Source organism: Streptomyces sp. NPDC046805, assembly GCF_040645355.1.
Taxonomy (GTDB): Bacteria; Actinomycetota; Actinomycetes; order Streptomycetales; family Streptomycetaceae; genus Streptomyces.
Map to the genome: position 1 here is coordinate 1 of NZ_JBEYYC010000005.1, position 55,671 is coordinate 55,671.

Genomic DNA, 55,671 nt, shown 5'->3' on the forward strand with positions numbered 1-55,671 from the left:
TCGATCATCACGACCGGGTCGTTGTGCTTGACCGAGATCTTGATGTCCCGGAAGTCGTGCTCCTCGAAGAGCGACGCCTCCCACAGGGCCGACTCGACCAGCGCCTCGGGGGTCGCCTTGCCGTACTTCTGCAGCAGACGCCGGTCGAGGGAGCCGGCGTTCACGCCGATGCGGATCGGGGTGCCGTGGTCCTTGGCGGCCCGCGCGATCTCCTTGACCTTGTCGTCGAACTGCTTGATGTTGCCGGGGTTCACCCGCACCGCCGCGCAACCGGCCTCGATGGCCGCGAAGACGTACTTCGGCTGGAAGTGGATGTCCGCGATCACCGGGATCTGCGACTTGCCGGCAATGGTCGCGAGGGCGTCGGCGTCGTCCTGCGTCGGGCAGGCCACGCGGACGATCTGGCAGCCGGACGCGGTCAGCTCGGCGATCTGCTGCAACGTGGCGCCGATGTCCGACGTACGGGTCGTCGTCATCGACTGGACCGAGACGGGCGCGTCCCCACCGACCGCGACGGTGCCGACCTGGATCTGCCGGCTCTTCCGGCGCTCGGCCAGCTTGGTCGGAACGGACGGCATGCCGAGAGAAATCGCAGTCATCTGCTGTGCAACCCCAAGTCGTGGATCAACAACCGGTCCCGGAACGGCGGGCTCCAGGCCTTGAGATTACGGTACCGGCCAAGGCCTGAGCACATCCCACCCGTAAACCCACTCAATGGAGCACGGCCCGGGACCGACTGTCCCAGGCCGCCTCGAATGCCCCACCGGCAGGAGATCTTCCCCGCGATCGTCAGACGGTCGCCGGGAGACCGCTAGGAGATTCTCACGGGGTTCACCACGTCCGCGATCAGCACGAGGACGGTGAAGCAGACGAAGACTCCGGCCACCACGTAGGCCACCGGCATCAGCTTCGCCACGTCGAACGGACCCGGGTCCGGACGGCGCATCACCCTCGCCAGGCTGCGCCGCAGCCACTCCCACAGCGCCCCCGCGATGTGCCCGCCGTCGAGCGGCAGCAGCGGAAGCATGTTGAAGAGGAACAGCGACAGGTTGAAGCCCGCCACCAGCATCAGCGCCATGCCCAGCTGCTGGGTCGGCGGGATGTGGAGCGTGAAGATCTCGCCGCCGACGCGAGCCGCGCCGACCACGCCCATGGGCGAGTCGGGGGCGCGCGGGGCCCCGTCGAAGGCCGCGTCCCACAGGCCGGGGACCTTGGCGGGCAGGGACGCGATCGAGTCGACGGCCTCGCCCACCCGGTCGGTCATCCACGTCACGGAGTCGCCGAAGTCCCGCCTGACGACGCCGGTGGCCGCACCGAATCCGAGGAAGCCCGCCTTGACGTACTCGCCCCGGACGTAGGCCCCGCTGGAGTCCTTCTTCGGGACCGTGTTGGTGGCGATCCTCGCGTGCAGGGTCAGGTCGTGGCCCTTGCGGTCGACGACGATCGGCACGTCCTTGCCGGCGCTGACGCGGATGCGGTCGGAGAGGGCGTTGTAGTCGTCCGTCGGCACCCCGCCGAAGGAGACGATCCTGTCTCCGGGCTTCAGGCCCGCGGCCGCGGCCGGGGAGGCGGGGTCGGACTTCTTGCAGGTGTCGCGCTTGCCGTCGGTCTGTGCGATGACGCACGGGGAGACCGAGCCGACGGTGGTGGTCTGCTGCTGGACGCCGAAGCCCATCAGCACGGTCAGGAACAGCGCCACCGCCAGGACCAGGTTCATGAACGGGCCCGCGAACATCACGATGACCCGCTTCCACGGCTTGCGCGTGTAGAAGAGGCGGGTCTCGTCGCCCGGCTGGAGCTCCTCGAAGGCGGCCGAGCGGGCGTCCTCGATCATGCCGCGCCAGGGCGACGTGGAGCGCGCGGTGATCCGGCCGTCCTCGCCCGGCGGGAACATGCCGATCATGCGGATGTAGCCGCCGGCCGGGATGGCCTTGATCCCGTACTCCGTCTCGCCCTTGTGCCGCGACCAGATGGTCGGGCCGAAGCCGACCATGTACTGCGGCACGCGGATGCCGAAGAGCTTGGCGGTGGACAGGTGCCCCAGCTCGTGCCAGGCGATCGAGACCAGCAGGCCGACCACGAAGAGCACTATGCCGAGGACCCACATCAAAGCTGTCATGCACGCGCCTCCGCGGTCGCCGTCCGGTCGGTCAGTTCCCGGGCCCGGGCCCTCGCCCAGGTCTCCGCTTCGAGGACGTCCGAGACGGTCAGCGAAGTTCCCGTACGGGGACTGCCGTGCTCCTCCACGACCCGGGTCACGGTCTCCATGATCCCGTCGAAGGGCAGCGCGCCCGCGCGGAACGCCTCCACGCACTCCTCGTTGGCCGCATTGAACACCGCCGGAGCCGTGCCCGCGAGCTGTCCGACGTGCCGGGCGAGGTTCACGGAGGGGAAGGCCTCGTTGTCGAGCGGGAAGAACTCCCACGTCGAGGCCTTGCTCCAGTCGAAGGCGGGCGCGGCGTCCGGGACGCGTTCGGGCCAGCCGAGACCGATGGCGATGGGGCCGCCCATGTCGGGGGGCGTCGCCTGGGCGAGCGTGGATCCGTCCGTGAACTCAACCATCGAGTGGACATACGACTGCGGGTGCACGACGACCTCAATGCGGTCGAAGGGAATGTCGTAGAGGAGGTGCGCCTCGATGACCTCCAGGCCCTTGTTGACCAGGGTCGCGGAGTTGATCGTGATCACCGGGCCCATGGCCCAGGTGGGGTGCGCGAGGGCGTCCTCGACGGTGACGTTCGCCAGCTCGGCCTTCGTACGGCCGCGGAAGGGGCCGCCGGAGGCGGTCACGACGAGCTTGCGCACATCGGCGCGGGTGCCGGCCGCGAGCGCCTGGAAGAGCGCCGCGTGCTCCGAGTCCACCGGGATGATCTGGCCCGGCTTCGCGAGCGCCTTGACCAGCGGGCCGCCGACGATGAGCGACTCCTTGTTGGCGAGCGCGAGGGTGCGGCCCGCCTCCAGGGCGGCGAGGGTCGGAGCGAGGCCGATGGAGCCGGTGATGCCGTTGAGGACGGTGTGGCAGTCGGAGGCGGCGACCTGCGAGGCCGCGTCCGGCCCGGCGAGGATCTCGGGAAGCGGCTCCCCGGCGCCGTACTCGGCCGCGAGCGCCTCGCGCAGCGCCGGTACGACGTCCTCGCGGGCGACCGCGACGGTTCGCACCCGCAGCCGGCGCGCCTGCTCGGCGAGCAGGGCGACCCGGCCGCCGTTGGCGGACAGGGCGGTGACCCGGAAGCGGTCGGGGTTGCGCAGCACGAGGTCGATGGCCTGGGTGCCGATGGACCCGGTGGAACCGAGGATCACCACGTCCTTGGGCCCGTCTCCCGCGACGGGGTCGTAGACGAGATGCGGGTCGGCGAGGGGTGCGGGACTGTCGCTCATTCCCCCATTGTGGCCGCAAGGCGAGGCCGGGAGGACAGCGCGTCCCTTTCGTGGGCGGTGGGTTGCTCCGCACGCTACTCTGGATATACGAGCAGATCCGCCAGATATACGGGAGCCTACGCCATGGCCAAGACTCTGATCGACATCGACGAGCAGCTGCTGGCGGACGCTGCCATAGCGTTCGGCACCAAGACGAAGAAGGACACGGTGACCGCAGCCCTCAAGGAGGGCGTCGAGCGCAAGAAGCGTGCCCTCGCGCTGGCCTGGCTGGCCGCGCGCGCCGACGAGGGTGACTTCGACATCCTCTTGGACAAGAAGAACTACCGTCGATGAACGCTGCCGAGTTCCTCATCGACACCAGTGCCCTCGTCCGGATCGTCAAGCAACCGGCCCTCTCACGCTGGGTGAAACCCCTGGAGGAGGGCCTCATCGCCCGCTGCCCGGTCACCGAGATCGAGTTCCTGTACAGCGCCAAGAACGCCGAGCACCGCGAGCAGATGCTCCAGCGCCTTGACACGCTGTTCGGCTGGACACCGCTGGACGACCGGGCCGTAACGCGCGCGTGGGCCGTACAGCAGGAACTCACCGCCAAGGGAAAGCACCGCTCGGCGGGCGCGGTCGACCTGCTCGTCGCCGCGACCGCCGAGCTCCAGGGCCTCACCGTGCTGCACTACGACAACGACTTCGAGACCATCGCGTCGGTCACCGGTCAGCGGACCCAGTGGCTGATGCCGCCGGGCAGGCCTGTAGCCGTCCAGGCGGTCACCTGATCGGGCGATGCACGTTCTCCTTCGTCGACGGTCCGGGGGTCGCGTCGGCGATCCACGGGCCGTCGCCCGACGGGTCGATGATCCCCTGCTCCAGCCACTCGTAGACGCCGCCGAGGACGCCCTTGACGACCTTGCGGTCCAGGTCGTCGGTGTTGTCCCACAGGCTCCGGAAGAGCTCGTCGACGCGGATGCGGGCCTGGTGGCAGAAGGCGTCGGCGAGCTGGTAGGCCTCGCGGCCGTGATCGCCCTGGCTGCGCAGCAGTTCGGCCCGCACGCAGGCCGCGCTCATCGCGAACAGTTCCGCCCCGATGTCCACGATCCGGCCGAGGAAGCCCTGCTTGGTCTCCATCCGGCCCTGCCAGCGGGACATGCCGTAGAAGGTGGAGCGGGCCAGCTTGCGGGCGTGCCGCTCGACGTAGCGCAGATGCGGGGAGAGGTCGACCCCGTGCTTGAACTCGCCGTACGAGGTGGGGAGTTGGCCGGGACCGGCCACCAGCTTCGGCAGCCACTTGGCGTAGAACCTGCCCGCGTCCGCGCCCGCCTTCGCCTTGTCCGACAGGGACTTGTCGGGGTCGATGAGGTCACCGGCGACGGCCAGGTGGGCGTCGACGGCCTCGCGCGCGATCAGCAGGTGCATGATCTCGGTGGAGCCCTCGAAGATGCGGTTGATGCGCAGGTCGCGCAGGATCTGCTCGGCCGGGACGGCGCGCTCGCCGCGGGCCGCCAGCGACGCGGCGGTCTCGAAGCCGCGGCCGCCGCGGATCTGGACGAGTTCGTCGGCCATCAGCCAGGCCATCTCGGAGCCGTACAGCTTGGCGAGGGCCGCCTCGATGCGGATGTCGTTGCGGTTCTCGTCGGCCATCTGGCTGGACAGGTCGAGTACGGCCTCCAGCGCGAAGGTCGTGGCCGCGATGAAGCTGATCTTCGAGCCGACCGCCTCGTGGAACGCGACGGGCTTGCCCCACTGCTCGCGGGCCGCCGACCACTCGCGGGCGATCTTCAGGCACCACTTGCCGGCCCCCGCGCACATCGCCGGCAGTGACAGCCGGCCGGTGTTGAGCGTGGTCAGCGCGATCTTCAGGCCGGCGCCCTCGGGGCCGATCCGGTTGGCGGCCGGGACGCGTACCTGGTGGAAGCGGGTGACGCCGTTCTCCAGGCCGCGCAGGCCCATGAACGCGTTGCGGTTCTCCACCGTCACGCCCTCGGAGCCGGCCTCCACGACGAACGCCGTGATGCCACCCTTGTGTCCCTCGGACTCGGGCACGCGTGCCATGACGACGAGGAGGTCGGCGACCACGCCGTTGGTGGTCCAGAGCTTCACGCCGTCGAGGATGTAGTCGTCGCCCTCGGGTACGGCGGAGGTGGCCAGGCGCGCCGGGTCGGAGCCGACGTCCGGCTCGGTCAGCAGGAACGCCGAGATGTCGGTGCGGGCGCAGCGCGGCAGGAAGGTGTCCTTCTGCTCCTGGGTGCCGAAGAGCTTCAGCGGCTGCGGGACGCCGATGGACTGGTGGGCCGAGAGCAGGGCGCCGATCGCCGGGTTCGCCGAACCGACCAGGGCGAGGGCCTTGTTGTAGTACACCTGGGTCAGGCCGAGGCCGCCGTACTTGGTGTCGATCTTCATGCCGAAGGCGCCGAGCTCCTTGAGCCCGTCCACGACCTCGTCGGGGATCTGCGCCTCGCGCTCGATGCGGGCCGAGTCGATCTTCGTCTCGCAGAAGTCGCGGAGTTTGGCGAGGAACTCCTCGCCGCGCTGGGCGTCCTCGTCGGCCGGGAGCGGATGGGGATGGATGAGGTCGAGCCGGAAGCGTCCGAGGAACAGCTCCTTGGCGAAACTGGGCTTGCGCCAGTCCTGTTCCCGGGCGGCCTCCGCCACCTGACGGGCCTCCCGCTCGGTGACGGTGGGTTTCGTGGAGGGGGCGGACATTGAGGCTCACCTCGCCGCGAATAGGGGTGTCGGGGACCGTTCGTTACCGACCGGTGCTACTGGATCGTTGGTACCCGAAACGGGCCGCTCCCACCAGTCCTCGCGCGGCCGTTGGGCCGAGGTTGTTGCCGAACGCGTCAGGCCCGGCACCGCAATGTGGCGGTGCCGGGCCCTTCGTCCATGCGGGTGAGAGCGGGTGCGTCAGAGGGCGAGACCCGTGAGGATCAGCACGCGCTCGTAGGTGTAGTCGTCCATCGCGAACTTGACGCCCTCGCGGCCGATGCCGGAGCGCTTGGCGCCGCCGTACGGCATCTGGTCGGCGCGGTAGGAGGGGACGTCACCGATGACGACGCCGCCGACCTCGAGCGCACGGTGGGCGCGGAAGGCGGTCTGCAGGTCGTGCGTGAAGACGCCCGCCTGGAGGCCGTACTTGGAGTCGTTGACGGTGGCGAAGGCCTCGGCCTCGCCATCCACCTTCTGCACGGTCAGGACGGGGCCGAAGATCTCCTCGGTGGCGAGGGTCGCACCGGCCGGTACGTCGGTCAGGACGGTCGGCGCGTACGAGGCGCCGTCGCGCTTGCCGCCGGTGAGCAGCTGGGCGCCCGCGGAGACGGCCTCGTCGACCCACGTCTCGACGCGCTGGGCGGCCGCCTCGCTGACCAGCGGGCCGACCTCGGTCGCGTCGTCGGAGGGGTCACCGGTCACCTGGGCCTCGACGGCGGCGACGATGCGCGGCAGGAGGCGGTCGTAGACGGAGGCGTCCGCGATGACCCGCTGCACGGAGATGCAGGACTGGCCGCCCTGGTAGTTCGAGAAGGTCGCGATGCGGGTCGCGGCCCAGTCGAGGTCGGCGTCGGAGGCGTAGTCCCCGAGGACGACGGCGGCGCCGTTGCCACCCAGCTCCAGCGTGCAGTGCTTGCCCGGCACCGACTCCATGATCGAGTAGCCGACCTGCTCGGAACCGGTGAAGGAGATGACCGGCAGACGCTCGTCCTGAACCAGGGCGGGCATGCGGTCGTTGGTGACCGGCAGGATGCTCCAGGAGCCGGCGGGCAGCTCGGTCTCGGCGAGGAACTCACCGAGGATCAGGCCGGACAGCGGGGTGGCCGGGGCGGGCTTGAGGATGATCGGCACGCCGGCGGCGATGGCCGGGGCGATCTTGTGGGCGCACAGGTTCAGCGGGAAGTTGAACGGCGCGATGCCGAGGACGACGCCCTTGGGGAAGCGACGCGTGACGGCGAGGCGGCCCTGGCCGCCGGCGTCGGTGTCGAGGCGCTGGGCCTCGCCGCCGTTGAAGCGGCGGGCCTCCTCGGCGGCGAAGCGGAACACGGAGACGGCACGGCCGACCTCGCCGCGGGCCCACTTGATCGGCTTGCCGTTCTCGGCGGAGATCAGCTGGGCGAGCTCCTCGGCGCGCTCGACCAGGCGCTTGCCGACGTGGTCGAGGGCGGCGGCACGGGCGTGGGCCGGCGTGGCGGCGAAGTCCTCGCGGACGGCGTACGCGGCGGCCACGGCCTCCTCGACCTGGGCGTCCGTCGGCACGCTGACCTTGCCGACGACACGGCCGTCCCACGGGGAGGTGACGTCGAAGCTGTCCTCGCCGGTGGCCTCGCGGCCGGCGAGCCAGAAGGCGTGGGTGGAAGTCATGTGCGAGTCCCGGCCCTTCCGCGTTGGGGATGTTCTTTCGGATTCGTTGTCCACGTTAGGGCGGCGGCGCGCGGACGTCGTTTGTCCGAGCCGTAGTGGTGGGGGTCGGGGATGCGCCGGATTGGCGGAGTAAGGAGGGAGGGGCGCACCTTACTTCCGCCCCCGCACCGGCGGTCAGTCCGCTGCCGTGGTCTTCAGGGCCAGCCAGAGGTCCATGCGGGCGTCCGGGTCGTCCAGGGAGCGGCCCAGGATTTCCTCGACCCTGCGCATGCGGTAGCGGAGCGTATGCCGGTGTACGCCCAGGTCCGCGGCCGCCGCGTCCCACTGGCCGTGCCGGGAGAGCCACGCCCGCAGGGAGGCGACCAGGTCGCCGCGGCCCGTGGCGTCGTGTGCGTACAGCGGACGCAGCAGGCTGTCCGCGAAGGCCCGCACCGCGTCGTCCGCGAGCAGCGGCAGCACCGATCCCGCCGCCAACTGGTCGTGCTCCACCAGGACCCGGCCCCGCCGCCGCGCCACCGACAGCGCCTGTTCGGCGTGCTTGTAGGCGGCGGCCGCGGCGATCGGGCCGGAGGGCGCCGACATGCCGACGACCAACTCGTCCTCGTCCCCGGCGGACTGCTCGGGTACGGCCCGTGCCGCCTCCAGCGCCGCCGCGTACTCGGCGCAGGCGGCCACGGCGGCGCCGCCGTCCGCGGCCAGCACCACCAGCCGTTCCCCCTCGGGTACGACCAGGACGGCCTCCCCGGAGCGTGCGGCCGCGGACTCCACGATCTCCGCGAGCCCGCCCAGCCGGTCGCCGCCTATGTCGGCCGCGACCAGCGCGGCGGCGGCGTTCGGCGGCGGAGTCGACTTCGTCCGGGCGGAGCCGGACGTGGGGGTGGACGTGTGGGCCGGCACGCGCGCGTGGGCGTGGGCGTCCGCGTGGACCCGCGCGGCCGACGCCGACACCGACTCGGCGACGATGATCCGGAAGGGAGCGTCGAGAAGTCCGCCGTACAGATCCCCCACGACGGCACGGGCATGGTCCGGCTCCCCGGCGAGCAGCATGCGCAACACCGCCGCGCCGACCCGCTGTTCGGCCGCGTACAGCGACCGCGACCGCTCGGTGGTGAGGGTGAGCAGGGCGATGGCGGAGTGCACGGCGTACCGTTCGGCGGTGCCGAGGGCGGCGGCCGTGCCCACGGCGAGCGCGGCCCGCGGGCGCCTGCCCGTGCCCAGGGAGTGCAGCTCGACCCGGTCCTCGCTCTCCGGTCCGACGACCACCGCCGAGGCGGGCGCGGGCCGTTGCCGCAGCCGCTCCACGTCCGAGGTGAGCCGTGCCGCCCGCCGCCCGGCCCACTCGGGTGCGGTGGCGACGATGGCGCCCGAGGCGTCGTACAGCGCCGCCCATCCGTCGACCTGCGTCGCGAGCGCGGCGAGCAGCCCCTCCGGGCCGGCGGTCAGCGCCTGCCTGGTCAGCTCCCGCTGCGCGGCGAACCCGGCGGTCACGGCCCGGTACTGGTCGGCGGCGATCGCGGCGGACACGGCCTTGCTGATCGCGAGGAACGGGGTACGGCGCGGCACCTCCAGGAGCGGCAGCCCCTCCTTCTCGGCCGCGTCCACGAGGGCCTCGGGAATCTCCTCGTAGTTGACGCCGACGGCGAAGCCGAGCCCGACGACACCGGCGCCGACCAGCCGCTTCACATACCGCAGCATCGCCTCCGGATCCTCCGCGTCCAGTTTCAGCGCGGTGATCAGCAGCAGCTCCCCGCCCTCCATGTAGGGCACGGGGTCGGCGAGTTCGCTGGCGTGCGCCCAGCGGACGGGAACGTCGAGGCGGTCCTCGCCCGCGCGCACGGTCAGTTTGAGCGCGGAGTGGTGGACGAGCGAGGCGAGCGTCGGGGGCATGAGGCCTTCAGGTCGGGCGAGTGTGAGGAGATCGGGTGATCATTGTGCTCTTTTGGCCGTCGCGTATGAACAGCCTATGCCGATTCTGCCTCACCGTACGGGCCCCTGGTGAACCTTGTGGAGAGGCCCGTCGCCCTCCCCCGAACCCCGCAGCTCAAGGCCTCAGTCCCGGGCCGCCTCACCCCGGAGGTCCACCAGCAGGGGCGGGGCGTGCTCTCCCGCGACCGTGGTCAGCGACAGCACCGCGTGCCCCGGCGGCACCCCGTGCGCCAGCTCGGAGGCGGACCAGCGCTCCCGCTCGACCTGCCGGACCGTGACCGCCCGCGCGGTCGGCGCCTTGCCGGTGATCACCCGGCGCAGCACGTGCACGGCCTTGCCCGCGGGCGTCTCGGCGATGATCTGCCGGTCCGTCACGTCCCGCGCCTCGGTCCACTCCTTGCCCCACACGTCGGCGAAGTCCTGCCCGTCCCACGGCGTGAGCCCGGACAGCGCCATCCGGCATCCGGTGGCCCCGAGCAGCGGACCGCGCAGCGGCCTGGGTACGTCGTCCAGGGTGCGCAGCGTGAGCACGGCACCGGCGCCCGCGGACCGCAGCCGCTGGATCGCGCGCACGGAGTGCGGGGTCACCACGCCCGTCGCGTCGTCCAGCAGCAGGCAGGCGAACAGCGACCGGTCCTCCCGTAGCGCGACGCTCGCCGTGAACTGGGCGAGCACCAGCCGCGCCAGGATGCGGGAGGCGTCCGCGTGACCGCGCTCGGGCAGGTCGATCCGGACGCGCACGGGATGGTCGAGCGCCGTGAGCGAGAAGGGCCGGGACTGCCCGGACGTGTCGAAGAAGCCCGCGAAGGCGGGCCGGTCCAGCAGCGCGATCCGGTCCGCGAGGACCGCACCGGCGTCGCCGGGATGCCCCATCTGCCGCTCGCGCGCGTCGAGTTCGCGCAGCAGCGACTCCCGCCCGGCGTCCTGGAGCGCCTTGCGCAGCGCGGCCAGCGAGCGGGGGGCGCCGTCGAGGAGCTGCCGCAGCTCGGGGACCGAGGGGAAGCGGTCGTGGACTGCCCGGAACGGCCCGAGCAGTTGGGCGAGGACGGTGGTGGAGCGGCGGCTGTCACTGCCGGGGTGCGGGTCGGCGAGGTCACCGGCGAGGGCCTCGGCGAGTATGGCCGCGGCCTCGTCCGGGTCGGTGGTGCCGCCGTACAGATCGAGGTCGTACACCGATTCGGGGTGGCCGATCCGTACGACGATGTCGTACGCGTCGGCCGGTCCGAGCCCGGCGCCGGCCGCGCCGACCACCACGACCGAGGCCCGCCCGGCGAGCGCGTGCAGGCACAGCGACTCGGCGAGCGGTCGCACGAGGGTGCCGGTCTTGCCGGAGCCGGCCGGTCCGACGGCGAGCAGCGAGGTGCCGAGCAGGTCCGGGCCGAGGGCGAGTCCGGTGCCGCGGTAGAGGTAGGGGTTGCGCGGGTCGTCGGCGGTGGCGCCGAGCCGCACCTGCCCGGTGACCAGGTCGTGCCGGGCGAACCTGGCCGGCAGGTCGCGCTCCCCGGAGGGATGCAGGCAGGCGGCGGCGCCGTCCTGGGAGACGGCGGCCGTGAACGCGGCGAGGCTGTGGCTGCCGCTTCGTACGCCCTGCCATGCGCGGGCGATCCGGGCGTGGTCGACGTCCCGCATCAGCCCGGCGCGGGCGTCGGAGGTGAGCCGGTCGGCGGCGGCGTCGGCTCCGGCGGCGCGCAGCTGGGGCCATACGGCGGGGTCGTGCTCGGGGGCGGGCGAAGCCTCGGCGACGGGGAGGGCGCGCCGCCAGGCGGTCGGGCCGTAGCGGCGCCAGACCTCGCCCCAGCGGCCGAGCCGGCCCACGACGAGCAGGAGGGCGACGGCGATCAGGGTGTAGTAGCCGTACCAGAGGAAGGCGTTGCCGACACGGTCGTTGCCCGTGCGCCAGGAGTCCGGCGTGAAGAGCTCCAGCGGCAGCACCCACCAGCTGCCCAGATAGCCGTTCCACAGCAGCGACCAGACGAGCCAGCCCACGAGGAAGGAGATCAGCGCGCCGCTCAGCAGCTGCCGTGCCGGGATCCGCTCGGGCTCCTCCTCCGGCCGCGGCCGGTGCCCGAACCGCCACACGCCGGGCGCGGCGTCCGGCCGGGGCGCCCTCAGCCACGTCAGGAAGGCCGAGCCGTCGGGCATCGGCGGTGCCCCGGGCGGCACGGCAGGGCGGGGCGGAACCGATCGCGCCTCCCGGGGCCCCGCCGGTCGCGGCACCGGACTCGCGTGTGTGCCCCGCGCGTCCCGCGTCCCGTCGCTGTCCATCGCCGTTGCCCCCTGACCAGCCGCTCCGTGCACCTTCAGCGAGCCAATCTAGTGCCCCCGCAAAGGGAGTTCACCGCTTACGCGGCCGGGAGAACCGAACCGGGACCCTCCGGACATCGTGCGGGCGAGGTGCCGCGGCGGTGCTCGCGCAACCCCTCTCGCTATGTCCACGACGGACAACCGCGCGCCCTGACAACACCCACATGGAGCATGCCCACCGCTCATCGGCGGCCATAGCCTGCGAAGAAAGAAGGCAAGCGTCCGAAAAAGCACCGCCCGGCACCCCCCGAACCTCTCGGAACCGTCCGGAACGCAAGATCATCAGGGAGCCCCCATGAGCGCACTTCCGCAGGAGCGTCGCCTCGTCACCGCCATCCCCGGCCCCAAGTCGCAGGAGCTGCAGGGCCGCCGCACCGCCGCGGTGGCGCAGGGCGTGGGCTCCGTGCTGCCTGTCTTCGCCGCGCGCGCGGGCGGCGGCATCATCGAGGACGTCGACGGCAACCGGCTCATCGACTTCGGTTCCGGCATCGCCGTGACGTCCGTCGGCGCCTCCGCCGAGGCCGTCGTACGCCGCGCCTCCGCGCAGCTCGCCGACTTCACCCACACGTGCTTCATGGTCACCCCGTACGAGGGTTACGTCGCCGTCGCCGAGGCGCTGGCCGAGCTGACCCCCGGCGACCACGCCAAGAAGAGCGCCCTGTTCAACTCCGGCGCCGAGGCCGTCGAGAACGCCGTCAAGATCGCGCGTGCCTACACCAAGCGCCAGGCGGTCGTCGTCTTCGACCACGGCTACCACGGCCGTACGAACCTCACGATGGCGCTGACGGCCAAGAACATGCCGTACAAGCACGGCTTCGGCCCGTTCGCGCCCGAGGTCTACCGCGTGCCGGTGGCCTACGGCTACCGCTGGCCGACCGGCCCGGAGAACGCGGGCCCCGAGGCCGCCGCCCAGGCCATCGACCAGATGTCCAAGCAGGTCGGCGCGGACAACATCGCCGCGATCATCATCGAGCCGATGCTCGGCGAGGGCGGCTTCATCGAGCCGGCCAAGGGCTTCCTGCCCGCGATCCGCCAGTACGCCGCCGACAACGGCATCGTCTTCGTCGCCGACGAGATCCAGTCCGGCTTCTGCCGCACCGGCCAGTGGTTCGCGTGCGAGGACGAGGGCATCGTCCCGGACCTGATCACCACCGCCAAGGGCATCGCCGGTGGTCTGCCGCTGGCCGCCGTGACCGGCCGCGCCGAGATCATGGACGCCGCGCACGCGGGCGGCCTCGGCGGCACCTACGGCGGCAACCCGGTCGCCTGCGCCGGTGCGCTCGGCGCCATCGAGACGATGAAGGAGCTCGACCTCAACGCCAAGGCGAAGAACATCGAGGCGATCATGAAGGCCCGCCTGGGCGCCATGGCCGAGAAGTTCGACGTCATCGGCGACGTGCGCGGCCGCGGCGCGATGGTCGCCATCGAGCTGGTCAAGGACCGTACGACCAAGGAGCCGAACCCGGAGGCGACGGCCGCCCTGGCCAAGGCCTGCCACCAGGAGGGCCTGCTGGTCCTGACCTGCGGCACTTACGGCAACGTGCTCCGCTTCCTGCCCCCGCTGGTCATCGGCGAGGACCTCCTGAGCGAGGGCCTCGACATCATCGAGCAGGCCTTCGCGCAGATCTGAGACACAGCGAAGACCCAGCTCGCGCGCAGGGCCCCGACCTCGTGAGCCCCACCCGCCCCAGCCCTTGCACCCACCGCGGTTCCAGGGCCGAGGCGGCGGCCGTCGGGGCGTGTGAAGAACGTGTGCGGGGTGGATGGCGGGAGGCGAATCCGCCTGTCTAAAGGACCCCTCCTGCCGTAGCTTCTACCCAGATGAGAGATACACCCCGCCCACAGGGGACTGTGGGCGATATCGGGCCGAGGCCTCCCCAGCTTCGACCTGGTCGTGCCCTCGCGCACACAACCGGGGCCTCCGGCCTCGGATCTCCTCACCGATCGGACGGTCGCCCGCCCCAAACCCCCCGGGGCGCGCGGCGTTCCGATCCGGACGGCCGCCTCGGAACTTCCCCCCCTGTTCCGGGGCGGCCGACCTCCTTTCCGCGTCCCTGATCCCCGCATCGTTGTGGTTTCCTGGTGGATCGGTTGTTTGATCTCGCCATCTCCTCCCCGCTGTGATGCCGACGGTCAGCGCGTGGTGATCCGGAGCGGCGAGAGGTGCGGTGGGGATGACGGGTAGACGGGCCCTGGGCAGGCGGTTCGGGTGGCTGTGGGCGGCGTTCGCCGTCAGTTCGTACGGCACCTGGCTCGGGTTCGGCGCCTTTCCCCTGATCGCGGTCCTCGTGCTGCACTCCGGGCCGACCCAGGTGGCGGCGCTGGCTGCCGCGGGGCGGGCGGTCGGGGCCGTGGTCGCGGTGCCGCTCGGCCCGTGGGTGGAGTTCCGCCGCAAACGGCCGGTCATGATCGCGATGGACCTGACCCGGTGCGCGGCGATGCTCAGCGTCCCCGTCGCCTACGGGCTCGGGTGGCTCGGCTTCACTCAACTCCTCGTCGTCTCCGTCACCGTGGCCGCGGCGAACATCGCGTTCAACGCGGCCAGCGGTGCGTATCTGAAGGCGCTCGTGCCGCCGGAGGACCTGCTCGTCGCGAACAGCCGGTTCGAGTCCACGGCATGGAGCGCGACGGTCGTCGGACCACCGCTCGGCGGGGCCGCGATCGGGATGCTCGGCCCGGTGACGACCGTGGTGGCCGACGCGGTCAGCTACCTGCTCTCGGCGCTGGGCATCCGCGCCGTCGGCGGGACGGAACCGAGCCCCGCACGCACCGGTGCGGCGCGCCTCCGCGCGCGCGACCTGCTCGAAGGATGGCGCCACATCCTCACCCACCCCGTGCTGCGCCCGCTGTTCCTCAACACGATCGTGACCAACGGCCTGATCATGGCCTCCGAGCCGCTGCTCGCCGTGCTCCTGCTGGGCCGGCTCGGGTTCGCACCCTGGCAGTACGGCCTCGCGTTCGCGGCGCCCTGCGTCGGCGGCCTCGTCGGCTCACGCCTGGCGCGCCCGCTCGCGGCACGGTTCGGGCAGCGCAGGGTGATGCTCACCGCCGGGGCGCTGCGTGCGTGCTGGTCCGTCGGGTTGGCGTTCGTGCAACCCGGGCTCCCCGGGATCGTGCTCATCATCGCCGTCCAGCTCGGCCTGGTGACCTGCTGCGGCGTGTTCAACCCGGTACTGGCCACCTACCGGCTCGACCACACCCCGCCCGACCGGGTCGCCCGCACCCTGTCCGCGTGGTCGGTCAGCAGCAGCCTCGCCATCGCGGCCATGACCGCGGCATGGGGTCTGCTGGCCGCCCTCACCGGCCCCCGCACCGCGATCGCCGCCGCCGGAGTCCTCCTGCTGGCCACCCCGCTGCTGCTCCCGCGCCGCGAGTCCGCGCCCCGGAACACGCCGGAGCAGGCCGCGAGCCTCACCTGACACGCCGCGGTCAGCGCACCAGGATGGGGCTGCTTGCCGCACGCGGGCACCCGCGTCCGGTCGCGCCTGCCAAGCTGTGCACCGTGTTGCCCTCCGCAGACGAAGACCTCAAGCGTGCCCCCACCGAGCAAGGAGCCCCGGTTCCGGGGCGGCCGGCCGCCTTTCTGCTGCTCGGACTTCCGGTTTTCCTCTTCTGGCTGATCACCTGGCAGGTCGCGACGGACGGTCCGCTCGTGCGGGTGGACAGGAGGGTGAGCCACGCTCTCGTCCACCCGGACCGCTTCTGCCACTTCCTCTCCGACCTGGGCAGCGTCGAGGTCGCGGTGCCGGTCCTCGCCGTCGTACTGGGGTACGTCGCCGTGCAGGGACGCCAGGCGGATGCGGCCCGCTGGTGGCTGCCTCCGGTCGCGGCGGCCGTGCTGATGGCCCTGGTCCCGGCGCTGATCGTGCCCCTGAAGGAAACCATCGCCCGCTACGGCCCCCCGACGATGCCCCCGGCCGCCGGCTACTACCCCTCCGGCCACACCGCGACCGCCACCATCGCCTACGGCGCCGCGACCCTGGTCCTCCTGCCCTGGCTGCCCAGCGACCACGCCCGCCGCGAGCTGGTCGTCACCTGCGTCGCCGTCAACGTCGGCGTCGGCTTCGGGCTGGTCCGCAGCGGCTACCACTGGCCACTGGACGTCGTGGCCAGCTGGTGCCTGTGCACGGTGCTGCTGACCGGGCTGGCCCTGGTGATCAGGTTGAGTACGGATCCGGGTCAGGGCCCCTCCGGCACTCCCGACTGACGCCCCGGCCGGCTCACGCCTGCTGCCGGTTGCGGCGATTGCCGACGGCCATGGACGCCAGCACGAACAGGACGGCGACCAGGAACATGGCCGTACCGATGACGTTGATCTGGACGGGTGTGCCGCGCTGCGCCGAGCCCCACACGAACATGGGGAAGGTGACGGTCGAGCCCGCGTTGAAGTTGGTGATGATGAAGTCGTCGAAGGAGAGCGCGAAGGACAGCAGCGCGCCCGCGGCGATTCCTGGGGCCGCGATGGGCAGCGTGACCCGCGCGAAGGTCTGCACGGGACCGGCGTACAGATCGCGCGCCGCCTCCTCCAGGCGCGGGTCCATCGACATCACGCGCGCCTTGACCGCGGTGACGACGAAGCTGAGGCAGAACATGATGTGCGCGATCAGGATCGTCCAGAAGCCCAGCTGCGCGCCCATGTTGAGGAACAGGGTGAGCAGCGAGGCCGCCATGACGACCTCCGGCATCGCCATCGGCAGGAAGATCAGCGAGTTCACTGCGCCCCGCGCGCGGAAGCGGTAGCGGACCAGCGCGAAGGCGATCATCGTGCCGAGGACGGTCGCCCCGAGCGTCGCCCATACGGCGATCTGGAGGCTGAGGGACAGCGAGCCGCACAGGTCGGCGACGCCGCACGGGTCCTGCCACGCGCCCGCGGAGAAGTGCTGCCACGCGTAGTTGAAGCGCCCCTTCGGCTTGTTGAAGGAGAACACCGTCACGATGACGTTGGGCAGCAGCAGATAGGCGAGCGTCAGCAGTCCCGCGATGACGACGAGACGGCGCTTGAGCCAGTTGACGAAGGGCATTTAGACCAGATCCTCCGTCCCGGACCTGCGGATGTAGAGGGTGACCATGAGCAGGATCGCGGCCATCAGGATGAAGGACAGCGCCGCGGCCGTCGGATAGTCGAGGATCCGCAGGAACTGCGTCTGGATGACGTTGCCGATCATGCGGGTGTCGGTGGAGCCGAGGAGCTCGGCGTTGACGTAGTCGCCGGCCGCCGGGATGAAGGTCAGCAGCGTGCCGGAGACCACGCCCGGCATCGACAGCGGGAAGGTGACCTTGCGGAAGGTGGTCCAGGGCCTGGCGTAGAGGTCGCCGGCCGCCTCGTGCAGCCGCCCGTCGATGCGCTCCAGGGAGGTGTAGAGCGGCAGGATCATGAACGGCAGGAAGTTGTACGTCAGTCCGCACACCACCGCCATCGGCGTGGCCAGGACGCGGTCGCCCGCGGTCCAGCCGAGCAGGTCGGTGAGGTCGAGGACGTGCAGGGCGCCGAGTGCGCGGACGACCGGGCCGTCGTCCGCGAGGATCGTCTTCCAGGCGAGGGTGCGGATCAGGAAGCTGGTGAAGAACGGCGCGATCACCAGGATCATGAGCAGGTTCCGCCAGCGGCCCGCGCGGAAGGCGATCAGGTACGCCAGCGGGTAGCCGAGCAGCAGGCACAGCGCGGTCGCGGCGGCGGCGTACCAGACGGAGCGCACGAACTGCGGCCAGTACGTGCTCAGCGCGTCCCAGTACGTCGCGAAGTGCCAGGTGACCTTGTAGCCCTGCTCCAGGGAGCCCGTCTGCACGGACGTGGAGGCCTGGTAGATCATCGGCAGGACGAAGAAGACGACCAGCCAGAGGATGCCGGGCAGCAGCAGCCAGTACGGCGTCCACCGGCCGCGCCTGCGCGGGGACTTGGGGCCGGGGGCAGCGCTCGCGGCGGACGAGGAGGGCGAGGGAGGCGGGGGCGCCTCGGTGAGGGTCGACATGTCTACGCGGCCTCTTCCTCGACCGTCTCCAGGCCCGCGTCGATGTCCTGGGCGGCGTCCAGTCCGAAGGTGTGGGCCGGGCTCCAGTGCAGGACGACGTCGGCGCCGGGCACGAGCCGGCTGTCCCGCTCGACGTTCTGCACGTAGACCGCGAACTCGGGGCACACGGCGCTGTCGACGACGTACTGCGTGGACACCCCGATGAAGCTGGCGTCGGAGATCCGGCCGGTGACGCGGTTGCGGCCCTCGGGTATCTCGTCCGCGGCGTCGGCGTGCGTGAGCGAGATCTTCTCCGGGCGGACGCCGGCCAGCACCTTGCCTCCGCTCGTCGTCGCCGCGGAACACCGCGCCCCGGGCAGCACGAGCTTGCCGTCGCCCGCCCTGAGGACGATGTCGTCGCCGCTCCTGGAGTCGACCTCGGCCTCGATCAGGTTGGAGGTGCCGAGGAAGTTCGCGACGAAGGTGGTCCGCGGGTTCTCGTACAGGTCGGTGGGCGAGCCGAGTTGCTCGACGCGGCCCGCGTTCATCACGGCGACCGTGTCGGCCATGGTCATGGCCTCCTCCTGGTCGTGCGTGACATGGACGAAGGTGATGCCGACCTCGGTCTGGATGCGCTTGAGCTCCAGCTGCATCTGGCGGCGCAGCTTGAGGTCGAGCGCGCCGAGCGGTTCGTCGAGGAGCAGCACCTCGGGGTGGTTGATCAGCGCCCGTGCGACGGCCACGCGCTGCTGCTGGCCGCCGGAGAGCTGGTGCGGCTTCTTGCGTGCCTGCTCGCCCAGTTGGACGAGGTCCAGCATCTCCTCGACCTGCTTCTTCACGCTCTTGATGCCGCGCCGGCGCAGGCCGAAGGCGACGTTCTCGAAGACGTCGAGGTGCGGGAAGAGGGCGTAGGACTGGAAGACGGTGTTCACCGGCCGCTTGTGGGGCGGCAGTTGGGTCACGTCCCGGCCGCCGAGGTGCACGGTGCCGGAGGTCGGCTCCTCCAGGCCGGCGATCATGCGCAGAGTGGTGGTCTTGCCGCAGCCGGAGGCGCCGAGCAGGGCGAAGAAGGAACCCTGCGGCACGGTCAGGTCCAGCGGGTGTACGGCGGTGAAGGAGCCGTAGGTCTTGCCGATCCCGGCGAGGCGGACGTCGCCGCCGCTGTCTGTCGTCGTCATCATCGTCGTCACGCCCCTGTGAGCTTCGCGAACTTCGCTTCGTAGGCCGTCTCTTCCTTCTGGCTCAGGGAGCGGAAGGAGTGGGACTTCGCCTGCATGGCCTTGTCGGGAACGATCAGCGGATTGTTCGCCGCGTCCTTGTCGATCTTCGCCAGGTACGGCTTCACCCCGTCGACCGGAGTCACGTAGTTGATGTAGGCGGCGAGCGCGGCGGCCTGTTCGGGCTCGTAGTAGAAGTCGATGAGCCGCTCGGCGTTCGTCTTGTGGCGCGCCTTGTTGGGGATCAGCAGGTTGTCGGTCGACGTGTGGTAACCGCTGTCCGGGATGACGAAGTCGATGTCGGGGCTGTCCGCCTTGAGCTGTACGACGTCCCCGGCCCAGGCGAGGCAGGCCGCGAAGTCGCCCTTGGTGAGGTCGGACGTGTAGTCGTTGCCGGTGAAGCGGCGGATCTGGCCCTTGTCGACCGCCTTCTGGAGGCGGGCGATCGCGGCGTCGAAGTCGTCGTCGGTGAACGTCTCCAGGTGCTTGCCCATGTCGAGCAGCGTCATCCCGACGCTGTCGCGCATCTCCGACAGGAAGCCGACGCGGCCCTTGAGCTTGGGGTTGTCCAGCAGGTCCGAGACCGACTTGACCTGGATGCCGTCCAGCGCCTTCTTGTTGTAGGCGATGACGGTCGGGATGGCCTGCCAGGGATACGAGTACGCGCGGCCCGGGTCCCAGTCGGGGCTACGGAACTGCGGCGCCAGGTTGGCGAAAGCGTGCGGCAGGTTCGAGGCGTCCAGCTTCTGGACCCAGCCGAGACGGATCAGGCGGGCGGCCAGCCAGTCGGTGAGGACGATGAGGTCGCGGCCGGTGTCCTGGCCCGCGGCGAGCTGCGGCTTGATCTTGCCGAAGAACTCGTTGTTGTCGTTGATGTCCTCGGTGTACGTGACCGATATGCCGGTGCGCTTGCGGAAGGTGTCGAGCGTCGGGTGGTGCTTGCCGCTGTCGTCGACGTCGATGTACTCGGTCCAGTTGGAGAAGTGGACGATCTTCTCCTTGGCCGAGTGGTCATCGGCTGACGTGCCGCCCCGGGTCTTTCCGGCCGCGGGTATCCCGCAGGCGCTCAGTGCCCCGAGCCCGCCGGCCGCGAGCACGCCGCCCGTGGCGGCACGCAGCAGCGAACGACGGGGCAGCGAGGCCCGGCCGCCTTGGAGGCTGCGCTGGAGGGCGGCCGCTTGGAGCGGGGGCAGGCGGTCGGGCTCGTACTGCTGCATGCGCGTGGTGCCCTTTCGGGAGGGGTCGGCCGGCCGTGGTCGGGGCACTCGGTCCGGTCGTCGCTATCGGTCGCCCCTCGTCCAGGGGCTGGAGGCGTAGCTACCGCTCGATTTGAGTGCCGATCCTGACAGAGCCGGGAGACTCCAACAAGTGATTCCGTTGTTGCCTTTTGGTTACGCGACGGAATCTGTCGACCGGTGGTCGAGCAGGGGGAGTCGGCGCACAACACCCGGTGCCTGACAGCGGACGGAGTGTCAGTGGCCCCTGCCAGACTGCCGGACATGGGGAAGATCGATTCCGTGGAATCCCTGATCAGGGAGCTCCACGCGGGGGCTCACATCACGTACTTGCATTTTTGGGGGCATCGCCCACGGCCCGACGGGCGGGTGGGGGCGAGTTGTCTGAGCCAGTGGTGGCCGGCGCCGTTCGCGGTGGCCGGCGTGGAGTACGCGACGGCGGAGCACTGGACGATGGCCGGCAAGGCGCGCGGCTCTTCGGTGACGCGGAGGCGGAACGGCGGGTGCTGGCCGCCGGGCATCCCTCCCAGGCCAAGAAGGCCGGTCGTCTGGTACGCGGCTTCGACGAGGCGACATGGGAGCGGGAGCGCTTCCGGATCGTGGTCGAGGGCAACGTCCACAGGTTCGGCGCGCACGCCGCTCTGCGGGAGTCCCTCCTTCACACGGGCGACCGGGTCCTGGTGGAGGCAAGCCCCGTGGACCGCGTGTGGGGCATCGGGCTCGCGGCGGACGACGAGGCGGCGCGGGATCCGGCGCGGTGGCGGGGGCCGAACCTGCTGGGGTTCGCGCTGATGGAGGCCCGGGAGCGGATGGCCGACGGCGCCTGAACCGCGAACCGGGGATGCCCCGGGCTCACTCAAGCGCCGCGCGGCAGCGCTATTTCGACGTGCCGATCAGCAACGCCAGGACCACCAGCGCGAGGACGATGCCGACGGACCCGCAGATGATGCCGGCCAGGGCCTGGCCCGGGTTCGTGGCCTCGCCGCGGCGTGCCTTGCCACGGCCCATCGACCCGAAGATCACGGCCAGGACGCCCAGCACGATGGCCAGCGGCCACAGACAGAAGCCGATCGCCCCCATGATGCCCAGCACCATCCCGGCCGTCCCCATCCCGTTGCTGGGCATCGGCCGCGCGCCGGGCCAGCCGTAGTAACCGGGCGCGGGCGGCACCGGGTAGCCGTACCCGACGGGTCCCACGGCACCGACGGGGGCGCCCGGTCCGCCCGGGTAGCCGTACGGGATCTGGCCGGGCCCCTCCGGGGCGATCGGTGGTGGCGGTACGGGCGTCGCGAAGAAAGCGGCGGCCGGGGGCACCGGGTTCGGCGGAGGGTACGGATGGCTCGCGCCGCTCACCGGGGGCATCGGACCGGGTGGGGCGAAGGGGTTCGCCGGCCCGGCTGCCGGGCCCGGGGGCATGGGCCGCGGCGCGGGCGCCGGCGGCGCGAACGGGTTGGCCCGCTCCTGGGGCGGGGGAGGCGTGTCCGGGGTCGGGCGACGGAAGGTGAGTGTCTGCGGGTCGGCGGTGGAGGGGGGTGCGGGTGTTCCGGTGCCGCCGGAGAGGACGGTGTCGCCCAGGATGGCCGTGTCACCGAGGATGGCGGTGTCGCCGGAGACGGCCGTCTCGCCGGCGCCGGGGTCCGGGCGCGCGGCCGGGGCGTCTGCCGGGGGCGCCCAGGGATCAGGGAAGGGGCCGCCGGCGGAGGGCGCGGACGTCGCCGGCTTGTCCAGCGGCACCCTGGGGCTCGCGCCCCGCTCGGGCGCGCGGGAAGCGTCAGCGGCGGGGATCGGTCCGCTGTCCGCGGTGTTCTCCGGGTCGTCCGGTCGCTGTGGCACCTCGTCGGACATCGCGCTGGCTCCCCCTTCGTCGACGTCCTGTCATGCTACGGGCAGGGCAGCACGTCACGCGCCCGGCCTACGATGATGCCCGCACCATCGATCAGCCGATCATCCGCGCCCGGGGGCGCAGGCCCCTGTCCGGGCGCTGTCCCGGGGCGGCCCGTTTGGGGGAGGAACCCTTGACCGACCAGCACGCCGTACCCGCAGCCGGCCCCGCCGTCCACGACCTGCACGCCTTCATCGCCGGGCTGCCCAAGGCCGAACTGCACGTGCACCACGTCGGCTCCGCCTCCCCCCGCATCGTCTCGGAACTGGCCGCCCGCCACCCCGACTCCAAGGTCCCCACCGACCCCGAGGCGCTGGCCGACTACTTCACGTTCACGGACTTCGCGCACTTCATCGAGGTGTACCTGTCCGTCGTCGACCTGATCCGCACCCCGGAGGACGTGCGGCTGCTGACGTACGAGGTCGCGCGGGACATGGCCCGCCAGCAGGTCCGGTACGCGGAGCTGACCATCACCCCGTGGTCCTCGACCCACCGCGGCATCGACGAGCGCGCCTTCATGGACGCGATCGAGGACGCCCGCAAGGCGGCCGAGGCCGAGTTCGGGACCGTGCTGCGCTGGTGCTTCGACATCCCCGGCGAGGCGGGTCTGGTCGCCGCCGAGGAGACGGCCCGGCTCGCGACCGATGACGGGCTGCGGCCCGAGGGGCTGGTCTCCTTCGGACTCGGCGGACCCGAAATAGGCGTACCCCGGCCGCAGTTCAAGCCGTACTTCGACCGGGCCATCGCCGCCGGGCTGCGGTCCGTCCCGCACGCCGGTGAGACGACCGGACCCGAGACGGTCTGGGACGCGCTGAACGACCTGCGCGCCGAGCGCATCGGCCACGGCACCAGCGCGGCCCGGGACCCGAAGCTGCTCGCGCACCTCGCCGAGCACCGCATCGCGCTGGAGGTCTGCCCGACCTCCAACATCGCCACCCGCGCCGTCCGCACCCTCGACGAGCACCCGATCAAGGAGTTCACCGAGGCCGGCGTCCTGGTCACCATCAACTCCGACGACCCGCCGATGTTCGGCAGCGACCTCAACAACGAGTACGCGGTCGCCGCCCGCCTGCTGGACCTCGACGAGCGGGGTCTCGCCGACCTCGCCAAGAACGCGGTCGAGGCGTCCTTCCTGGACGCAGCGGGCAAGGCCCGGATCGCCGCGGAGATCGACACGTACACCGCCGGATGGCTCGCCCCCTGAGATCCCGTTTTCCGTGGTGCCCCGGTGGCGCGGCAGCCGGTGAGGCCACAATGGGCCCATGCACACCGTGACCGCCGTCGCCCACCGCGGCGCCCCCTACCGCTTCCGTGAGAACACGATCGACTCGCTGCGTTCCGCGCTCGAACAGGGCGCGGACGCGGTCGAGATCGACGTACGGCTGACCCGCGACCGCGTGCCCGTGCTGCTCCACGACGAGACGCTGAAGCGGCTGTGGGAGAAGGACCGGCCGCTGTGGTCGCTGTCCTCGGAGTCGGTGCGCGAACTGACGGCGGGCGGTGTGCCGACGCTGGCGGAGGCGCTGGCCGCCACGGACGGCAGCCGCGTCCTGCTCGACCTGCCGGGACAGGTCGACCGGCGGAGCGTCGAGAGGATCCTGGACGTCGTCCGGGAGTGCGGGGCCGAGGACCGGGTCTACTACTGCGCCGGCGCCCCCACCATGCTCGCCGTCCGTGCCGCCGACCCGTCCGCCGAGATCGCGCTGACCTGGACGTCCGCCGCCCCGCCGCGGGCCGCCGTGCTGGAGGCGGTGCGCCCGCGCTGGCTCAACTACCGCTTCGGCCTGGTGACCAGGGCCCTCGCCGCCCGCGTCCACCGCGACGGCTACCTCCTGTCCGCCTGGACCCCCGACACCCGCCGCTCCATGCGCCGCCTCCTCGACCTGGGCGTCGACTCGATCACCACGAACCGCATCGACGCCCTGTGCGCGCTCCGGAAGGGCTAGGATCCGGCGGGCAGCCGTCCGGACCGCTCCCGGTCAGTGTCCGGCGACGGCGAGTTCGTAGTCGCCCACGAGGTCGCCGAGCAGCGTGCCTGCGGTGATGTCGCTGGAGACGTGGCCGGCCATGTAGAGGCGGGAGTAGAGGACTTCGTCCTGCATCCACGTGTAGTCCTGGGCGCGGCGCGGGGCGAGGGCGCTGAGGACGGTGACCGCCGCCGCCGCGCGGCCGGCGTGCCGGGAGGGGTAGGAGTACGGGCCCTTGGCGCCGGGCGCGATGTGCTTGTCGGGGCGCAGGGACGGGTCGAGGACGAACGGGGCGGGCTGCTTGTCCCGTGCGGCGAGCTGGTCACTGATCGTCTTGGCCAGCTTCAGGGCGGACTTGAGCTCGGCCTTCTCGGCCGTGCCGCGCGTGGCGCCCACCAGTTCCCGCTGGTCGTGGAGGTAGAGCTTCCAGATGTCCTTCTTGCCGTGGACCTCCAGCCAGGTGGCGGCCTTCTTCCCGGCGGCCGTCCGCGTCTTGGCCAGCTTCTGGACCTCACGCAGCTCGGTGGTGCGCTCCTTGGCGGCGGGCGGTGCGGGCACCTGCCGGGCGGCCCAGGCGGCGAACGCCTTGTCGTCGCGGGTGGTGCCGTGCGCGGACTTCCACCGCGCGAAGAGGGCGTCGGCCTGCTTGCGCTGGGCGGCGGCCTGCTTGCCGATCGGGGCGATGTCGGCGTCGGTGAACAGGCGCGGGGGCGGGCTCTGCTTGATGCGGTCGGTCGCCGAGAGCTTCGACGAGGAGGCGGTCGGGATCAGCTGCGGTCGCAGGAAACCGACCGTGGCCGCCGCGGCCGCGAGCAGCGCGATGACGGCGTAGGGCCAGGTGATGCCGCGCAGGGGTTTCATGCCGCGTGGGTCCTTTCGAGGTGCTGTGCCGGCGTCGCGTCCCGCGTCAGCCGGAAGTGGGTGCGGGCCAGGCGGCGTACGTCGTTGTCGGGGAGACCGGGGGTGAGCAGCGACTGGCCGACGATGTACTTGCTGAGGGAGACGAGCCTGCCGCCCAGCCGCAGCAACTGCCGGTCGGCGGGCGCTGGTTGAGCGCCGCCCTTGGTCTCGACCAGCACATGGCCGGAGTCGAGTGCGGCGGTGCGGTCGTCGCGGTGGCAGCTGAGCAGGCCGTCGAGGGTGACGCGGGTGCCGTGGTCCAGGTCGGCGAGTGCCGCGCGGACGTAGCGGATCTCGGCGCTCGGGGCCAGGTCCGCGGTGGTCACCGGGATGCCCGCCCGCACCAGCACGTCGTCGACGAACTCGGCCGCTTGTGCGTCCAGTTGGCCGTAGGCGCGGGCCGGGGCCCGGAGTGCGTGCTTGACCGTGGCGCCGCGGCCGTCCTTGGTCTTCACCTCCACCCTGCACAGCCCGTCCTCCGCGTACAGGCGGGTGCGCACCTTCCAGCGGCGTCGGCGCCGCTGCACATGGGCGCGCCAGGCGCCGAGCTCGGCGGTGTCGAAGTAGGTGCTGTGGTAGCTGGTGGTGCGCCGGCCGGACAGATCGAGCACGTGGTGGCTCTCGGCGAGCCGGTCGACGAGGTCGCGGGCGCGCGCGGACGGTACGAGGTACTTGCGGTCGGTGCGATGCTGCAGTGCGGCCGCCGCGTCGACCTCGGCGAGCGTGGCGCCGCGCAGGGCCGTCAGGCCGAGCGCGGACGCGAAGGACGAGGGCGTGAGGATCACGACACCATCGCCTGCTCACGGGGTGCGGACTGCGCCTCGGGCTGCGGTGCGGCCGTGGGCTCGTCCGGGGTGGCGGGGTAGTGGGCGGTGACGCGGGTCGTCTCGCGTACGTAGTCGACCTCGTCGACGGCCACGGACAGCGGGGGCCGGCCGAAGCGGGCCGCCACGTCCTGGGCGATCACGGCGGGGTCCGGGTAGATCCGGTCCAGGGTCAGCTTCACGGAGCGGGTCGGCTCCTGCCGCCTGCCGCCGTCGACCACCAGCACCGCCACCAGCACCACCGCGTCCAGGGCCAGGACGAGCCACTGGTCGCGCCGCGGGAGTCCGTTGCACAGGGCGACGACCAGGGTCACGAAGGTGTAGGCGACATCGCGCAGGGTGAACGCCGTGCTGCGCAGCCGGACCAGGGAGAGGATGCCGAACAGGCCGAACCCGACCCCGGTGGGGAACTTGCCGGAGCTGATCGCGCTCATCGCGGCGAACAGGCCGATGTTCAACGCGACCAGCACCAGCGGCATCTCCGACGCGCTGGCGCGGCGCCGGTAGAGCCAGCCGACCAGGATCAGCAGGACGACGACGTCGAGGCCGCCGCGCGTGACGAGGTCGAGGGGGGCGATGTGCTCGGTGATGCCCTTGGCGGCGAGCATCGATACGCGCATGGTTGTCCCTTCCGTCACGGCACGTCGGACGGCGGACCGGTCGCGGTCCGCGGTGCGCCGCGACATGAGAGGACGGTAGGGATGTCGCATGAACAGACCATGAAGCGTTCCCGGACCCGTAGCAGGGGTGTTCGAGCCGATTAGCCTGACCGGCATGCACTATCTGGTCGTCGACGACGAGTCCCGCCTGACCGATCTGGTCGTCCGCTACCTCCACGAGTCCGGCCACACCGCCGAGGGGCGCTACGACGGCCCCTCCGGACTGTCCGCCGCCCGCGACCCGCGGCTGGACGCGGTGGTCCTGGACGTGATGCTGCCCGGTCTGGACGGGCTGGAGGTGTGCCGCACGCTGCGCGGTGAGGGCATCGACACCCCGGTCATCCTGCTCACGGCGCGGGGCGCGATCAGTGAACGGGTCGCCGGGCTGGACGCCGGAGCCGACGACTACGTGGTCAAACCGTTCGCGATGGAGGAGCTGCTGGCCCGGCTTCGGGCGATATCCCGGCGCCGCCCCGACCCTGCGGGCCGCCTCACGGTCGGCGACCTCGTCCTCGATCCCGAGCAGCAGCGTGCCTGGCGCGCGGACACCGAACTCGAGCTGTCCCGACGCGAGTTCGCGGTGCTGCGCGTGCTGATGGAGAACGCCGGCCGGGTGGTCTCCCGGCTGCAGCTGCTCGACGAGGTGTGGGACGGCGAGCCCGATCTGCGCAGCAACGCGATCGACGTCCATGTCTCCAAGGTGCGGGCCAAGGTCGACCGGGCCTTCGACCGTACGACCATCACCACGTTGCGCGGGCGCGGCTACCGTCTCGAGACCGCGGCGTGAGCGTGTCCGGCGGGCGCGGGCGCGCCTGGTTCGGGCGGCTGCCGGTGGTCACCCGCCTGGTGCTGTCCGTGGCCGTCACGATGTCCCTGGTCCTGGCGGGCACGGCCGGGCTCGTGTACGAGCGCGTGCAGGCCGCCCTGGACCGCCAGTTGGACGACGACCTGAGCGCCTACCAGCGCAGCGTGGACGCGGCCGTGCGCACGCACGGCGCGCTCCCGGCCGGACCCGACGGCGCCCTCCACCAGGTGCTCGACGCACGGGGCACGGTGCTGCGCTCCAGCGCCGCCGTCCGCGACGAGCGGCTGCTCACCCCCGTCGAGGTGGACGCCGTCGCGCACGGCAGGACCGTCCGGCGCGAGATCGGCTCCCTCGTCCCCATCACCCCGGACACCCTGCGGCTGCGGGCCGACCGGGTCACCACCGGGGCGGGGCCCCGCATCGCGGTGACCGCGCTCCCCCGCGGCCATCGCGACGAGGCGCTGCGCGAACTCCTGGCCCAACTCGCCCTCGCCTCGGGCCTGACGCTCGTGGCGGCCTCGTACGTCGGCTACCGCACGGCCCGCGCCGCCCTCCGCCCGGTGGAGCGCTACCGGCGCGGGGCCGCCACCCTCGCCGACGGCGCGCAGAACCTGCGCCTGGACGTGCCGGTCGACCGCGACGACGAGATCACCCGCCTCGGCCACACCCTCAACCGCATGCTCGACCGGCTGGAGGCGTCCACGGCGCGCGAGCACCGGTTCATCGCGGACGCCAGCCACGAGCTGCGCACCCCGCTGTCGCTGCTGCGGGCCGAGCTCGACGTCGCGCTGCACCGGCCGCGCTCCGCCGAGGAACTCGCCGAGACGCTGCGGTCCGTGGACGCCGAGGTCCAACGGCTGATCGATCTCTCCAACGCCCTGCTGGACCTGGAGGAGCTCGGCAGCACCGAGCACGTCAGCCGCGCGCCGGGGGCGCTGACCGGCCTGCTCGACGCCGCCGTGGCGCCGCACCTGCGCACCGCTCGGCGCGCCGGTCGCACCCTCACCGTCGAGGCGGAGCCCGCCACCGTGGACGTCGACGCCCGCTGGCTGCGCTCCGCCGTCGGCAACCTCGTCGACAACGCGCTGCGCCACGGACACGGCGCCATCCGGGTCACGGCCGCCGTCGAGGAGGGCAGGATGCGGCTGCGGGTCATGGACGGCGGCCCCGGCTTCCCGCCCGATTTCCTGCCCAGGGCGTTCGACCGCTTCGCGCGCGCCGAGGCCAGCCGCACCAGCGAGGGGTCCGGCCTGGGGCTCGCCTTCGTCCGGGCGGTCGCCGTCGCCCACGGCGGCACCGCGCACGCCGAGAACACCGGGAGGGGCGCCGCCGTCACCCTGGACCTGCCGTGCTGACCGGCTCACGGCGACACGGCGGCCGTCCCGCCCGCCATGCCGTACGGGCAGGTCGGCGACGTACGGTGTGAGCCATGGCCCCTCCCCTGCCCGGCCCGCTGGCGCACCTGGCCCCTCTGCTGGAGCAATACGGCTACTGGGCCGTCGGCGTCGTGGTGTTCGTGGAGGACTTCGGGGTGCCCGCGCCGGGCGAGACGATCCTGATCGCCGCGGGGGTCTATGCCGGGGCGGGTCAGCTGAACATCGTCGTCGTGGGGATCATCGCCTTCTTCGCCGCCGTGATCGGGGACAACATCGGCTATCTGATCGGCCGGACCGGCGGACGGGCCTTCGTCCACCGCTGGGGGCGGTACATCTTCCTGACCCCCGAGCGCTTCCAGGCGACGGAGGCGTTCTTCGCCCGGCACGGCGGCAAGATCGTCACCATCGCCCGTTTCGTCGAGGGGCTGCGCCAGGCCAACGGCATCATCGCCGGGACGAGCGGAATGCACTGGCTGCGCTTCCTGACGTTCAACGCGCTGGGCGCGGCGCTGTGGGTCGGCCTGTGGACGAGCGTGGCCTATTTCGCCGGCACCCACATCACCGAGATCTACGACGAGATCATCCGGTACCAGCGCTATGTGCTCATCGGGCTGGGAGTCGTGGTCGCCGCACTCGTGGCCCGGCATCTGCTGCGCCGCCGGCGCGGGCAATGACCTCCTGCGATCACCGGCTCTCGTCCAGATCGCGGGTCGGGGCGTCGTCGAATCGCTCACCTTCCGCCTGGGACGGCTCGCTCCTGAGGACGTCCGGGTGCTCCTCCATCGCCGAGCGCTCGCCCACCTCGTCGCGCTCGCCTTCGGCCTGCGAGGGCGTCCGCGCGTACCACGTGTCGTAATCCGAGGCTCCGGATGTCATGACGGGCCTCCTTCGTCACTCACCTCCATGCTCCACCCTCACGCGCCGCGCGGCGAGGGGACCGCCGACCAGGCAAGGTGGACCACCCGTGGTCAGAAGGTGGACTACTCGTGGACGAGGGCACCGGCCGCGAACCGGGATGGTGCGATCTGATAAACCATTCCCCACGACGTGACGTGCCGTGACGCGAACAGCCGTTGCCTGTAACGTGCGTCGCACACTTCTGGCCTGCTGGCCGCTATGCAACCAGGGACTGTGATGCAGGAACCTTCGATGTTGCCCGCACATGCCCCGCAGGAGACGACAGCAGTCGGCTCCCCGAACTGGCATGTACCGGACATTATGTCGGCCGGACGCGGCACGTCGGTCGAGCGCCACATCGTGCTTCTCGCGGTCCTGCCCGCCGGGCTGGTCGCGGTCACCGGCGCGGTGGCGGCCACCCTTCTGTTCACGGCGGGCGAGGTCCACGTCGGCGAACACGTCTTCTGGAGCCTGTTCACCGGCACGCTGCTGATCATCTGCGGCATCCTCACGGGTGCGGCGCTCCTGGCCGTCGCGAAGGCGCGGGCCCTGGGGCAGCGCCACACCGAGACGAAGCGCCTCGCGGCCCGCGCGCAGGCCGAACTGTCGCAGTTGCGCTGGCAGTTCGACCGCAGCAAGGAGCTGCTGGAGCGCCGCCGCAACCAGGCCGACGCCTCCGCGGAGCCGGTCGAGGAGACGCTGGACCGGGTGGTGGACGACATCGTGTCCGCCCAGCACGCCGCCGAGGCCGCCGTGCAGGAGATGGCGGCACAGGAGCTCGCGGCGCAGACGCACGACGGCCAGCACTTCGAGGTCTTCTCCAACATGGCCCGGCGGCTCGAGTCCCTGGTGCACCGCGAGATCGGCCTGCTGGACGACCTGGAGAACGAGGTCGAGAACCCGGACCTGCTCAAGGGCCTGTTCCGGGTGGACCACCTGGCCACCCGCATCCGCCGGTACGCCGAGAACCTCGCCGTGCTCGGCGGCGCCGTCTCCCACCGCATGTGGACCCAGCCGGTCAGCATGGCCGACGTGATGCGCTCCGCGGCCGCCGAGATCGAGCAGTACTCGCGGGTCAAGATGGTGCCGCCCGTGGAGGGGACGGTCAGCGGGCACGCGGTCGTCGACGTGGTCCACCTGCTGGCCGAACTGGTCGAGAACGCCACGGTGTTCTCCGCTCCGCAGACGCAGGTGCTGCTGCGCGCCGAGCACGTCACCGCCGGGCTGGCGATCGAGGTCGAGGACCGCGGCCTGGGCATGACCTCCGCCGAGCGCAACCAGATGAACTCCCTGCTCGCTTCGCCCGACGGGGTCACCCTCGCCGAACTGCTCAAGGACGGCCGGATCGGCCTGTACGTGGTCTCCGCGCTCGCCCGGCGGCACGGCATCGCCGTACGCCTGCAGAACAACGTCTACGGCGGCACGCAGGCCGTCGTCGTCCTGCCGCCCGAACTGCTCGGCAAGCAGCCCGAGATGACGGAGCAGCAGCAGCCCGCGGAGGCCGCCGCCGCACCTCCCCCGGCTCCCCAGGCCCCGGCGCCGGCGCGGGAGACCCCCGCCCCCCAGCGCCCCGCGGCCGCACCCGTCCCCGAACCGGAACCGGCGGAGCCGTACATGACCCCCGCGCAGGAGAACGGGCGCCCCTCGCTGCCCAAGCGCCGCCGGCAGGAGAACCTCGCCCCCGAACTGCGGGAGCCCGCGCGCCAGGAAGCCGCCCACGCCGAGCCCGCGGCGGTGGCCGACATCGACCACGACCCCGGTCTGATGGCCGCCTTCCGCACCGGCGTGCGCCGCGCCGAGGACCCCACGGAACCAGAACCAGTCAGTGCCGAAGAGTCCAGAGAAACCGACACCACCACGTCCGTCGGCGGGCATGCCCGACCGGACCCGGCCCGTTAGCAGTTACACGTCATCGAGGAGAAGTAGGCGATCGTGGTGAGCGAAGATCTTTCCTGGCTGTTGAGCGGCCTTCTGCAGCGCGTCCCCCACACACGCAGCGCCCTGCTGCTGTCCTCCGACGGCCTGGTGATGGCCGCGGACGGACTGGACACGGACGGCGCGGACCACCTGGCGGCCCTGTCCAGCGGGCTCTACTCGCTGGCCCGCAGCGCCGGCAAGCGGTTCGACGACGGCGGTGACGTACGCCAGATCGTGACCGAACTCAGCAACTCGCTGCTCTTCGTCTCCGCGGCCGGGCAGGGCGCCCTGCTGGCCGTGCTCGCCGGATCCGAGGCGGATGTGTCGGTCCTGGGCTACGAGATGACGATGATGGTCAAGGGCGTCCGTCGCCACCTCGGGGTGTCACCGCGTCAGTCGGTGGGGCAGTGAGCACATGCCCCACGCCCCGGGAGATCCGGAGAGGCCGCTGCTCGACGACGCCGTCGGGCGGCTGGTCCGGCCGTACACCGTCAGCGAAGGGCGCACCGCACCCACGCACCACTTCGACCTGATGACCATGGTGGTGGCGACCGGCAGCGCGCTGCGCAGCAACCTCGGACTGGACCACACCCGTGTGCTGGACCTGTGCCGCATCCCGGTCACGGTGGCCGAGATCGCGGGGCTCACCCGGATGCCGGCGACGGTCATCAAGGTGCTGCTGTCCGACCTGGTCGAGCGTGGCGCGGTCGTCACCCGACCGTTCAACCTGGCAAGTCAGGGGGCGAGTTCGGCCCCCGATCTCGATCTTTTGGAGGCGTTGCGGGATGGGCTCCTCAAACGGCTTTGAGGCACCCGGCACCGAATCCCTCCCGATGGGGATCAAGATTCTGATCGCCGGTGGTTTCGGGGTCGGCAAGACCACCTTCGTGGGAGCGGTCAGCGAGATCCAGCCGCTGAGCACGGAGGAGGTGCTGACCGAGGTCAGTGCCGCCACGGACCGGCTGGACGGGGTGGAGAAGAAGGCCACCACCACGGTGGCCATGGACTTCGGCCGGATCACCCTCAGTTCGGAGCACGTGCTCTATCTGTTCGGCACACCTGGGCAGGAGCGCTTCTGGTTCATGTGGGACGAGATGTCGGCCGGCGCGCTCGGCGCGATCGTCCTCGCCGACACCCGCCGCCTGGAGCACTCCTTCGCGGCCGTCGACTTCTTCGAGGCGCGCGGCATCAGTTTCATCGTCGCGGTCAACGAGTTCGACGGGGCGCACACGTACGAGCCGGACGAGGTGCGGGCGGCGCTCGACCTCAAGCCCGAGGTGCCGGTGGTGCTGTGCGACGCCCGTGTGTCGAGCTCGGGCATCCAGGTCCTGCTGTCGCTCGTACAGCATCTGATCACTTCCAGCGTCTGACCACTTCAAGGAGTTCCCATGTCAGCGAGCGTGTCCAGAACTCCCCTCGGAGGGGAGACGGGGATAGGCGTACGTCATCTCCTGCTCCCTCCGCAGGACCCTGAGGTCGAGGCCCGGACGCGCCGGCTCCGGGAACTCGGCATCGAGGACAGGCCGGTTCCCGAGTACGACGCGTTCGCGCGCGACCTGGCCCGGCGCACCGGCGGCTGCTACGCGGGCGTCAACTTCTTCCTCGACGAGAACCGCCAGTACTTCGCCGGCCTCTACAGCGCGGCCTCGGACACGACGGTGGAGCTGGAGACCCCGCTGCTCGAGGACCCGGTGCCGGGCCGCATCATGCCCCGCGACCTCGACATCGGCTTCTGCCCGCACGTGGTCCGGCGGCGCAAGGCCCTGGTGCTGGACGACGTCCGCGACTTCCCGCGCTTCGCCGGAAACCACGTCGTCGACGCCATCGGCATCCACTCCTACCTGGGCGCCCCGCTGATCGACAGCACGGGCATGGTGCTGGGCACGATCTGCTCGGTGGACCAGGACCCGCACCCCTGGGGCCACGAGGGCCTGGAGACCATCAAGTCGATGGCGGCCGAACTGGTGGAGCGCATCGAGGGACGGTGAGCGGACGAGAAGCCGGGCCCCGGACGCGAATGCCTCCCGTCCGGGGCCCGGCTTCTCGTATGCGTCAGCCCAGTGGCTCGTCCGGCGGCACCTGTCGCACCCCCGCCAAGTGGCCGTCCGGTTCGCCCGGTTCGAAGCGGCACATGCCCACCGCGTGCCAGAACTCGCCGGTGACGTCGCCCTCGTACTTGCAGCCGCCGGGCATGCCGACCAGGGTGGCGCGCAGGGTGGGCAGGGAGTCGGCGGGGATGTTCCACAGGCGTACCGTGCCGCCCTCGCCTGCGCTCGCCAGGAGGGAGCCGTCGGGGCGGAAGGACAGCGGACGTGTGCGCGGTGGCGGCGTCGGTGGGGCGCCGGCATTGACCCGTTGCGGTCCGTGGTCGGTGGCGTCTCCCGAGCCCGCGCCGCACTCCGTGCTGGAATCCCTCGCATGGACAAGGGCAACATCGACACCCCGGACGCCGGCGACCTGGATGCCGCGGCCCGCCGCTACTGCGCGTCGGAGGGCTGGGCGCTGCCCGACGGCAGCTACCCGATCCGCCCGGCGGACCTGCACGGCAGGGAGGACCTGCACCGGGCGATCCACGCGGTCGGCCGGGGCCGCCGCGACCCGCACGACATGATCCGCCGGCACATCATGGAACGCGCCCGCGCGCTCGGCCTGTCCGAGGAGATCCCCGAGGACTGGAACCCCGACGGCAGCCTCAGCGGCTAGAACAGACCCGGGTTTGTGCCCTTCACGGCACCGATGAACGCCGACCGGGTGGACACCGTGAAGAGTGAGCTTCGTTGACATCAGCAACGGATGTCGGTGTGGCAATACGCGGCGATGCACTGCAGCAGAGCTCGCGCCTCATCAGGCGAACAGGTCTCACGGGGCGCGTCGTGCCGTGGACACCCGTCCAGCGGACCGAGGACCAAGTTTTCGCGTTCCTCATGCTGCTCTCCGAGCACGAGCGTCACCGTCAGACCTTGGTGACCACTGCGATGGAACAATCCTGACGAAATTCGATATATCTGACCGGCCGAGATCGCCTGCCGACTTCTGGGCGCACTGGTGACGCGGCGCCCAGTTGCTCGGACTTCGTCAATGGTCCCCACGCTTGTTATGGCGTACAGCGCGTGTTCCGGTCTCTCCGGCTCTTCACGGATGTCCACCATCTGATTGAACGCGGTGCCACACACCACATAGCTCCACAGATCCCAGCTGTGGGCATGGACGACTGGTGACGACGTCTCACCACTCTCCGGCCATACATGCAGACACAGACCCACCTTGCCGGATCGATACAACGGGAAACAGATGAATTCAAGCGGATGCCTGATGACCGGTGCGGGAAGCTGCTCTGGATTGATGGTCGGCAACGCGCGTCGAACCCATTCGCCAGCAGCCTTGGTGTCGCCGTTACGGAGAGCTCGAACGGCAATGCTTTCATACGTACGGATTCTGCGCATGGATGGCTCGCCTGACGATGAGATCAACCTTTTCGTCATTGAAGTGATCGGGAAGAGTCAACTGCAATCGAGCAAATAGCTCCCGGGCCTCACTGGGCGTGGGCTCATCGCTCAATCTTGGTGCATCCGTGAGCGACACCCTGTGGGATTGCTCGAACTGTTCGACCAGTTCATTACGCCAGTACTTGTAAAAGAAGCAACCTTCCTCGATCACCATCGCGGGGAACCGAGGTCCGCGCTCGGTGATGAAGAGGTAGTTCTGCGTCATGTCCCAACGAAACAGAGTCATCGTCGAGGAAAGTGCCACCTCGATCTTGAGTAGTGGATGACGCTGCTTATACCAGCACGCCGCAAAGATTGTCGAATACAACTCCCGCTGCGTCCCCTCACCGGTCCAGCTCTCTTCGTCTTCATTGGGATCCTCGACGCCGTACCGAAAAAAATCGGCATAGCGCTGACAGAGGACCTGGTCTCGAGGATCGAGGATTTCGAGACGGACGCTCAAGGATCCACCGTCGTCCAGGACCCTTTCGACGCACTCAGGAAGAACCACAGCCCTCACGAACGTTGCGGTACCGCCTCGGAAAATCCACTCGTTGGCTCTGCTCCGCGCCTCAGTCAAAGACCGATTGATGTCGTCTCCGTACAGAATCCTGATGGCGGCCCCTTCGTCCAGGGTTGCCCTGTAGCCATCCAGAGTTGCCCTGTGGTCCGTTATCAGATCCTCGATCATCCCGATCCGCCTGAGGTAAGAAGGAAACTCCTCCAGCGACTGGTGGGCCGAGATCAGCTTTGCCCGGGAATCGGGTTCGGCATCGAAATCCCACTTGTTCCTCAATAATGAAAGCGCCAGTGCGGCAAGGGTCACGAGGATGGCACTGTTGACAACCGAGGCAGATACGGAATTAGTGAGGCCGAGTATGCCGACGACCACCGCCGTGATCAGCGCAATGAGCGCATCGGAGTTCGCACCCAGCCAACGCATGAAAGCCCATGTCCGCACGGATGGCCACCCTCTCGTCCGCAGCTCTGTGGCCGTGTGTCACGCTGCAGGTCGGCGCTCGACACTACGGCCGGATGGTTACCCTCACTGGCGCCAGGCAAACGACGGCATCGACGCAACGAAAAGCGGCACGCCGGATTCCGATTTAAGAGGCATGGTTGGGCGATCAGCGGCGCAGCGTACGGGTTTCCTATTGTGAGCAGCTTCCGACCACGGTCCCCCTTCTCCGCACTCTCTCCACCAGTCCCCGACTGGTCTGTCACGAGCGTGCCACAGTCAATGCGGTCCGTGGTCGGTAATCCGAAGAACAGTCGATCAGGTGGGGAGACAACGCGGCCCCGGACGGACCGTCGTCCGACCGGGGCCGCGCGCTCGCTACGTCAGCCGTGCGTCAGCTGTCCAGCGACGTCATCACGTGCTTGATCCGCGTGTAGTCGTCGAAGCCGTACGCCGAGAGGTCCTTGCCGTAGCCGGACTTCTTGAAGCCGCCGTGCGGCATCTCGGCGACGAGCGGGATGTGGGTGTTGATCCACACGCAGCCGAAGTCGAGCTTCTTGGACATCCGCATGGCGCGGCCGTGGTCCTTGGTCCACACCGAGGAGGCGAGGGCGTACTCGACGCCGTTGGCCCACTCGACCGCCTGGTCCTCGTCGGTGAAGGACTGGACGGTGATGACCGGGCCGAAGACCTCCTTCTGGATGATCTCGTCGTCCTGCTTGAGGCCCGAGACGACGGTCGGGGCGTAGAAGTAGCCCTTCTCGCCGACCCGGTGGCCGCCGGTCTCGACCTTGGCGTGGGCCGGGAGGCGCTCGATGAACCCGGAGACCTGCGTCAGCTGGTTGGGGTTGTTGAGCGGGCCGTACAGCACGTCCTCGTCGTCGGGCTGGCCGGTCTTGGTCTCGGACGCGGCCTTCGCGAGCGCGGCCACGAACTCGTCGTGGATGGACTCCTGGACGAGGACGCGGGTGGCGGCCGTGCAGTCCTGGCCGGCGTTGAAGAAGCCCGCCACGGAGATGTCCTCGACGGCCTTGGCGATGTCGGTGTCCTCGAAGACGACGACCGGCGCCTTGCCGCCCAGCTCCAGGTGGACCCGCTTGAGGTCCTTGGACGCCGACTCGGCGACCTGCATGCCCGCCCGGACCGAGCCGGTGATGGAGGCCATGGCCGGGGTCGGGTGCTCGACCATCATGCTGCCGGTCTCGCGGTCGCCGGTGATGACGTTGAAGACGCCCTTGGGCAGGATCGAGCCGATGATGTCGGCGATCAGGACGGTGGAGGCGGGGGTCGTGTCCGACGGCTTCAGTACGACCGTGTTGCCCGCGGCGATCGCCGGGGCGAACTTCCAGACCGCCATCATCATCGGGTAGTTCCACGGCGCGACCTGCGCGCAGACGCCGACCGGCTCGCGGCGGACGATGGAGGTCAGGCCCTCCATGTACTCGCCGGCCGAGCGGCCTTCGAGCATCCGCGCCGCGCCCGCGAAGAAGCGGATCTGGTCGATCATCGGCGGGATCTCCTCGTCCCGCGTGAGTCCGACCGGCTTGCCGGTGTTCTCCACCTCGGCCGCGATCAGTTCCTCGGCGCGCTCCTCGAACGCGTCCGCGATCTTCAGCAGCGCCTTCTGCCGCTCGGCGGGCGTGGTGTCGCGCCAGCCGGGGAAGGCCTCGGCGGCGGCCGCCATCGCGGCGTCCACGTCCGCCTGGCCGGACAGCGGCGCGGTCGCGTACGCCTCTCCCGTCGCCGGGTTGACGACCTCGGTGGTCCGTCCGTCGGCGGCGTCCCGGAACTCACCGTCGATGTAGTTGCGCAGACGACGCAGCTCGGTGCTCACTGCCGGCCCTCCTGTCGGGTTCTGACTGCTTTTCGGTCTCTCCGTGCCTTCGTGCGTCCCAGTCACTGAGACATCCACACCCTAGTCCGCAACCCCGCGTTTTCAACACCCCCAGGCCCACCAGAACTGCGAAATCCGTAGACCTGAATGTCGTAGACAACGAATTTCATCGATACGACCTTGCGGAACTGTCGAGACGTCGTGCACAGTGAGGTCGTGGCCAGTCGAAGCGCAGACCAGAGGGACGTGTCCCGCGAGTCCAGGAACGGCACCCCCCACCTGGACGCCGTCTCCCTCGCCATCATCGAGCAGCTCCAGGAGGACGGGCGCCGGCCCTACGCCGCGATCGGCAAGGCCGTCGGCCTGTCCGAGGCGGCCGTGCGCCAGCGCGTGCAGAAGCTGCTCGACCAGGGCGTGATGCAGATCGTCGCCGTCACGGACCCGCTCACCGTGGGCTTCCGCCGGCAGGCGATGGTCGGGATCAACGTCGACGGCGACGTGGAGGCCGTGGCCGAAGCGCTGAGTGACATGTCGGAAGTCGAGTACGTGGTGATGACCGCGGGCTCCTTCGACGTCCTCGCCGAGATCGTCTGCGAGGACGACGACCACCTGCTGGACGTCATCAACAAACGCATGCGGGCCCTGCCCGGCGTGCGCTCCACCGAGAGTTTCGTCTACCTCAAGCTGAAGAAGCAGACCTACATGTGGGGAACCCGATAGCCGTGAGCACTAAGGACCTGAGCCGTACCGCGTACGACCACCTGTGGATGCACTTCACCCGCATGTCCTCGTACGAGAGCGCCCCCGTCCCGACCATCGTCCGGGGCGAGGGCACCCACATCTACGACGACCAGGGCAGGCGCTACCTCGACGGCCTCGCCGGTCTGTTCGTGGTCCAGGCCGGACACGGCCGCACCGAACTCGCCGAGACCGCCTTCAAGCAGGCCCAGGAGCTGGCGTTCTTCCCGGTGTGGTCCTACGCCCACCCGAAGGCGGTCGAACTGGCGGAGCGCCTGGCCGACTACGCGCCCGGCGACCTGAACAAGGTCTTCTTCACCACCGGCGGCGGCGAAGCCGTCGAGACCGCATGGAAGCTCGCCAAGCAGTACTTCAAGCTCACCGGCAAGCCCACCAAGCACAAGGTCATATCCCGCGCGGTCGCCTACCACGGCACCCCGCAGGGCGCCCTGTCCATCACCGGACTCCCGGGCCTGAAGGCCCCCTTCGAGCCGCTGGTGCCGGGCGCGCACAAGGTCGCGAACACCAACCTCTACCGCGCCCCGATCTTCGGCGACGACCCGGAGGCCTTCGGCCGCTGGGCCGCCGACCAGATCGAGCAGCAGATCCTCTTCGAGGGCGCGGACACGGTCGCAGCGGTCTTCCTGGAGCCCGTGCAGAACGCCGGCGGCTGCTTCCCGCCCCCGCCCGGCTACTTCCAGCGCGTGCGAGAGATCTGCGACCAGTACGACGTCCTGCTCGTGTCGGACGAGGTCATCTGCGCCTTCGGCCGCCTCGGCACGATGTTCGCCTGCGACAAGTTCGGCTTCGTACCGGACATGATCACCTGCGCCAAGGGCATGACCTCGGGCTACTCCCCGATCGGCGCCTGCATCATCTCCGACCGCCTCGCCGAGCCCTTCTACCAGGGCGACAACGTCTTCCTGCACGGCTACACCTTCGGCGGCCACCCGGTGTCGGCCGCGGTGGGCCTCGCCAACCTCGACCTGTTCGAGCGCGAGGGCCTCAACCAGCACGTGCTGGACAACGAAGGCGCGTTCCTGTCGACCCTGCAGAAGCTGCACGACCTGCCGATCGTCGGCGACGTCCGCGGCAACGGCTTCTTCTACGGCATCGAGCTCGTCAAGGACAAGAACACCAAGGAGACCTTCGACGCGGAGGAGACCGAGCGCGTCCTGTACGGCTTCGTCTCCAAGGCCCTGTTCGACAACGGCCTGTACTGCCGTGCCGACGACCGCGGCGACCCGGTCATCCAGCTCGCCCCGCCGCTGATCTCGAACCAGGAGACGTTCGACGAGATCGAACAGATCCTGCGCGCGACGCTGACGGAGGCGTGGACCAAGCTCTGAGCCACCCTCGGTTCCGATCTTCCTCCTGGGGGATCAACTCCGGCCCCGGTGCCGTCCGTTCGAGTGAGAACGGCCGCCCGGGGCCGTGTGCTGTCCTGCCTCCCGGCGGCGGCTGCCTAGCGTGCGAGTGACCGATCGGCCCCGCCTTCGTTCACCCGGACGAGGGATGAAGTACGCGAACAGCAACGGGACTCAACGAGTCAGAACCGAGGTGTACGCCATGGAGGCCCCGCCGGACAACGACGTGCTCTGGGCACGCTCCCTGTACTTCCGGCACGACGACGGCTCGCCCGCGCTCGCCGGCGTCTCGCTCAGCGTGCGGGAGGCCGAGATCCTCGCCGTCAGCGGACCGCGCGGCAGCGGCAAGACGACCCTGCTGCGCTGCATGTCCGGCCTGGTGCCGACGCAGCGCGGCGAGGTCTGGTTCAACAGCACGCCCGTGCACACCATGAGCCCGCTCGCCCGGGAACGCCTGCGCCGCGACCGCTTCGGCTGGATCGACCCGGCGCCGGTGCTCGTCCCCGAGCTGAACGTCTGGGAGAACACCGCCCTTCCCCTGATGCTGCGCGGCACCAGCCGCCGCCGGGCCAAGACCTCCGCCCTGGAGTGGCTGGAGCGCCTCGACGTCGGCGACACCTCCCGCAAGCACCCGCACGAGCTGCGCCAGGCCGAACGCCAGCGCGTCTCGATCGCCCGCGCGCTGGCCCCGGCGCCGACGGTCCTGTTCGCCGACGAGCCGACGGCCCCGCTGTACCGGGCCGATCGCGCGCATGTGCTGCGGACGCTCACCACGGCGGCCCGCTCGCACGGCATCACGGTGGTGCTGGCCACGCACGACGCCGAGACGGCGGCCCTCGCCGACCGCACGGTGGCGCTGCTGGACGGGCGGCACGTGAACACCGTGCACCTGCCTCCGGTCCCCGAGACCGAGACGGAAGGCCGGGCCGCGTGCTCGCTCTCCGTCTGACGCGCGGCGCCCATCCCGTCGTCCACCTGCGCCGCCTGCTGGTGGCGGCGGCCGCGGCCGGCACCGGCTTCCTGCTCCTGTCCGCCCTGGGCTACGCGATGGGCCACCCCGGGGACCCCGCGGCGTCGGGGGCGCGCCTCGCCTGGTGCGCGGTGCCCCTCGCGGCCACGGTCCACTTCGCGGTGGCCGTCGCCCGTACCGACCCGGGCACGAAACCGCGCCGCGGGCTGTCGGCCATCGGCCTCGGACCGGGGCAGCTGATGGCCGTCTCGGCGCTCACCACGGCCCTGTCCTGCACGCTGGGTTCGACGGTGGCACTGCTGTTCTTCCTGCATCTGCGGGGGGACCTGACGGGCCTGCCCTTCGACGGCGCCGCCGCCGGCCTCCTGGCCGCGGACGCGCCCCTCCCCCTCGCCGCCGCCATGACCCTGCTGGCCCTGGTCCCGGGGATCGCGTCGGGGACGGTGGCCCTGGTCCTGCGCCCGCGGGACGCCCGCCCTGCGACGAGCGGGGCGCGGCGCGCCCACAGGGCGTTCGGCGCGTACGGCCGCGGGGGGCAGCGGGAGACGTTCGGGGCGTACGGACGGTTCGGCACCCGCCTGCGCGTGCGCCCGGCCGCGAACGGCACCGCCGGGAAGGGCACGACCACGGCCGTCACCCTGCCGGACGGCGACGCCTCCGACGGCACCGCTCCGGACGACGCGGAGGGAACGCCGGAGCACGCCGCCCCGGCCGGTGACTGGGCCGACGCCTGCGCCCGCCCCGGCGACGACACCCCGGCCCCGCGCGACGCCCCGGCCGGTCTGCCCTGGGGCGTCGCCGTCCTGGCCGCGGGCCTCGCCGTGGAGGCGTACGCGAGCCGCTCCGTCACCGAGCCCGTCTCCGTCCTCCCCGGCGAGCTCGCGGGCAACCCCGCGGGAGTGCTCGTCGGCTGGACACTGACCGCGCTCGGTCTGGTCCTGGCGGCCCCCGGGCTCACGCACCTCTGCGGACGGCTGCTGCAGTCGGCACACCCGAGCGCGCTCCGGCTGCTCGCCGGCCGGGTCCTCATGGCCGAGGCCGCCCGCATCGGCCGTCCGCTCGGCGTCGTCTGCGCGGTCGCGTCGGGCGCGTACGCCATGATCGCGCTGTACGGCGGAACGGCCGCGTCCTTCGGCCCGCTGACCACCCTCGGCGTCCTCCTGGTCGCCGGATGCACGGTGGCGACCCTGCTCATGGCGGCCGTGGCGACCAGGCAGTCCCGCGCCGACACCGTCGCCGCCCTGCGCCGCCTGGGCGCCCCCGCCGCGGTGCTGCGCGGCGCCGCCGCCCTCCGCGCGGCCGCCCTGGTCGCCCTGTTCGCCCCGCTGACCCTGCTGATCGCGGACCTGGCGGCGCTCCCGCTGGCCGGCTGAGAGCCGAGAATCGTACGAAGGAGACGCGCGGCCGCCGATGAGTTTTCCGGTGGCCGCCGGTCTACCCCACCGAACGGCACGGAACCCGAGGGAGAGACCGCATGTACCAGCAGATGATCTTCGTGAACCTGCCCGTGGACGACGTCGACGCGTCGAAGAAGTTCTTCACGGAGCTCGGCTACACGATCAACCCGCAGTTCACGACCGACGACTGCGCCTGCGTGGTGATCAGCGACACGATCATCGCGATGCTGCTCGGCAAGGGGCGCTACTCCGACTTCACGAAGAAGGAGATCGCGGACGCGACCAGGACCAGCGAGGTCCTGCTGTGTCTGAGCGCCGAGAGCCGCGAGAAGGTCGACGAGCTGGTCGACAGGGCGCTCGCGGCCGGGGGCACCGCGAGCGGCGAGCCCCAGGACCACGGCTTCATGTACGGCCGTGCCTTCGACGACCTCGACGGCCACACCTGGGAGGTCATGTGGATGGACCCGGCGGCGGTGCAGGGCTGACCCGGCCCGGGCCGTCGGCCCGAACGGCTGTGCCAGCATGGGCGGGTGCATCCGACACCCGCCCAGCCCGAACAGTCCGATCAGACCCCGCCGACCGAACGGCCCGTCCACGACCGTGAGATCGAGACGCTCGCCGAGTTCGACCAGGTCGTCGCCGAGCACGGCTCGCTCGCCGGATTCCGCGTCCAGGCCGTCGATCTGACCGACCGCACCAGCGTGTTGCTCTCGGTCGACGCCTGGGAAGCCGTCTTCCTCGGCTGCCCGATGGCCCCGGAGGCGGCCGCCCGGGTCCGCGCCGCCGGAGCCCTGGTGTTCCCGCCGCTCCCGGGACTGCCCTTCGACCCGTACCGGGGCTTCGTCTACTCCCCCCACGAGCTGTTCGCAGCGCTGGAGAAGGGATACGAGGCGACGCCCGACGCGCAGGCGTACGCCTGGTTCCAGCGGACGAAGACCGACGGTGACATCTACGCCTCGATGCTCCGCGCCGTCCACGACGACTCCGTCTCCGACGCGCTCGACGAACTCCTCGCCGGGGCACGGGTGGTGGGCGTCATGGGCGGTCACGCCATGGCCCGCGGCACGCAGGAGTACGCCGGCGCCGCACGCCTCGGCCGCGAGCTGGCCCGCTCCGGCTTCACGGTGGCCACGGGCGGCGGACCCGGCGCCATGGAGGCGGCGAACCTCGGCGCCTACGCCGCCCCGTTCGACGACGGGATGCTCACCGAGGCCCTCGAACTCCTCGCCAAGGCACCGTCGTTCCGGCCCTCCATCGCCGACTGGGCGCAGGCCGCCTTCGAGGTGCGCGAGCGTTGGCCGGACGGCGGGGCGTCGGTCGGCATCCCCACCTGGTTCTACGGCCACGAGCCGCCGAACGCCTTCGCCTCCCACATAGCCAAGTACTTCGCCAACGCCACCCGCGAGGACGGGCTGCTGGCCCGTTCCAACGCGGGCGTGGTGTTCCTGCCGGGCGCGGCCGGCACCGTGCAGGAGATCTTCGACAACGCGACGCCGAACTACTACGAGTCCCGGGGCGAGCCGACGCCGATGGTGCTCGTGGACCGGACGCACTGGACGCAGACGCTGCCGACGTGGCCGCTGCTCCAGTCACTCGCCCGCGACCGGGCGATGGAGGACCGGATCGCGCTGGTTGGCCGGATCGAGGAGGTCCCGGAGGTCTTGAAACGTATCGGTGGTTAATAAGAAGGCAAAGTCAACTCCCGTGGAACGCTTGTGCGTTGACAGTGCTTATGGAGTGCTTATAGATCTGTGTGCCTCACGGGGATGGTGAAGCGTCGGTCACACCTTCGCTTCAACTCCTCCACAGCCCCCCGCAGTTCAGCACTCTGTAAAGGACAATCGTGTCCCTGACTCGCCGCAGCGCACGCTCAGTGCGCATCCTGGGTGTTGCCTCCGCCTCCGCCGCGCTCGTCCTGGGCGTCGCCGGTTCGGCTCTCGCATGCCAAATCAGTGAATTCTCCGCCGAAGCCAAGTGCGACGGCACCAAGGGATCCATCGTCGTCACCGACAAGGACTACTCCGGCACGCCCGCCGTCATCACCGTCTTCCTGGAGGAGAACGGTGCGGACGCGAGGCAGGTCGGCAAGCCGCAGGAGGTCAAGGGTTCCGCCGAGGGCACCACCGTGACCTTCGAAGAGGACTGGAAGCCGGGCGCGACGTACCGCGTCCACGTCAAGGCCGGCCGGGTCGACGAGGACATCAAGACGCCGCTGACCACCCCGTCCACGGCCTGCAAGTCCGAGGACAGCCCGGCCCCGTCGGCCTCGCCGTCGAAGTCCGTCCCGGCCGAGGAGAGCCCGGCCCCGTCGGCCTCGGAGAGCAGCTCCGCCCCGGCGGGCACCTCGAGCAACGCGCCGTCCCCGGCGGCCGGTGGCTCGAACCTCGCCGAGACCGGTGCGAACTCCAACACCGGCATGATCGCCGGCATCGCTGCGGCCCTGGTCGCCGTCGGTGGCGGTGCCGTGTTCTTCGGCATGCGCCGCCGTGGGGCGAAGAACGGCAGCTGACGCCTCACTTCCGTACACCGTCGTGGCCCGTCCCCGTAACCCGGGGGCGGGCCACGGCCGTTGGTCAAAACCTCGCCCACTCCAGCCAGGACGCCAGCACCGCACGGTCACCCAGAACCTCCAACTCCGGGCTGTCCAGCGGGAGTCGACGGAGGAAGGCGAGCAGGACGGAGGTCAGCGGGCCGCGCAGGGCCACGGTCGCCTTCTCGTGGCCGCGGCGCCAGTCGACGCCCTCCGCGCCGAACTCCACGATCCACTCGGCGTTCGTCTCCGGCGTGGTGTCGGTGGCGTGGAGGTGGATGCTGCGCGCGGGCCCCTGCGGCTCCGGCGCCGTACCGCGTCCCCTGCGCTGCTGGAGCCACGCGGCCATCTGCAGCCACTCGTCGAGCGTGTCGGCGGCCACCTCGGCCGCCAGTTCGTAGGGCTGCCCGAGGGCGAGCGCGGCGTCCGCGCGGTGCACGGCGATCTCGTGGGTCATACGGCGGGCCCAGAAGCCGGAGCTGTGGTCCCCGAACCAGCTCCACACCTTGGCGTCAGGACCGGCCTCCCGCAGCGTGCCGACGATCAGATCCGCGCTCTTTGCCAGCCAGGCGTCGAGGGCGGCGGGGTCGCCCTGCTCCTCGGGGCCGTCGCGGAGCGGGATCTGCTCGCGCGGGACGTTCTCCTGAGCGCGGGCGGCGACGAGGGCGTTCGCCCAGCGCAGCGCGCCGCCCGCGTGCCGTGCGAGCTGCTCCAGCGTCCAGTCCGGGCAGGTGGGGACGGGTGCGCCCAGGTCGGCACCGGAGGTCACCAATTCCCTCAACCCGGCCACCTGGTGGGCGATTTCGTCGCAATAGCGGTCGTGCGTCATCAGCGTCATGCCGTCACCCTAGGCCGTGACGATCAGCCGAGTACGACGATGTCGGCCGCGTCGAAGTCCACGCCGACCTCGGCGCCCGGCTCCGGTGCCTCGCGCAACGGGCAGGCCGCCTCCAGGCGGGGGCCGTCCTCGGGCTGGAGGTGGACGGCGACGTGCGTGCCCTTGAAGGTGCGCGCGGACACCGTGCAGCGCAGTCCCTCGCCGGCCGGCACCAGCCGTACCCCGGCGGGCCGCACGAGCAGCGTGCTCCGGCCCTGCGGCGCACCCTCGGGCACCGGGAGCTTCCCCCACGGGGTGACGGCGGCCCCTTCGGCGACGTTCGCCGCGACGACGTTCTCGAAGCCGAGGAACCGCGCCACGAACGCGTCGGCGGGCCGCTGCCAGACCTCAAGTGGCGTACCGGACTGGGCGATCCGGCCGTCCCGCATCACCACGACCCGGTCGGCGAGCGCGAACGCCTCGCCCTGGTCGTGCGTCACGGCCAGCACGGTGGTGCCCAACCGGCCGAACAGCTCCCGGAGTTCGACGACCAGCCGCTCCCGCAGCGAGCGGTCGAGCTGGCCGAGCGGTTCGTCCAGCATCAACAGCCGGGGCCGGGGCGCGAGAGACCGGGCCAGCGCCACACGCTGCTGCTCGCCACCGGAGAGCCCGGCCACGGCCCGGCGGGCGGCCCCCGGAAGCCCGACGAGATCCAGCAACTCCCCTATTTCCGTGACCTGTTGCTTCTTGGAAGCGCCCTGCATCCGCAGCCCGAACGCCACGTTGCCGCCCACGTCCCGCTGCGGGAACAGCTGATGGTCCTGGAACATCAGCCCGACCCCCCGCCTGTGCGCGGACACCGCCGCCTGGTCTCTCCCGTCGAGCGACACGCGCCCGGAGTCCAGGGGCTGCAGTCCGGCCACGGCCCGCAGGAGCGTCGACTTGCCGCTGCCGCTGGGCCCGAGCACGCAGACGATCTCGTGCTCGGCGACGTCGAGGTCGACGGCGTCGAGCACGGCCCGTCCGCCGAAGCGCACGGTCGCGGCCTGAAGGCTCAGCAGACCCGGCTGCATCAGAACTCCCCTGTCCGATCGGTCCGCAGCCGCTCCAGCACCAGCAGCGCCACCGCGCACACCACCATCAGAATCGTCGAAAGGGCCATCGCCTGGCCGTAGTTGAGGTCACCGGGCCGCCCCAGCAGCCGCGCCACGGCGACCGGCAGCGTGGGCTGATCGGGCCGCGCGATGAACACGGTCGCCCCGAACTCCCCCAGCGACACGGCGAAGGCGAACCCGGCGGCGATCAGCAGCGCCCGCCGCACCATCGGCAGGTCGACCTCCCGCCACACCCGCCACGGCGACGCCCCGAGCACGGCCGCCGCCTCCCGCAGCCGCCCGTCGACCGCCCGCAGCACGGGCAGCATGGTCCGTACGACGAAGGGCACGCCGACCAGCGCCTGCGCGAGCGGGACCAGGATCCAGGACTGGCGCAGGTCCAGCGGCGGCTTGTCCAGCGCGACGAGGAAGCCGAAGCCGACGGTCACGGCGGAGACGCCGAGGGGCAGCATCAGCAGCGCGTCGAAGCCCCGCACGATCCGGCCGGCGTCGCCACGGGCCAGCGCTGCGGCGGCGAGAGCGCCGATGACCACGGCGACGGCGGTGGCGGCGACGGCGTACTCGAGCGAGTTCCCGATCGCCCAGATCGGCGCCACCAGGAACGTACCGCCGTCCGTGCGGGTCAGGGCGCGGTAGTACCCGAAGTCCGGTGCCTCCAGGGATCGCCCGACCAGCACGGCGAGCGGCAGCAGCAGGAGTACGGCGACGGTGGCGAGCACGCCCGCCAGCACCGCCCGCTGCCCGGCCCCGCGCGGCCGGCGCGCCGTCACCGAGGCGTCCACCAGCCGCAGCGTGCTCTCCCGCCGCCGTACCGTCCAGGCGTGCACGGCGAGGACGGCGCCCACCGCGACGAACTGGACGAGCGTGAGGACCGCGGCCGTGGAGAGGTCGAAGAGCTCGGACGTCTGCCGGTAGATCTCCACTTCGAGGGTCGAGAAGGCGGGGCCGCCGAGGATCTGCACCACGCCGAAGGAGGTGAAGGTGAACAGGAACACCATCAGTGCGGCGGCGGCCACGGCCGGAGCCAGCGCCGGCAACGTGACCGTGCGCCAGGCCCGCAGCGGCGAGGCGCCCAGCATCCGCGCGGCCTCCTCCTGGCGCGGGTCGAGCTGGGCCCACAGCCCGCCCACCGTCCGTACGACGACCGCGTAGTTGAAGAAGACGTGCGCCAGGAGGATCGCCCACACAGTGGTGTCCAGCCGTACGCCCCACAGGTCGTCGAGGAGCCCGCCACGTCCGACGAGCGCCAGGAACGCCGTACCGACGACGACCGTGGGCAGCACGAACGGAACGGTGACGACAGCCCGCAGGACCTGCTTGCCCGGGAAGTCGAGCCGGGCGAAGACATAGGCGCCGGGCAGCGCGACCAGGAGAGTCAGCGCGGTGGAGACAAGCGCCTGCCAGGTGGTGAACCACAGGACGTGCCGGATGCCGGACTGCGAGATGACATCGACGACACGGCCCAACCGCCAGACACCGTCGGCCTTCAGGCCCCGGGCGACGATCGCGACGACGGGCCAGGCGAAGAAGACGGCGAAGAACGCGACGGGCCCGGCCATCAGCCCGAGCCGCGCCGCGCCCCCGCGCTTGGTCGCCGCTACTTCAGTACGAGCGACGTCCACGACTTGACCCACTGGTCGCGGTTGGCGGCGATGTGGCCGGGGGCCATGGTCTCGGGGTCCTTGGCCTGGGGGCCGTACTTGACGAACTCGGCCGGCGCCTGGGCGCCCTTGACCACGGGGTAGACGAACATGTTGAGCGGCATGTCGTTCTGGAACTCGCGACTCAGCAGGAAGTCGATGAGCGCCTTGCCGCCCTTGGTGTTGCGGGCGTTGCTCAGCAGTCCGGCGTACTCGGTCTGCCGGAAGCAGGTGCCGGTCGCCACGCCGGTCGGGGCGGTGGTGGGCTTCGGGTCGCCGTAGATGACCTCGGCGGGCGGCGAGGAGGCGTACGAGACGACGAGCGGCCGGTCGCCGTGCGCCTTCATGCCGCCGGCGGAGCCGGAGAACTCCTGGTCGTACGCCTGCTCCCAGCCGTCGACGACCTTGACGCCGTTGGCCTCGAGCTTCTTCCAGTACCCCTCCCAGCCCTTGTCGCCGTAACGCGCGGCGCTGCCGAGCAGGAAGCCGAGGCCCGGCGAGGAGGTGGCGGCGTTCTCGGTGACGAGGAGGTTCTTGTACGCGGGCTTGGCCAGGTCGGCGAAGGTCTTCGGCGGGGTCAGCCTGTGCTTGCTGAAGTACGCCTTGTCGTAGTTGACACAGATGTCGCCGGTGTCGATGGGCGTGACCCGGTGCTTGCCCTGGTCGACCCGGTACTGCGGCTGGATCAGCTCAGCACCCTTGGCCTGGTACGGCTGGAACAGCCCGTTGTCGAGAGCGCGGGACAGCAGGGTGTTGTCGACGCCGAAGAAGACGTCGCCCTGCGGGTTGTCCTTGGTGAGGATCGCCTTGTTGACGGCCTGCCCGGCGTCGCCGTCCTTGAGGACCCTGACCTGGTAGCCGGACTGCTTCTCGAAGTCCTTGAGGACGCTCTTCGAGACGGCCCACGAGTCGTGGCTGACGAGGGTGACGGTCTTGGAGTCCGCGCCCCCCTTGCTGTCGTTGCCCGTGGGTCCGCACGCGGACAGCGTGACGAGGCCGAGGCCGACCGCGGCGGCCACTGCGGTCCTGGTGTGCTTGATCTGCACTGGATTCCTCCTGGGGTGACCAGGAAGAGACGCGGCCCTGTCCGGGCCCCGCGAGGAGGCCCGGACAGGGCGCAACAGCTTGAGTGATGTCCGAACTCCCTACCCAGAATGACCTGGGCGAGGTTCAGAGGGTCTGCGGCCCGGTTGCCGCACTCTCAGCGCTGTGGCGCTCCCCTGTCGGAATATGACGATGTATGAAGTTGTACGGCGTAGTGCAGGCCCCAGAATACCGCCAGGCCCCCGCCGGTCTACCGTTCGGTCGCCGCCAGCTGACCGCAGGCCCCGTCGATCTCCTGACCGCGGGTGTCCCGGATGGTGACGGGCACCCCGTGGGCCGCGATGGCCTCGACGAAGGCCTTCTCGTCCTCGGGCCGGGACGCGGTCCACTTGGAGCCGGGGGTCGGGTTGAGCGGGATGAGGTTGACGTGCACGGGCTTGCCCTTGAGCAGCCGGCCGAGCCGGTCGCCGCGCCACGCCTGGTCGTTGATGTCCCGGATGAGCGCGTACTCGATGGACAGCCGGCGCCCGGACTTGGCCGCGTACTCGAGCCCGGCGTCCAGCACCTCGCGCACCTTCCACCGCGTGTTCACGGGGACGAGGGTGTCGCGCAGCTCGTCGTCGGGCGCGTGCAGCGAGACGGCGAGGCGGCACTTGAAGCCCTCGTCGGCGAAACGGTGGATCGCCGGGACGAGCCCGACGGTCGACACGGTGATCCCGCGCTGCGAGAGGCCGAGCCCGTCGGGCTCGGGGTCGGTGAGGGCGCGGATGGCACCCACGACGCGCTTGTAGTTGGCGAGCGGCTCGCCCATGCCCATGAAGACGATGTTGGACAGCCGGGCGGGACCACCGGGAACCTCACCGTCCCGCAGCGCCCGCATCCCGTCCACGATCTGGTGCACGATCTCGGCCGTGGACAGATTCCGGTCGAGCCCCGCCTGCCCGGTCGCGCAGAACGGGCAGTTCATGCCGCAGCCCGCCTGCGAGCTGATGCACATGGTCACCCGGTCCGGGTAGCGCATCAGCACCGACTCGACGAGCGTCCCGTCGAACAGCCGCCACAGCGTCTTGCGCGTGCTGCCCTGGTCGGTCGCCAGGTGCCGTACGACCGTCATCAGCTCAGGCAGCAGTGCCTCCTGCAGCTTGCCGCGCGACCCGGCTGGGATGTCGGTCCACTCCGCCGGGTCGTGCGCGTACCGCGCGAAGTAGTGCTGCGAAAGCTGCTTCGCACGAAACGGCTTCTCGCCGATCGCGGCAACGGCTTCCTTGCGCTCGGCGGGCGAGAGATCGGCGAGATGCCGCGGCGGCAGCTTGGCTCCGCGCGGGGCGACGAAAGTGAGTTCTCCGGGCTTAGGCATGGCCTCACCAGTGTCGCAGATCCAATTGGGTGACCTGCGGCTGTCAGTCTCCACGACTGTCATCAGTAGTCGTCGCCGGCCCAGGGACGGCCCGAGAGCGCGCGCTCGAGTGGGTGGGATGATCTCCCCGAAGGGGTGGGCATGGACATGTTTGAGCTGATGGAGTGGCTGGCCGAGCGCGAAGTCACGCGGCTGTCGTTCAGCATATTGGGCAGCGCTCATCCCTGAGCCCGTTCGATTTCACGGGGGTCGGGGCAGCCAGGATCCCACGGAGGGGACCGCATGGCGAGAAAGCCATGGCTCGTCGCCGGTGCCGGAGGCTAACTTCGGACGATGCGGATCTTGCATCTCTCGGACACCCATCTGGACCGGTCCGGCGGCCCCGACGAGGACGGCGGCGATGGCACTGCGGCCCTCCGTCGCTTGCTGGGCGAACTAGGTCATCTGGACGACCTCGACGCGGTGGTGGTCACCGGCGACGTCGCGGACGACGGCTCTCACGAGGCGTACACGCGGGCACGTGAACTCCTGTCCGGCTACGCCGACCGACGAGGGGCGCACGTCTTCTACACCACCGGTAACCACGACGACCGCACCGCCTTCGCCGACGTGCTCGGCAGCGGCCATGTTCAGCCCGAGGCGGTGTACGAGGGAGCCACGGGTGAGCGGGCAGGGGCGACCACCCTCGGCGGATGGCGGATGATCACGCTGGACACGCTCGTTCCGGGCAAGGGCTACGGTCGACTCGACGGCGGCCAACTCGACTGGCTCCGCCAACTACTTGTCACCCCGGCACCAGTGGGCACCGTCCTGGCCTTCCACCACCCGCCCGTTGCCCTGGACGACGACGTTCAGCAAGCGCTCGGCCTGCAGAACAGCGCAGAGCTAGGCGAAACGATCCGCGGGACTGACGTCCAGCTCATCCTGTGCGGGCACTATCACCTGCAGATACTGGCACGCCTGGAACAAGCGACAGTCTGGGTCACCCCCGGCGTCGTCAGCCGTATCGACCTCACCGCTCGCCCCGGCACCGTGCGGGCGGTCCACGGCCCATCGGCCTCCCTCATCCACCTGGGAGCGCCCCACGGGCCACTCATCCATACGCTCCACGCACGAGACCCTCGCATGGGCGAGACGGTCTACGAGGCCGACGAGGAAAGGGTGCGCGAAGCCATCGAAAGGCTCGGCCCCTCTCCTACGGTCCTGAACTGAGCCTGTTCCTCCACCGGACGGGACTCGCCGACGGGTCGGCACAGTCCCCCCGACTCTCCCGGCTACGCTCGCGCGGGAGCGCCCCGCGGCGCGTGGCTGCGGGGCGCCTTGTGGGGTTCAGTCGACCGTCTCCCCGTCGTGCGTACCGCCCTTGCAGGGGTTGCCCGGCTCATTGATCGCGGGCATTCCGCCGCCCTGCCTGCACTCGGAAGGGGTGACGGAGGATGGGGCACCCTGTGCGGCGGCGGTGGCGGTGGCGGCGCCTGTGAGGCCGAGTCCGGCGAGGGCTGCCGTGGCGATGCCGGCGGCGAGGAGTCGTCGAATGCGCATGTGGTTCCCCTTTCACGGAGTGCCTCGGTTGGGGCACTAGCCAGCTTGATCTTCACCCATGTGGGTGGCACGTCATATTGCGCCATTCGGGTGACATTGCTGTCGGGGTGCGAGGTCGGTGACGCGACCCGTCGGACAGGCCCCAGCTGTATTGATCACGAGCGCTGTCGACAGTCGTGGGGCTTGATCATGGTGCGCGGCCTGCTCGCCCGTGTACGACAGCGAGCCCTCGCCCGGAAAAGGCGAGGGCCCGACAAGTGCTCCGAAGTCGCGACTACGCGGAGCCTACGAAGATCACCAACAGCAGCCACACCACAGGAGCCGTCGGCAGCAGGGAGTCCAGGCGGTCCATGATGCCGCCGTGGCCGGGCAGCAGGCTGCCCATGTCCTTGATGCCGAGGTCCCGCTTGATCATGGACTCGCCGAGGTCGCCGAGCGTTGCGCTGGCCGCCACCGCGAGCCCCAGCAGCAGGCCCTGCCACCAGGTGCCGTCGTCGATCAGGAACTGCATGCACAGCGCGCCCGCGACCATGGCGAAGGAGATCGCGCCGAGCAGGCCCTCGCGGGTCTTGCCGGGGCTGATGCGCGGGGCGAGCTTGTGCTTGCCGAAACGCCAGCCGACGGCGTACGCACCGGTGTCGCTGACAACCGTGAGGAGCAGGAACGTCAGCACGCGCCACGGGCCGTCGTGGGCGTCCAGCATCATCGCGACGAAGGTCGCCAGGTACGGCACATAGAACGCCGCGAAGACGCCGGCCGTGACGTCCCGCAGATAGTTCTCGGGCGGTTCCGTCATCCGCCAGACCAGGACGGCCAGCGCCGTGAGCGCCATGGCCACCCAGGCACCCTCGGCACCACGGACGTACCCCGCGACGACCATCGCGGCGCCACCGATCGCCAGCGGGACCAGGGGCGCCTTGATGTCCTTGCGCTCCTGGAGCCGGCTGGTCAGCTCCCACAGGCCCACCACGACGGCGACCGCGACCACACCGACGAACACGGCCTTGACGATGAACAGCGAAGCGACGATCACGGCGCCGAGCCCGACGCCGACCCCTATGGCCGCGCCCAGGTCCCGGCCCGCGCTCTTCTTCTTCGGTGCGGGCACCGGTTGCGGGGCGGGGGGCATGGGCTCCGGATTCTGCGGCGCCGTTCCCTGGGGGTACGCCGACGGGGTCGTGGTGCGGAACGTCCGGTCCCGGACCGTGGGGTCGGGGACCGTGTGGTCTCGGAACGTCTCGTCGTGGGACAAGGGGCCGCTGAGCCGGCCGGGCCCGTGCTCGATGGGCCCCGCGTACCCGGTCTGCGGCGGCGCCCCCCAGGAAGAGTCGTTCATCAGACCTCGAGCAGCTCCGCTTCCTTGTGCTTCAGGAGCTCGTCCACCTGGGCGACGTACTTCGCGGTGGTGTCGTCGAGCTCCTTCTCCGCACGGCGGCCCTCGTCCTCGCCGACCTCGCCGTCCTTGATCATCTTGTCGATGGCGTCCTTGGCCTTGCGACGCACCGAGCGGATCGAGACGCGGGCGTCCTCCGCCTTGCCCTTGGCGACCTTGATGTAGTCGCGGCGACGCTCCTCGGTGAGCTCGGGGAACACCACACGGATGATGTTGCCGTCGTTGCTCGGGTTGACGCCCAGGTCGGAGTCGCGGATCGCCTGCTCGATGTTGCGCAGCGCGCTCTTGTCGAACGGGGTCACGACGGCCATGCGCGGCTCCGGCACGGAGAACGAAGCCAGCTGGTTGATCGGCGTCGGCGCGCCGTAGTAGTCGGCCACGATCTTGTTGAACATCGCCGGGTGCGCACGGCCGGTGCGGATCGCGGCGAAGTCCTCCTTGGCGACCACGACGGCCTTCTCCATCTTCTCCTCGGCCTCGAGGAGGGTCTCTTCGATCACCACTTGCTCCTGCGTGTCTTGAGTAAGGCCCGGCTGCGGTTGCCTGTCGGTGGCGGCGGCCGGCTGCGTCGCGTCTTCTTCCTGCACGGTTCCCGACCGGCAGAACATTGTCCATCCCCCGGTCAGGGTCCGTCCCGCTCGACCCCCGAACGGATGCGGTACGGGGGTGGCGGCGGTGCGCCGGTCAGTGCCGGCTGCCGTGGTCTCCCACGAGCGTGCCGATCTTCTCACCCTTGACGGCCCGAGCGATATTGCCCTCCGCCAGGAGCTCGAAGACCAGGATCGGGAGCTTGTTGTCGCGGCACAGCGTGACAGCCGTGGCGTCGGCGACCTTCAGATCGCGGGTGATGACCTCGCCGTAGCCGAGGGAGTCGAACTTGACGGCGTCCGGGTTGGTCTTCGGGTCGGCGTCGTAGACGCCGTCCACACCGTTCTTGCCCATCAGCAGCGCCTCGGCGTCGATCTCCAGAGCGCGCTGGGCGGCGGTGGTGTCGGTGGAGAAGTACGGCATGCCCATACCGGCGCCGAAGATGACCACGCGGCCCTTCTCCAGGTGGCGGATGGCGCGCAGCGGGATGTACGGCTCGGCGACCTGGCCCATGGTGATGGCGGTCTGCACCCGGCTGTCGATGCCCTCCTTCTCCAGGAAGTCCTGAAGGGCGAGGCAGTTCATCACGGTGCCGAGCATGCCCATGTAGTCCGAGCGGGCCCGGTCCATGCCGCGCTGCTGGAGCTCGGCGCCACGGAAGAAGTTGCCACCGCCGATGACGACCGCCACCTGGGCGCCGTCGCGCACGACCGCCGCGATCTCACGGGCGATCTTGTGCACCACGTCCGGGTCGACGCCGAGGCCCCCGCCGCCAGAGAATGCCTCGCCGGACAGCTTCAGCAGAAACCGGCCGGATACTTTGCCGTCGTCGCTCTTCTGGGCCTTGGTGGTCATGGGGATCCCGCCTCTTTCACGTGGTGCACATACGAAGAAGGCCATTGCCGGTGGGGTTGCTGTTCGCTCCCATGCGCGGCAATGGCCTCCTCGTCAGATCTGCTGCCGTCCGGCCCGTGCCCGGCTGGGGCACCGTGTACGGACGACTGCTGTCGACCCTATAGGGGTCGCGCGTCGATCGTGGTGTCGATCGCGGTACGGACTCAGATGCCGACCTTGATGCGCGAGAAGCGCTTCAGGGTGACACCGGCCTCGTCCAGAATCTTCTGGACCGACTTCTTGTTGTCCAGCGCGTACGGCTGGCCGAGCAGCGTCGCGTCCTTGAAGAAGCCGTTGAGACGACCCTCGACGATCTTGGCGATCGCGGCCTCGGGCTTGCCCTCGGCGCGGGTGGTCTCCTCGGCGATGCGGCGCTCGGACTCGACGACCTCGGCCGGGACGTCCTCCTTGGAGAGGAACTTCGGC

The 55,671-nt window shown here is 70.7% G+C and carries 54 protein-coding genes, 2 pseudogenes and 1 riboswitch (1 of these 57 only partly in view); of the genes and pseudogenes, 26 read left to right on the top strand and 30 right to left on the bottom strand.

All coding sequences use genetic code 11. The features are described from left to right. From ABZ910_RS07675 to dxr, 3 genes are all read right to left on the bottom strand, one after another. Nucleotides 1-599 (bottom strand): flavodoxin-dependent (E)-4-hydroxy-3-methylbut-2-enyl-diphosphate synthase (locus ABZ910_RS07675; protein ID WP_361360638.1); only part of this gene is annotated, 599 nt, incomplete at its 3' end. A 212-nt stretch (nt 600-811) separates the two neighbouring features. Further along, on the bottom strand, nt 812-2,119 hold the full coding sequence (locus ABZ910_RS07680; protein WP_361360640.1) for a site-2 protease family protein: 1,308 nt from the start codon (nt 2,117-2,119) through the stop codon (nt 812-814). Then, nucleotides 2,116-3,378, bottom strand: coding sequence for a 1-deoxy-D-xylulose-5-phosphate reductoisomerase (gene dxr, locus ABZ910_RS07685; protein WP_361360641.1), 1,263 nt, complete (start codon nt 3,376-3,378; stop codon nt 2,116-2,118). The genes ABZ910_RS07680 and dxr overlap by 4 nt, the downstream gene beginning before the upstream one ends. 123 nt (nt 3,379-3,501) lie before the next feature. Here dxr and ABZ910_RS07690 point away from each other — a divergent pair, with 123 nt between their 5' ends. Then, on the top strand, nt 3,502-3,711 hold the full coding sequence (locus tag ABZ910_RS07690) for a type II toxin-antitoxin system VapB family antitoxin (RefSeq protein ID WP_361360643.1): 210 nt from the start codon (nt 3,502-3,504) through the stop codon (nt 3,709-3,711). Next, the gene (locus ABZ910_RS07695; RefSeq protein ID WP_361360645.1) at nt 3,708-4,148 is read left to right on the top strand and encodes a PIN domain nuclease; all 441 of its coding nucleotides are present in this window, start codon (nt 3,708-3,710) and stop codon (nt 4,146-4,148) included. The genes ABZ910_RS07690 and ABZ910_RS07695 overlap by 4 nt, the downstream gene beginning before the upstream one ends. Here the strand turns inward: ABZ910_RS07695 and ABZ910_RS07700 are convergent. The 4 genes from ABZ910_RS07700 to ABZ910_RS07715 form a co-directional block, all read right to left on the bottom strand. Next, nucleotides 4,141-6,072 carry an acyl-CoA dehydrogenase family protein gene (locus ABZ910_RS07700; RefSeq protein WP_361360647.1) on the bottom strand — a complete coding sequence of 644 codons (1,932 nt, stop codon included), beginning with the start codon at nt 6,070-6,072 and terminating at the stop codon, nt 4,141-4,143. The two genes, ABZ910_RS07695 and ABZ910_RS07700, sit on opposite strands and share 8 nt — an antisense overlap. A 201-nt stretch (nt 6,073-6,273) precedes the next feature. Continuing rightward, on the bottom strand, nt 6,274-7,719 hold the full coding sequence (locus tag ABZ910_RS07705) for an aldehyde dehydrogenase family protein (RefSeq protein ID WP_361360649.1): 1,446 nt from the start codon (nt 7,717-7,719) through the stop codon (nt 6,274-6,276). Between the two features lie 174 nt (nt 7,720-7,893). Next, complete coding sequence (locus ABZ910_RS07710) at nt 7,894-9,606, bottom strand: PucR family transcriptional regulator (protein WP_361360651.1); 1,713 nt, start codon at nt 9,604-9,606, stop codon at nt 7,894-7,896. Nucleotides 9,607-9,768: 162 nt separating this feature from the next. Continuing rightward, nucleotides 9,769-11,910: an ATP-binding protein gene (locus tag ABZ910_RS07715; RefSeq protein ID WP_361360652.1), complete on the bottom strand. Its 2,142-nt coding sequence runs from the start codon at nt 11,908-11,910 to the stop codon at nt 9,769-9,771. A 334-nt stretch (nt 11,911-12,244) separates the two neighbouring features. On the opposite strand from ABZ910_RS07715, the gene gabT reads away from it, so the two are divergent. The 4 genes and pseudogenes from gabT to ABZ910_RS07735 all read left to right on the top strand — a co-directional run bounded on the left by gabT (nt 12,245) and on the right by ABZ910_RS07735 (nt 16,156). Then, nucleotides 12,245-13,579 carry a 4-aminobutyrate--2-oxoglutarate transaminase gene (gabT, locus tag ABZ910_RS07720; protein WP_361360654.1) on the top strand — a complete coding sequence of 445 codons (1,335 nt, stop codon included), beginning with the start codon at nt 12,245-12,247 and terminating at the stop codon, nt 13,577-13,579. 191 nt (nt 13,580-13,770) lie between these two features. Further along, nucleotides 13,771-13,986, top strand: a pseudogene (locus ABZ910_RS07725) (phosphoesterase); the annotation flags it as partial. Between the two features lie 137 nt (nt 13,987-14,123). Then, nucleotides 14,124-15,368, top strand: a complete 1,245-nt coding sequence (locus tag ABZ910_RS07730; protein ID WP_361360656.1) for an MFS transporter — start codon at nt 14,124-14,126, stop codon at nt 15,366-15,368. Between the two features lie 83 nt (nt 15,369-15,451). Further along, nucleotides 15,452-16,156 carry a phosphatase PAP2 family protein gene (locus ABZ910_RS07735; RefSeq protein WP_361360658.1) on the top strand — a complete coding sequence of 235 codons (705 nt, stop codon included), beginning with the start codon at nt 15,452-15,454 and terminating at the stop codon, nt 16,154-16,156. 13 nt (nt 16,157-16,169) lie between these two features. On the opposite strand, the gene ABZ910_RS07740 is transcribed toward ABZ910_RS07735, so the two are convergent. From ABZ910_RS07740 to ABZ910_RS07755, 4 genes are read right to left on the bottom strand one after another with little or no spacing between them, the layout of a single operon-like run. Further along, nucleotides 16,170-16,970 carry an ABC transporter permease gene (locus ABZ910_RS07740; RefSeq protein WP_361360660.1) on the bottom strand — a complete coding sequence of 267 codons (801 nt, stop codon included), beginning with the start codon at nt 16,968-16,970 and terminating at the stop codon, nt 16,170-16,172. Next, nucleotides 16,971-17,918 carry an ABC transporter permease gene (locus ABZ910_RS07745; protein WP_361360662.1) on the bottom strand — a complete coding sequence of 316 codons (948 nt, stop codon included), beginning with the start codon at nt 17,916-17,918 and terminating at the stop codon, nt 16,971-16,973. Between the two features lie 2 nt (nt 17,919-17,920). Continuing rightward, entirely contained in the window at nt 17,921-19,087 is a 1,167-nt protein-coding gene (locus tag ABZ910_RS07750; RefSeq protein ID WP_361360664.1) for an ABC transporter ATP-binding protein, read from the bottom strand. After that, nucleotides 19,084-20,331: a spermidine/putrescine ABC transporter substrate-binding protein gene (locus tag ABZ910_RS07755; protein ID WP_361360666.1), complete on the bottom strand. Its 1,248-nt coding sequence runs from the start codon at nt 20,329-20,331 to the stop codon at nt 19,084-19,086. The genes ABZ910_RS07750 and ABZ910_RS07755 overlap by 4 nt, the downstream gene beginning before the upstream one ends. Nucleotides 20,332-20,613: 282 nt before the next feature. On the opposite strand from ABZ910_RS07755, the pseudogene ABZ910_RS07760 reads away from it, so the two are divergent. Then, nucleotides 20,614-21,176 (top strand): annotated as a pseudogene (locus tag ABZ910_RS07760) (NADAR family protein). A gap of 49 nt (nt 21,177-21,225) precedes the next feature. Here ABZ910_RS07760 and ABZ910_RS07765 read toward each other — a convergent pair. After that, entirely contained in the window at nt 21,226-22,194 is a 969-nt protein-coding gene (locus ABZ910_RS07765) for a DUF4190 domain-containing protein (protein WP_361360668.1), read from the bottom strand. Nucleotides 22,195-22,226: 32 nt separating this feature from the next. Between ABZ910_RS07765 and ABZ910_RS07770 the strand changes: the two genes are divergently transcribed. Together ABZ910_RS07770 and ABZ910_RS07775 are read left to right on the top strand one after the other, a co-directional pair. Beyond that, entirely contained in the window at nt 22,227-23,435 is a 1,209-nt protein-coding gene (locus ABZ910_RS07770; protein WP_361360670.1) for an adenosine deaminase, read from the top strand. Between the two features lie 58 nt (nt 23,436-23,493). Next, nucleotides 23,494-24,177, top strand: coding sequence for a glycerophosphodiester phosphodiesterase (locus tag ABZ910_RS07775; protein ID WP_361360672.1), 684 nt, complete (start codon nt 23,494-23,496; stop codon nt 24,175-24,177). Nucleotides 24,178-24,210: 33 nt separating this feature from the next. On the opposite strand, the gene ABZ910_RS07780 is transcribed toward ABZ910_RS07775, so the two are convergent. The 3 genes from ABZ910_RS07780 to ABZ910_RS07790 are packed head-to-tail and all read right to left on the bottom strand — an operon-like array spanning nt 24,211 to nt 26,542. Next, complete coding sequence (locus ABZ910_RS07780) at nt 24,211-25,059, bottom strand: phosphatase PAP2 family protein (protein WP_361360674.1); 849 nt, start codon at nt 25,057-25,059, stop codon at nt 24,211-24,213. After that, a complete protein-coding gene (locus tag ABZ910_RS07785) occupies nt 25,056-25,883 on the bottom strand; it encodes a VTC domain-containing protein (protein WP_361360676.1) in 828 nt (275 codons plus the stop codon). Before ABZ910_RS07785 ends, ABZ910_RS07780 begins: the two co-directional genes overlap by 4 nt. Further along, nucleotides 25,880-26,542 (bottom strand): DUF4956 domain-containing protein, encoded by a 663-nt coding sequence (locus ABZ910_RS07790; RefSeq protein WP_361360678.1) that lies wholly within the window; start codon nt 26,540-26,542, stop codon nt 25,880-25,882. Before ABZ910_RS07790 ends, ABZ910_RS07785 begins: the two co-directional genes overlap by 4 nt. 154 nt (nt 26,543-26,696) lie before the next feature. Here ABZ910_RS07790 and ABZ910_RS07795 point away from each other — a divergent pair, with 154 nt between their 5' ends. The 3 genes from ABZ910_RS07795 (at nt 26,697) to ABZ910_RS07805 (ending at nt 29,436) form a co-directional block, all read left to right on the top strand. Then, nucleotides 26,697-27,368: a response regulator transcription factor gene (locus ABZ910_RS07795; protein ID WP_361360679.1), complete on the top strand. Its 672-nt coding sequence runs from the start codon at nt 26,697-26,699 to the stop codon at nt 27,366-27,368. Beyond that, nucleotides 27,365-28,741, top strand: coding sequence for an ATP-binding protein (locus ABZ910_RS07800; RefSeq protein ID WP_361360681.1), 1,377 nt, complete (start codon nt 27,365-27,367; stop codon nt 28,739-28,741). The genes ABZ910_RS07795 and ABZ910_RS07800 overlap by 4 nt, the downstream gene beginning before the upstream one ends. Before the next feature lie 74 nt (nt 28,742-28,815). Further along, nucleotides 28,816-29,436, top strand: coding sequence for a DedA family protein (locus ABZ910_RS07805; protein WP_361360683.1), 621 nt, complete (start codon nt 28,816-28,818; stop codon nt 29,434-29,436). A gap of 10 nt (nt 29,437-29,446) precedes the next feature. Here the strand turns inward: ABZ910_RS07805 and ABZ910_RS07810 are convergent, their stop codons facing one another. Continuing rightward, nucleotides 29,447-29,638, bottom strand: a complete 192-nt coding sequence (locus tag ABZ910_RS07810) for a hypothetical protein (RefSeq protein WP_361360685.1) — start codon at nt 29,636-29,638, stop codon at nt 29,447-29,449. 273 nt (nt 29,639-29,911) lie between these two features. Between ABZ910_RS07810 and ABZ910_RS07815 the strand changes: the two genes are divergently transcribed. Genes ABZ910_RS07815 through ABZ910_RS07835 form a run of 5 tightly spaced genes read left to right on the top strand, consistent with a single transcriptional unit; the run spans nt 29,912 to nt 33,564 of the window. Then, nucleotides 29,912-31,558 (top strand): ATP-binding protein, encoded by a 1,647-nt coding sequence (locus ABZ910_RS07815; RefSeq protein ID WP_361360687.1) that lies wholly within the window; start codon nt 29,912-29,914, stop codon nt 31,556-31,558. Nucleotides 31,559-31,591: 33 nt separating this feature from the next. Further along, the gene (locus tag ABZ910_RS07820; protein ID WP_361360689.1) at nt 31,592-31,987 is read left to right on the top strand and encodes a roadblock/LC7 domain-containing protein; all 396 of its coding nucleotides are present in this window, start codon (nt 31,592-31,594) and stop codon (nt 31,985-31,987) included. A gap of 4 nt (nt 31,988-31,991) precedes the next feature. After that, nucleotides 31,992-32,384, top strand: a complete 393-nt coding sequence (locus ABZ910_RS07825; RefSeq protein WP_361360691.1) for a DUF742 domain-containing protein — start codon at nt 31,992-31,994, stop codon at nt 32,382-32,384. Continuing rightward, nucleotides 32,362-32,946 carry an ATP/GTP-binding protein gene (locus tag ABZ910_RS07830; RefSeq protein ID WP_361360692.1) on the top strand — a complete coding sequence of 195 codons (585 nt, stop codon included), beginning with the start codon at nt 32,362-32,364 and terminating at the stop codon, nt 32,944-32,946. The genes ABZ910_RS07825 and ABZ910_RS07830 overlap by 23 nt, the downstream gene beginning before the upstream one ends. Before the next feature lie 18 nt (nt 32,947-32,964). Further along, nucleotides 32,965-33,564 carry a GAF domain-containing protein gene (locus tag ABZ910_RS07835; protein WP_361360694.1) on the top strand — a complete coding sequence of 200 codons (600 nt, stop codon included), beginning with the start codon at nt 32,965-32,967 and terminating at the stop codon, nt 33,562-33,564. 64 nt (nt 33,565-33,628) lie between these two features. Here ABZ910_RS07835 and ABZ910_RS07840 read toward each other — a convergent pair whose 3' ends face one another. Continuing rightward, complete coding sequence (locus ABZ910_RS07840) at nt 33,629-33,769, bottom strand: hypothetical protein (RefSeq protein ID WP_361360695.1); 141 nt, start codon at nt 33,767-33,769, stop codon at nt 33,629-33,631. 225 nt (nt 33,770-33,994) lie between these two features. Here ABZ910_RS07840 and ABZ910_RS07845 point away from each other — a divergent pair, with 225 nt between their 5' ends. Continuing rightward, nucleotides 33,995-34,279, top strand: a complete 285-nt coding sequence (locus tag ABZ910_RS07845) for a hypothetical protein (RefSeq protein WP_361360697.1) — start codon at nt 33,995-33,997, stop codon at nt 34,277-34,279. An 80-nt stretch (nt 34,280-34,359) separates the two neighbouring features. Here ABZ910_RS07845 and ABZ910_RS07850 read toward each other — a convergent pair whose 3' ends face one another. From ABZ910_RS07850 to ABZ910_RS07860, 3 genes are all read right to left on the bottom strand, one after another. Continuing rightward, entirely contained in the window at nt 34,360-35,019 is a 660-nt protein-coding gene (locus ABZ910_RS07850) for a hypothetical protein (protein ID WP_361360699.1), read from the bottom strand. Further along, a complete protein-coding gene (locus tag ABZ910_RS07855) occupies nt 34,997-36,004 on the bottom strand; it encodes a hypothetical protein (RefSeq protein WP_361360701.1) in 1,008 nt (335 codons plus the stop codon). The genes ABZ910_RS07850 and ABZ910_RS07855 overlap by 23 nt, the downstream gene beginning before the upstream one ends. A gap of 409 nt (nt 36,005-36,413) precedes the next feature. Continuing rightward, entirely contained in the window at nt 36,414-37,853 is a 1,440-nt protein-coding gene (locus ABZ910_RS07860; RefSeq protein ID WP_361360702.1) for a gamma-aminobutyraldehyde dehydrogenase, read from the bottom strand. 201 nt (nt 37,854-38,054) lie between these two features. On the opposite strand from ABZ910_RS07860, the gene ABZ910_RS07865 reads away from it, so the two are divergent. From ABZ910_RS07865 to ABZ910_RS07895, 7 genes are all read left to right on the top strand, one after another. Continuing rightward, nucleotides 38,055-38,573, top strand: coding sequence for an Lrp/AsnC family transcriptional regulator (locus ABZ910_RS07865; RefSeq protein WP_361360704.1), 519 nt, complete (start codon nt 38,055-38,057; stop codon nt 38,571-38,573). Further along, entirely contained in the window at nt 38,558-39,940 is a 1,383-nt protein-coding gene (locus ABZ910_RS07870) for an aspartate aminotransferase family protein (RefSeq protein ID WP_361360706.1), read from the top strand. Before ABZ910_RS07865 ends, ABZ910_RS07870 begins: the two co-directional genes overlap by 16 nt. Nucleotides 39,941-40,160: 220 nt before the next feature. Then, complete coding sequence (locus tag ABZ910_RS07875) at nt 40,161-40,907, top strand: ATP-binding cassette domain-containing protein (RefSeq protein ID WP_361360708.1); 747 nt, start codon at nt 40,161-40,163, stop codon at nt 40,905-40,907. Then, the gene (locus ABZ910_RS07880) at nt 40,889-42,301 is read left to right on the top strand and encodes a hypothetical protein (protein WP_361360710.1); all 1,413 of its coding nucleotides are present in this window, start codon (nt 40,889-40,891) and stop codon (nt 42,299-42,301) included. The genes ABZ910_RS07875 and ABZ910_RS07880 overlap by 19 nt, the downstream gene beginning before the upstream one ends. A gap of 101 nt (nt 42,302-42,402) precedes the next feature. Next, nucleotides 42,403-42,810: a VOC family protein gene (locus ABZ910_RS07885; protein WP_361360712.1), complete on the top strand. Its 408-nt coding sequence runs from the start codon at nt 42,403-42,405 to the stop codon at nt 42,808-42,810. 120 nt (nt 42,811-42,930) lie between these two features. Beyond that, a complete protein-coding gene (locus tag ABZ910_RS07890) occupies nt 42,931-44,007 on the top strand; it encodes a Rossmann fold nucleotide-binding protein (RefSeq protein WP_361361020.1) in 1,077 nt (358 codons plus the stop codon). A gap of 161 nt (nt 44,008-44,168) precedes the next feature. Beyond that, nucleotides 44,169-44,834: an LAETG motif-containing sortase-dependent surface protein gene (locus ABZ910_RS07895; RefSeq protein ID WP_361360713.1), complete on the top strand. Its 666-nt coding sequence runs from the start codon at nt 44,169-44,171 to the stop codon at nt 44,832-44,834. A 64-nt stretch (nt 44,835-44,898) separates the two neighbouring features. On the opposite strand, the gene ABZ910_RS07900 is transcribed toward ABZ910_RS07895, so the two are convergent. The 5 genes from ABZ910_RS07900 to rlmN all read right to left on the bottom strand — a co-directional run bounded on the left by ABZ910_RS07900 (nt 44,899) and on the right by rlmN (nt 50,828). Next, nucleotides 44,899-45,693 carry a maleylpyruvate isomerase family mycothiol-dependent enzyme gene (locus ABZ910_RS07900; RefSeq protein WP_361360715.1) on the bottom strand — a complete coding sequence of 265 codons (795 nt, stop codon included), beginning with the start codon at nt 45,691-45,693 and terminating at the stop codon, nt 44,899-44,901. Between the two features lie 23 nt (nt 45,694-45,716). Further along, nucleotides 45,717-46,745: an ABC transporter ATP-binding protein gene (locus ABZ910_RS07905; RefSeq protein WP_361360717.1), complete on the bottom strand. Its 1,029-nt coding sequence runs from the start codon at nt 46,743-46,745 to the stop codon at nt 45,717-45,719. Beyond that, nucleotides 46,745-48,346, bottom strand: coding sequence for an iron ABC transporter permease (locus ABZ910_RS07910; RefSeq protein WP_361361022.1), 1,602 nt, complete (start codon nt 48,344-48,346; stop codon nt 46,745-46,747). Before ABZ910_RS07910 ends, ABZ910_RS07905 begins: the two co-directional genes overlap by 1 nt. 38 nt (nt 48,347-48,384) lie before the next feature. Further along, nucleotides 48,385-49,473, bottom strand: a complete 1,089-nt coding sequence (locus tag ABZ910_RS07915; protein WP_361360719.1) for a thiamine ABC transporter substrate-binding protein — start codon at nt 49,471-49,473, stop codon at nt 48,385-48,387. A gap of 78 nt (nt 49,474-49,551) precedes the next feature. Further along, nucleotides 49,552-49,659, bottom strand: a riboswitch (TPP riboswitch). 62 nt (nt 49,660-49,721) lie between these two features. Next, entirely contained in the window at nt 49,722-50,828 is a 1,107-nt protein-coding gene (rlmN, locus tag ABZ910_RS07920; RefSeq protein ID WP_361360721.1) for a 23S rRNA (adenine(2503)-C(2))-methyltransferase RlmN, read from the bottom strand. Nucleotides 50,829-51,161: 333 nt separating this feature from the next. Here rlmN and ABZ910_RS07925 point away from each other — a divergent pair, with 333 nt between their 5' ends. Beyond that, entirely contained in the window at nt 51,162-52,040 is an 879-nt protein-coding gene (locus ABZ910_RS07925; protein ID WP_361360723.1) for a metallophosphoesterase, read from the top strand. Nucleotides 52,041-52,157: 117 nt separating this feature from the next. On the opposite strand, the gene ABZ910_RS07930 is transcribed toward ABZ910_RS07925, so the two are convergent. The 5 genes from ABZ910_RS07930 to tsf all read right to left on the bottom strand — a co-directional run. Continuing rightward, nucleotides 52,158-52,370, bottom strand: a complete 213-nt coding sequence (locus tag ABZ910_RS07930; RefSeq protein WP_361360725.1) for a hypothetical protein — start codon at nt 52,368-52,370, stop codon at nt 52,158-52,160. 274 nt (nt 52,371-52,644) lie between these two features. After that, nucleotides 52,645-53,706: a phosphatidate cytidylyltransferase gene (locus tag ABZ910_RS07935; RefSeq protein WP_361360727.1), complete on the bottom strand. Its 1,062-nt coding sequence runs from the start codon at nt 53,704-53,706 to the stop codon at nt 52,645-52,647. Continuing rightward, a complete protein-coding gene (gene frr / locus ABZ910_RS07940) occupies nt 53,706-54,263 on the bottom strand; it encodes a ribosome recycling factor (RefSeq protein ID WP_361360729.1) in 558 nt (185 codons plus the stop codon). Before frr ends, ABZ910_RS07935 begins: the two co-directional genes overlap by 1 nt. A gap of 184 nt (nt 54,264-54,447) precedes the next feature. Continuing rightward, nucleotides 54,448-55,206 (bottom strand): UMP kinase, encoded by a 759-nt coding sequence (pyrH, locus tag ABZ910_RS07945; RefSeq protein WP_361360731.1) that lies wholly within the window; start codon nt 55,204-55,206, stop codon nt 54,448-54,450. A gap of 203 nt (nt 55,207-55,409) precedes the next feature. Then, nucleotides 55,410-55,671 carry the 3' portion of a translation elongation factor Ts gene (tsf, locus tag ABZ910_RS07950; protein ID WP_361360733.1) on the bottom strand. 575 nt of this gene lie beyond the right edge of the window, so the window shows 262 of its 837 coding nt (coding positions 576-837); its start codon lies off the right edge, out of view — the gene reads right to left on this strand; the stop codon is at nt 55,410-55,412.

Coding starts and splice junctions, on each gene's coding strand:
- ABZ910_RS07875 (WP_361360708.1), top strand. CDS start 40,161: ATGGAGGCCCCGCCGGACAACGACGTGCTCTGGGCACGCTCCCTGTAC.
- ABZ910_RS07840 (WP_361360695.1), bottom strand. CDS start 33,769: ATGCCCGGCGGCTGCAAGTACGAGGGCGACGTCACCGGCGAGTTCTGG.
- ABZ910_RS07790 (WP_361360678.1), bottom strand. CDS start 26,542: ATGCGCGTATCGATGCTCGCCGCCAAGGGCATCACCGAGCACATCGCC.
- ABZ910_RS07680 (WP_361360640.1), bottom strand. CDS start 2,119: ATGACAGCTTTGATGTGGGTCCTCGGCATAGTGCTCTTCGTGGTCGGC.
- ABZ910_RS07825 (WP_361360691.1), top strand. CDS start 31,992: ATGCCCCACGCCCCGGGAGATCCGGAGAGGCCGCTGCTCGACGACGCC.
- ABZ910_RS07690 (WP_361360643.1), top strand. CDS start 3,502: ATGGCCAAGACTCTGATCGACATCGACGAGCAGCTGCTGGCGGACGCT.
- ABZ910_RS07830 (WP_361360692.1), top strand. CDS start 32,362: ATGGGCTCCTCAAACGGCTTTGAGGCACCCGGCACCGAATCCCTCCCG.
- ABZ910_RS07715 (WP_361360652.1), bottom strand. CDS start 11,910: ATGGACAGCGACGGGACGCGGGACGCGCGGGGCACACACGCGAGTCCG.
- ABZ910_RS07770 (WP_361360670.1), top strand. CDS start 22,227: ATGCTACGGGCAGGGCAGCACGTCACGCGCCCGGCCTACGATGATGCC.
- ABZ910_RS07845 (WP_361360697.1), top strand. CDS start 33,995: ATGGACAAGGGCAACATCGACACCCCGGACGCCGGCGACCTGGATGCC.
- ABZ910_RS07835 (WP_361360694.1), top strand. CDS start 32,965: ATGTCAGCGAGCGTGTCCAGAACTCCCCTCGGAGGGGAGACGGGGATA.
- ABZ910_RS07815 (WP_361360687.1), top strand. CDS start 29,912: ATGTTGCCCGCACATGCCCCGCAGGAGACGACAGCAGTCGGCTCCCCG.
- ABZ910_RS07855 (WP_361360701.1), bottom strand. CDS start 36,004: ATGCGTTGGCTGGGTGCGAACTCCGATGCGCTCATTGCGCTGATCACG.
- ABZ910_RS07730 (WP_361360656.1), top strand. CDS start 14,124: ATGACGGGTAGACGGGCCCTGGGCAGGCGGTTCGGGTGGCTGTGGGCG.
- pyrH (WP_361360731.1), bottom strand. CDS start 55,206: ATGACCACCAAGGCCCAGAAGAGCGACGACGGCAAAGTATCCGGCCGG.
- ABZ910_RS07795 (WP_361360679.1), top strand. CDS start 26,697: ATGCACTATCTGGTCGTCGACGACGAGTCCCGCCTGACCGATCTGGTC.
- ABZ910_RS07745 (WP_361360662.1), bottom strand. CDS start 17,918: ATGTCGACCCTCACCGAGGCGCCCCCGCCTCCCTCGCCCTCCTCGTCC.
- ABZ910_RS07695 (WP_361360645.1), top strand. CDS start 3,708: ATGAACGCTGCCGAGTTCCTCATCGACACCAGTGCCCTCGTCCGGATC.
- ABZ910_RS07700 (WP_361360647.1), bottom strand. CDS start 6,072: ATGTCCGCCCCCTCCACGAAACCCACCGTCACCGAGCGGGAGGCCCGT.
- ABZ910_RS07705 (WP_361360649.1), bottom strand. CDS start 7,719: ATGACTTCCACCCACGCCTTCTGGCTCGCCGGCCGCGAGGCCACCGGC.
- ABZ910_RS07805 (WP_361360683.1), top strand. CDS start 28,816: ATGGCCCCTCCCCTGCCCGGCCCGCTGGCGCACCTGGCCCCTCTGCTG.
- ABZ910_RS07885 (WP_361360712.1), top strand. CDS start 42,403: ATGTACCAGCAGATGATCTTCGTGAACCTGCCCGTGGACGACGTCGAC.
- ABZ910_RS07775 (WP_361360672.1), top strand. CDS start 23,494: ATGCACACCGTGACCGCCGTCGCCCACCGCGGCGCCCCCTACCGCTTC.
- ABZ910_RS07780 (WP_361360674.1), bottom strand. CDS start 25,059: ATGAAACCCCTGCGCGGCATCACCTGGCCCTACGCCGTCATCGCGCTG.
- ABZ910_RS07810 (WP_361360685.1), bottom strand. CDS start 29,638: ATGACATCCGGAGCCTCGGATTACGACACGTGGTACGCGCGGACGCCC.
- ABZ910_RS07900 (WP_361360715.1), bottom strand. CDS start 45,693: ATGACGCTGATGACGCACGACCGCTATTGCGACGAAATCGCCCACCAG.
- ABZ910_RS07740 (WP_361360660.1), bottom strand. CDS start 16,970: ATGCCCTTCGTCAACTGGCTCAAGCGCCGTCTCGTCGTCATCGCGGGA.
- ABZ910_RS07925 (WP_361360723.1), top strand. CDS start 51,162: ATGCGGATCTTGCATCTCTCGGACACCCATCTGGACCGGTCCGGCGGC.
- ABZ910_RS07910 (WP_361361022.1), bottom strand. CDS start 48,346: ATGGCCGGGCCCGTCGCGTTCTTCGCCGTCTTCTTCGCCTGGCCCGTC.
- ABZ910_RS07850 (WP_361360699.1), bottom strand. CDS start 35,019: ATGCGCAGAATCCGTACGTATGAAAGCATTGCCGTTCGAGCTCTCCGT.
- dxr (WP_361360641.1), bottom strand. CDS start 3,378: ATGAGCGACAGTCCCGCACCCCTCGCCGACCCGCATCTCGTCTACGAC.
- gabT (WP_361360654.1), top strand. CDS start 12,245: ATGAGCGCACTTCCGCAGGAGCGTCGCCTCGTCACCGCCATCCCCGGC.
- ABZ910_RS07935 (WP_361360727.1), bottom strand. CDS start 53,706: ATGAACGACTCTTCCTGGGGGGCGCCGCCGCAGACCGGGTACGCGGGG.
- ABZ910_RS07710 (WP_361360651.1), bottom strand. CDS start 9,606: ATGCCCCCGACGCTCGCCTCGCTCGTCCACCACTCCGCGCTCAAACTG.
- ABZ910_RS07930 (WP_361360725.1), bottom strand. CDS start 52,370: ATGCGCATTCGACGACTCCTCGCCGCCGGCATCGCCACGGCAGCCCTC.
- ABZ910_RS07905 (WP_361360717.1), bottom strand. CDS start 46,745: ATGCAGCCGGGTCTGCTGAGCCTTCAGGCCGCGACCGTGCGCTTCGGC.
- ABZ910_RS07765 (WP_361360668.1), bottom strand. CDS start 22,194: ATGTCCGACGAGGTGCCACAGCGACCGGACGACCCGGAGAACACCGCG.
- rlmN (WP_361360721.1), bottom strand. CDS start 50,828: ATGCCTAAGCCCGGAGAACTCACTTTCGTCGCCCCGCGCGGAGCCAAG.
- ABZ910_RS07755 (WP_361360666.1), bottom strand. CDS start 20,331: ATGCAGCAGTACGAGCCCGACCGCCTGCCCCCGCTCCAAGCGGCCGCC.